This is a genomic window from Micromonospora sp. NPDC005710, from assembly GCF_040630995.1.
Lineage (GTDB): Bacteria > Actinomycetota > Actinomycetes > Mycobacteriales > Micromonosporaceae > Micromonospora.
Window position 1 is genome coordinate 57672 of sequence record NZ_JBEXYP010000020.1, and the last position, 55724, is coordinate 113395.

58 protein-coding genes and 1 riboswitch (1 of these 59 only partly in view) are annotated in these 55724 nt (G+C 72.5%); of the genes, 48 read left to right on the forward strand and 10 right to left on the reverse strand.

Annotated elements, in window-relative coordinates:
- The first annotated feature begins 322 nt into the window (after window positions 1–322).
- The 9 genes from ABZ406_RS24135 (at window position 323) to ABZ406_RS24175 (ending at window position 9605) form a co-directional block, all read left to right on the forward strand.
- Window positions 323–1597 (forward strand): adenosylmethionine--8-amino-7-oxononanoate transaminase, encoded by a 1275-nt coding sequence (locus ABZ406_RS24135; protein ID WP_357765731.1) that lies wholly within the window; start codon window positions 323–325, stop codon window positions 1595–1597.
- 73 nt (window positions 1598–1670) lie between these two features.
- Window positions 1671–2507 (forward strand): orotidine-5'-phosphate decarboxylase, encoded by an 837-nt coding sequence (pyrF, locus tag ABZ406_RS24140; RefSeq protein ID WP_357765734.1) that lies wholly within the window; start codon window positions 1671–1673, stop codon window positions 2505–2507.
- Between the two features lie 178 nt (window positions 2508–2685).
- Window positions 2686–3003: an integration host factor, actinobacterial type gene (gene mihF / locus ABZ406_RS24145; RefSeq protein WP_030335662.1), complete on the forward strand. Its 318-nt coding sequence runs from the start codon at window positions 2686–2688 to the stop codon at window positions 3001–3003.
- Window positions 3004–3028: 25 nt separating this feature from the next.
- Window positions 3029–3562 carry a guanylate kinase gene (locus tag ABZ406_RS24150; protein WP_357765737.1) on the forward strand — a complete coding sequence of 178 codons (534 nt, stop codon included), beginning with the start codon at window positions 3029–3031 and terminating at the stop codon, window positions 3560–3562.
- Window positions 3563–3626: 64 nt separating this feature from the next.
- Window positions 3627–3890, forward strand: coding sequence for a DNA-directed RNA polymerase subunit omega (gene rpoZ / locus ABZ406_RS24155; protein ID WP_030335666.1), 264 nt, complete (start codon window positions 3627–3629; stop codon window positions 3888–3890).
- 14 nt (window positions 3891–3904) lie between these two features.
- Window positions 3905–5113: a bifunctional phosphopantothenoylcysteine decarboxylase/phosphopantothenate--cysteine ligase CoaBC gene (coaBC, locus tag ABZ406_RS24160; protein ID WP_357765740.1), complete on the forward strand. Its 1209-nt coding sequence runs from the start codon at window positions 3905–3907 to the stop codon at window positions 5111–5113.
- Between the two features lie 87 nt (window positions 5114–5200).
- Window positions 5201–6394, forward strand: coding sequence for a methionine adenosyltransferase (metK, locus tag ABZ406_RS24165; RefSeq protein WP_357765743.1), 1194 nt, complete (start codon window positions 5201–5203; stop codon window positions 6392–6394).
- Window positions 6391–8364 carry a primosomal protein N' gene (locus ABZ406_RS24170; RefSeq protein ID WP_357765876.1) on the forward strand — a complete coding sequence of 658 codons (1974 nt, stop codon included), beginning with the start codon at window positions 6391–6393 and terminating at the stop codon, window positions 8362–8364. The genes metK and ABZ406_RS24170 overlap by 4 nt, the downstream gene beginning before the upstream one ends.
- Before the next feature lie 257 nt (window positions 8365–8621).
- Window positions 8622–9605: an AAA family ATPase gene (locus ABZ406_RS24175; RefSeq protein ID WP_357765745.1), complete on the forward strand. Its 984-nt coding sequence runs from the start codon at window positions 8622–8624 to the stop codon at window positions 9603–9605.
- Between the two features lie 81 nt (window positions 9606–9686).
- Here ABZ406_RS24175 and ABZ406_RS24180 read toward each other — a convergent pair whose 3' ends face one another.
- Window positions 9687–10967, reverse strand: coding sequence for a hypothetical protein (locus tag ABZ406_RS24180; protein ID WP_357765748.1), 1281 nt, complete (start codon window positions 10965–10967; stop codon window positions 9687–9689).
- 304 nt (window positions 10968–11271) lie between these two features.
- On the opposite strand from ABZ406_RS24180, the gene ABZ406_RS24185 reads away from it, so the two are divergent.
- The 4 genes from ABZ406_RS24185 to ABZ406_RS24200 all read left to right on the forward strand — a co-directional run bounded on the left by ABZ406_RS24185 (window position 11272) and on the right by ABZ406_RS24200 (window position 16708).
- Complete coding sequence (locus ABZ406_RS24185) at window positions 11272–13674, forward strand: tetratricopeptide repeat protein (RefSeq protein WP_357765751.1); 2403 nt, start codon at window positions 11272–11274, stop codon at window positions 13672–13674.
- 111 nt (window positions 13675–13785) lie between these two features.
- Window positions 13786–14343 carry a peptide deformylase gene (gene def / locus ABZ406_RS24190; RefSeq protein ID WP_357765754.1) on the forward strand — a complete coding sequence of 186 codons (558 nt, stop codon included), beginning with the start codon at window positions 13786–13788 and terminating at the stop codon, window positions 14341–14343.
- A 5-nt stretch (window positions 14344–14348) separates the two neighbouring features.
- Complete coding sequence (fmt, locus tag ABZ406_RS24195) at window positions 14349–15275, forward strand: methionyl-tRNA formyltransferase (RefSeq protein WP_357765757.1); 927 nt, start codon at window positions 14349–14351, stop codon at window positions 15273–15275.
- Window positions 15230–16708: a transcription antitermination factor NusB gene (locus tag ABZ406_RS24200; protein WP_357765878.1), complete on the forward strand. Its 1479-nt coding sequence runs from the start codon at window positions 15230–15232 to the stop codon at window positions 16706–16708. Before fmt ends, ABZ406_RS24200 begins: the two co-directional genes overlap by 46 nt.
- A gap of 48 nt (window positions 16709–16756) precedes the next feature.
- On the opposite strand, the gene ABZ406_RS24205 is transcribed toward ABZ406_RS24200, so the two are convergent.
- Both ABZ406_RS24205 and ABZ406_RS24210 read right to left on the reverse strand, forming a co-directional pair.
- The gene (locus ABZ406_RS24205) at window positions 16757–17647 is read right to left on the reverse strand and encodes a septum formation family protein (protein WP_357765760.1); all 891 of its coding nucleotides are present in this window, start codon (window positions 17645–17647) and stop codon (window positions 16757–16759) included.
- An 82-nt stretch (window positions 17648–17729) separates the two neighbouring features.
- Window positions 17730–18620 (reverse strand): septum formation family protein, encoded by an 891-nt coding sequence (locus ABZ406_RS24210; RefSeq protein ID WP_357765762.1) that lies wholly within the window; start codon window positions 18618–18620, stop codon window positions 17730–17732.
- 254 nt (window positions 18621–18874) lie between these two features.
- Here ABZ406_RS24210 and rpe point away from each other — a divergent pair, with 254 nt between their 5' ends.
- From rpe to ribH, 7 genes are all read left to right on the forward strand, one after another.
- Window positions 18875–19555, forward strand: coding sequence for a ribulose-phosphate 3-epimerase (gene rpe, locus ABZ406_RS24215; protein ID WP_357765765.1), 681 nt, complete (start codon window positions 18875–18877; stop codon window positions 19553–19555).
- On the forward strand, window positions 19485–20513 hold the full coding sequence (locus ABZ406_RS24220; protein ID WP_357765768.1) for a response regulator: 1029 nt from the start codon (window positions 19485–19487) through the stop codon (window positions 20511–20513). The genes rpe and ABZ406_RS24220 overlap by 71 nt, the downstream gene beginning before the upstream one ends.
- 78 nt (window positions 20514–20591) lie before the next feature.
- A riboswitch (FMN riboswitch) is annotated at window positions 20592–20762 on the forward strand.
- 166 nt (window positions 20763–20928) lie between these two features.
- The gene (gene ribD, locus ABZ406_RS24225) at window positions 20929–21990 is read left to right on the forward strand and encodes a bifunctional diaminohydroxyphosphoribosylaminopyrimidine deaminase/5-amino-6-(5-phosphoribosylamino)uracil reductase RibD (protein ID WP_357765770.1); all 1062 of its coding nucleotides are present in this window, start codon (window positions 20929–20931) and stop codon (window positions 21988–21990) included.
- 1 nt (window position 21991) lies between these two features.
- A complete protein-coding gene (locus ABZ406_RS24230; protein WP_357765772.1) occupies window positions 21992–22636 on the forward strand; it encodes a riboflavin synthase in 645 nt (214 codons plus the stop codon).
- Window positions 22636–23322, forward strand: a complete 687-nt coding sequence (gene pnuC, locus ABZ406_RS24235) for a nicotinamide riboside transporter PnuC (RefSeq protein ID WP_357765775.1) — start codon at window positions 22636–22638, stop codon at window positions 23320–23322. Before ABZ406_RS24230 ends, pnuC begins: the two co-directional genes overlap by 1 nt.
- A gap of 11 nt (window positions 23323–23333) precedes the next feature.
- On the forward strand, window positions 23334–24599 hold the full coding sequence (locus ABZ406_RS24240) for a bifunctional 3,4-dihydroxy-2-butanone-4-phosphate synthase/GTP cyclohydrolase II (protein WP_357765880.1): 1266 nt from the start codon (window positions 23334–23336) through the stop codon (window positions 24597–24599).
- 2 nt (window positions 24600–24601) lie between these two features.
- Window positions 24602–25102 (forward strand): 6,7-dimethyl-8-ribityllumazine synthase, encoded by a 501-nt coding sequence (gene ribH / locus ABZ406_RS24245; protein WP_357765882.1) that lies wholly within the window; start codon window positions 24602–24604, stop codon window positions 25100–25102.
- Window positions 25103–25121: 19 nt separating this feature from the next.
- Here ribH and ABZ406_RS24250 read toward each other — a convergent pair whose 3' ends face one another.
- Genes ABZ406_RS24250 through ABZ406_RS24260 form a run of 3 tightly spaced genes read right to left on the reverse strand, consistent with a single transcriptional unit; the run spans window position 25122 to window position 27574 of the window.
- A complete protein-coding gene (locus ABZ406_RS24250; protein WP_357765777.1) occupies window positions 25122–25865 on the reverse strand; it encodes an amino acid ABC transporter ATP-binding protein in 744 nt (247 codons plus the stop codon).
- Window positions 25866–25868: 3 nt separating this feature from the next.
- A complete protein-coding gene (locus tag ABZ406_RS24255; RefSeq protein ID WP_357765780.1) occupies window positions 25869–26714 on the reverse strand; it encodes an amino acid ABC transporter permease in 846 nt (281 codons plus the stop codon).
- A complete protein-coding gene (locus ABZ406_RS24260; protein WP_357765783.1) occupies window positions 26711–27574 on the reverse strand; it encodes an ABC transporter substrate-binding protein in 864 nt (287 codons plus the stop codon). Before ABZ406_RS24260 ends, ABZ406_RS24255 begins: the two co-directional genes overlap by 4 nt.
- A 133-nt stretch (window positions 27575–27707) precedes the next feature.
- Between ABZ406_RS24260 and ABZ406_RS24265 the strand changes: the two genes are divergently transcribed.
- The 10 genes from ABZ406_RS24265 to ABZ406_RS24310 all read left to right on the forward strand — a co-directional run bounded on the left by ABZ406_RS24265 (window position 27708) and on the right by ABZ406_RS24310 (window position 36927).
- A complete protein-coding gene (locus tag ABZ406_RS24265) occupies window positions 27708–27971 on the forward strand; it encodes a phosphoribosyl-ATP diphosphatase (protein WP_030335709.1) in 264 nt (87 codons plus the stop codon).
- Window positions 27972–28020: 49 nt separating this feature from the next.
- Window positions 28021–28866 (forward strand): ATP phosphoribosyltransferase, encoded by an 846-nt coding sequence (gene hisG / locus ABZ406_RS24270; protein WP_357765786.1) that lies wholly within the window; start codon window positions 28021–28023, stop codon window positions 28864–28866.
- Window positions 28867–29346: 480 nt separating this feature from the next.
- Window positions 29347–29820 carry a PH domain-containing protein gene (locus ABZ406_RS24275; RefSeq protein ID WP_208741083.1) on the forward strand — a complete coding sequence of 158 codons (474 nt, stop codon included), beginning with the start codon at window positions 29347–29349 and terminating at the stop codon, window positions 29818–29820.
- Window positions 29821–30396: 576 nt separating this feature from the next.
- Complete coding sequence (gene infC, locus ABZ406_RS24280) at window positions 30397–31047, forward strand: translation initiation factor IF-3 (protein ID WP_124818759.1); 651 nt, start codon at window positions 30397–30399, stop codon at window positions 31045–31047.
- 19 nt (window positions 31048–31066) lie between these two features.
- Window positions 31067–31261 carry a 50S ribosomal protein L35 gene (rpmI, locus tag ABZ406_RS24285; protein WP_007458415.1) on the forward strand — a complete coding sequence of 65 codons (195 nt, stop codon included), beginning with the start codon at window positions 31067–31069 and terminating at the stop codon, window positions 31259–31261.
- A gap of 31 nt (window positions 31262–31292) precedes the next feature.
- Window positions 31293–31685: a 50S ribosomal protein L20 gene (rplT, locus tag ABZ406_RS24290; protein WP_357765790.1), complete on the forward strand. Its 393-nt coding sequence runs from the start codon at window positions 31293–31295 to the stop codon at window positions 31683–31685.
- 29 nt (window positions 31686–31714) lie between these two features.
- Complete coding sequence (locus ABZ406_RS24295) at window positions 31715–32566, forward strand: RNA methyltransferase (protein ID WP_357765793.1); 852 nt, start codon at window positions 31715–31717, stop codon at window positions 32564–32566.
- Between the two features lie 217 nt (window positions 32567–32783).
- Window positions 32784–33863 carry a phenylalanine--tRNA ligase subunit alpha gene (gene pheS, locus ABZ406_RS24300; RefSeq protein WP_238679559.1) on the forward strand — a complete coding sequence of 360 codons (1080 nt, stop codon included), beginning with the start codon at window positions 32784–32786 and terminating at the stop codon, window positions 33861–33863.
- 40 nt (window positions 33864–33903) lie between these two features.
- Window positions 33904–36450, forward strand: a complete 2547-nt coding sequence (gene pheT / locus ABZ406_RS24305; RefSeq protein WP_357765796.1) for a phenylalanine--tRNA ligase subunit beta — start codon at window positions 33904–33906, stop codon at window positions 36448–36450.
- Between the two features lie 27 nt (window positions 36451–36477).
- Window positions 36478–36927: a S26 family signal peptidase gene (locus ABZ406_RS24310; protein WP_357765799.1), complete on the forward strand. Its 450-nt coding sequence runs from the start codon at window positions 36478–36480 to the stop codon at window positions 36925–36927.
- A gap of 70 nt (window positions 36928–36997) precedes the next feature.
- On the opposite strand, the gene ABZ406_RS24315 is transcribed toward ABZ406_RS24310, so the two are convergent.
- A complete protein-coding gene (locus ABZ406_RS24315) occupies window positions 36998–37213 on the reverse strand; it encodes a hypothetical protein (protein ID WP_269679844.1) in 216 nt (71 codons plus the stop codon).
- A 155-nt stretch (window positions 37214–37368) separates the two neighbouring features.
- On the opposite strand from ABZ406_RS24315, the gene ABZ406_RS24320 reads away from it, so the two are divergent.
- Genes ABZ406_RS24320 through ABZ406_RS24330 form a run of 3 tightly spaced genes read left to right on the forward strand, consistent with a single transcriptional unit; the run spans window position 37369 to window position 40340 of the window.
- Window positions 37369–37923: a MauE/DoxX family redox-associated membrane protein gene (locus ABZ406_RS24320; protein ID WP_357765802.1), complete on the forward strand. Its 555-nt coding sequence runs from the start codon at window positions 37369–37371 to the stop codon at window positions 37921–37923.
- 36 nt (window positions 37924–37959) lie between these two features.
- Window positions 37960–38499 (forward strand): hypothetical protein, encoded by a 540-nt coding sequence (locus ABZ406_RS24325; protein WP_357765805.1) that lies wholly within the window; start codon window positions 37960–37962, stop codon window positions 38497–38499.
- Window positions 38496–40340 (forward strand): ABC transporter ATP-binding protein, encoded by a 1845-nt coding sequence (locus tag ABZ406_RS24330; RefSeq protein ID WP_357765807.1) that lies wholly within the window; start codon window positions 38496–38498, stop codon window positions 40338–40340. The genes ABZ406_RS24325 and ABZ406_RS24330 overlap by 4 nt, the downstream gene beginning before the upstream one ends.
- Here ABZ406_RS24330 and ABZ406_RS24335 read toward each other — a convergent pair.
- Window positions 40310–42142: a BTAD domain-containing putative transcriptional regulator gene (locus tag ABZ406_RS24335; RefSeq protein WP_357765810.1), complete on the reverse strand. Its 1833-nt coding sequence runs from the start codon at window positions 42140–42142 to the stop codon at window positions 40310–40312. The two genes, ABZ406_RS24330 and ABZ406_RS24335, sit on opposite strands and share 31 nt — an antisense overlap.
- A 201-nt stretch (window positions 42143–42343) precedes the next feature.
- Between ABZ406_RS24335 and argC the strand changes: the two genes are divergently transcribed.
- The 7 genes from argC to argH all read left to right on the forward strand — a co-directional run bounded on the left by argC (window position 42344) and on the right by argH (window position 49837).
- Window positions 42344–43345, forward strand: coding sequence for an N-acetyl-gamma-glutamyl-phosphate reductase (gene argC / locus ABZ406_RS24340; protein WP_357765813.1), 1002 nt, complete (start codon window positions 42344–42346; stop codon window positions 43343–43345).
- Window positions 43342–44514 (forward strand): bifunctional glutamate N-acetyltransferase/amino-acid acetyltransferase ArgJ, encoded by a 1173-nt coding sequence (gene argJ / locus ABZ406_RS24345; protein WP_357765816.1) that lies wholly within the window; start codon window positions 43342–43344, stop codon window positions 44512–44514. The genes argC and argJ overlap by 4 nt, the downstream gene beginning before the upstream one ends.
- 114 nt (window positions 44515–44628) lie before the next feature.
- Window positions 44629–45534, forward strand: a complete 906-nt coding sequence (argB, locus tag ABZ406_RS24350) for an acetylglutamate kinase (protein ID WP_357765819.1) — start codon at window positions 44629–44631, stop codon at window positions 45532–45534.
- A complete protein-coding gene (locus ABZ406_RS24355) occupies window positions 45531–46760 on the forward strand; it encodes an acetylornithine transaminase (protein WP_357765821.1) in 1230 nt (409 codons plus the stop codon). Before argB ends, ABZ406_RS24355 begins: the two co-directional genes overlap by 4 nt.
- Entirely contained in the window at window positions 46757–47740 is a 984-nt protein-coding gene (gene argF / locus ABZ406_RS24360) for an ornithine carbamoyltransferase (RefSeq protein ID WP_357765824.1), read from the forward strand. The genes ABZ406_RS24355 and argF overlap by 4 nt, the downstream gene beginning before the upstream one ends.
- Window positions 47737–48252: an arginine repressor gene (locus tag ABZ406_RS24365; RefSeq protein WP_357765826.1), complete on the forward strand. Its 516-nt coding sequence runs from the start codon at window positions 47737–47739 to the stop codon at window positions 48250–48252. The genes argF and ABZ406_RS24365 overlap by 4 nt, the downstream gene beginning before the upstream one ends.
- A 121-nt stretch (window positions 48253–48373) precedes the next feature.
- The gene (gene argH / locus ABZ406_RS24370) at window positions 48374–49837 is read left to right on the forward strand and encodes an argininosuccinate lyase (protein ID WP_357765829.1); all 1464 of its coding nucleotides are present in this window, start codon (window positions 48374–48376) and stop codon (window positions 49835–49837) included.
- A gap of 43 nt (window positions 49838–49880) precedes the next feature.
- Here the strand turns inward: argH and ABZ406_RS24375 are convergent, their stop codons facing one another.
- Both ABZ406_RS24375 and ABZ406_RS24380 read right to left on the reverse strand, forming a co-directional pair.
- On the reverse strand, window positions 49881–50234 hold the full coding sequence (locus ABZ406_RS24375) for an MmcQ/YjbR family DNA-binding protein (RefSeq protein ID WP_357765832.1): 354 nt from the start codon (window positions 50232–50234) through the stop codon (window positions 49881–49883).
- Between the two features lie 70 nt (window positions 50235–50304).
- The gene (locus ABZ406_RS24380; RefSeq protein ID WP_357765835.1) at window positions 50305–50730 is read right to left on the reverse strand and encodes a DNA-binding protein; all 426 of its coding nucleotides are present in this window, start codon (window positions 50728–50730) and stop codon (window positions 50305–50307) included.
- A 100-nt stretch (window positions 50731–50830) separates the two neighbouring features.
- Here ABZ406_RS24380 and ABZ406_RS24385 point away from each other — a divergent pair, with 100 nt between their 5' ends.
- From ABZ406_RS24385 to ABZ406_RS24420, 8 genes are all read left to right on the forward strand, one after another.
- On the forward strand, window positions 50831–51472 hold the full coding sequence (locus ABZ406_RS24385; protein ID WP_357765838.1) for a DNA-3-methyladenine glycosylase: 642 nt from the start codon (window positions 50831–50833) through the stop codon (window positions 51470–51472).
- 87 nt (window positions 51473–51559) lie between these two features.
- The gene (locus ABZ406_RS24390; RefSeq protein ID WP_357765841.1) at window positions 51560–52645 is read left to right on the forward strand and encodes an exo-alpha-sialidase; all 1086 of its coding nucleotides are present in this window, start codon (window positions 51560–51562) and stop codon (window positions 52643–52645) included.
- 2 nt (window positions 52646–52647) lie between these two features.
- Entirely contained in the window at window positions 52648–52923 is a 276-nt protein-coding gene (locus tag ABZ406_RS24395) for a ubiquitin-like small modifier protein 1 (RefSeq protein WP_196922357.1), read from the forward strand.
- A 163-nt stretch (window positions 52924–53086) separates the two neighbouring features.
- Window positions 53087–54229, forward strand: a complete 1143-nt coding sequence (locus ABZ406_RS24400) for an LLM class flavin-dependent oxidoreductase (protein ID WP_357765844.1) — start codon at window positions 53087–53089, stop codon at window positions 54227–54229.
- On the forward strand, window positions 54226–54861 hold the full coding sequence (locus tag ABZ406_RS24405; RefSeq protein WP_357765847.1) for an FMN reductase: 636 nt from the start codon (window positions 54226–54228) through the stop codon (window positions 54859–54861). Before ABZ406_RS24400 ends, ABZ406_RS24405 begins: the two co-directional genes overlap by 4 nt.
- A 4-nt stretch (window positions 54862–54865) precedes the next feature.
- Window positions 54866–55051, forward strand: a complete 186-nt coding sequence (locus ABZ406_RS24410) for a hypothetical protein (RefSeq protein ID WP_357765850.1) — start codon at window positions 54866–54868, stop codon at window positions 55049–55051.
- A gap of 45 nt (window positions 55052–55096) precedes the next feature.
- Window positions 55097–55597: a GNAT family N-acetyltransferase gene (locus ABZ406_RS24415; protein ID WP_357765853.1), complete on the forward strand. Its 501-nt coding sequence runs from the start codon at window positions 55097–55099 to the stop codon at window positions 55595–55597.
- A 9-nt stretch (window positions 55598–55606) separates the two neighbouring features.
- Window positions 55607–55724, forward strand: partial view of a hypothetical protein gene (locus ABZ406_RS24420; RefSeq protein WP_357765855.1) — the start only. It continues 524 nt past the right edge of the window; the window shows 118 of its 642 coding nt (coding positions 1–118); its start codon is at window positions 55607–55609; its stop codon lies off the right edge, out of view.

Below are 55724 nucleotides of genomic sequence, written 5' to 3' on the forward strand. Positions count from 1 at the left end.
ACGCCTGTTGTTGCCCCTTTGCTCTGCACCCGCGGATGCACCACCACCAGCGCGACGCCCGACCAACGGGTGTCGCATCCGCGGGTGCAGAGCAAAGGCCGGCGAGGTGCAAGTGAGGGCGGGCCGGACGCCGTGGCGGGCCTTGCAGCCGTGGCGGGCCTTGCAGCCGTGGCGGGCCGGAGGGCCGTTGCGGGCCGGACGCCGGAGGTGGGCCAGCAGACCGCGGTGAGCCAGACCGCGGCGAAGAAGCCAGCGGCGGGGCGGTTCGGCCCGAGCGCAGCACGTCGGCGGTCGGGACCGTTCAAGGCATGAAGGAGTACGTGTGACACCCGAGGAGATCCTGGCCGCTGACCGTGCCCACGTCTGGCATCCGTACGCCGCGCTGCCGCCGGCCAACCCGCCGTACGTCGTGCGCGGCGCCGAGGGCGTACGCCTCAGCCTGGCCGACGGCCGGGAGTTGGTGGACGGGATGTCGTCCTGGTGGGCGGCGATCCACGGGTACCGGCACCCGGTGCTGGACGCGGCCGTGACCGATCAGCTCGGTCGGATGAGCCACGTGATGTTCGGTGGGCTCACCCACGAGCCTGCCGTGCACCTCGCCCGAACACTTGTCGAGCTGACCCCGGACGGCCTGGAGCACGTGTTCCTGGCCGACTCCGGTTCGGTGAGCGTCGAGGTGGCGGTGAAGATGTGCCTGCAGTACCAGCGGGCCGTCGGGCGGCCCCGGCGGCACCGGCTGGCGACGTGGCGGGGCGGCTACCACGGCGACACGTTCCACCCGATGAGCGTCTGTGACCCGGAGGGCGGGATGCACCACCTCTGGGGCGACGTGCTGCCCCGGCAGGTGTTCGCACCGGTGCCGCCGGGTGGCTTCACCGACCCGCCCGACGACGCGTACGTGGCGGCGCTGGTGGAGACGGTCGAGCGGCACGCCGACGAACTGGCCGCCGTGATCGTCGAGCCCGTCGTCCAGGGCGCGGGCGGGATGCGTTTCCACCACCCGGGTTACCTGCGGGTGCTGCGCGAGGTGACCCGGGCGCACGGGATTCTGCTGATCTTCGACGAGATCGCGACCGGGTTCGGCCGTACCGGCGAGATGTTCGCCGCCGGGCACGCCGGGGTGACGCCGGACGTGCTGTGCGTGGGCAAGGCGCTGACCGGCGGGTACCTGACCCTCGCGGCGACACTGTGCACCCCGGAGGTCGCCCGGGGCATCTCGGCGAGCGGCGTGCTGGCACACGGGCCCACGTTCATGGGCAACCCGTTGGCGTGCGCCGTGGCGAACGCCTCGATCGGGTTGCTGCGGGCCGGGGACTGGGCCGGGCAGGTCGCCAGGGTCGGCGCCGGCCTGCGCGCCGGCCTGGAACCCCTGCGCGGCGCGCCCGGCGTGGCCGACGTGCGGGTGCTCGGGGCGATAGGCGTGGTCCAGCTCGATCACGATGTCGACCTCGGCGCGGCGACCGCGGCGGCCGTCGACCAGGGGGTGTGGCTGCGCCCGTTCCGCGACCTGATCTACACGATGCCGCCGTACGTCACCGACGACGTCGACCTGGCCCGTATCGCGACCGGGGTGGCGGCGGCGGTGGCGGCCGGCTGAGTCGGTCCGGTTGCCGGGTCGACTGGTTACCCGGGCGGGGCAGCCGCCCGGACGAGAAGAGGAGAACACTCCGATGGACAGCTTCGGTACCCGACTGCACCGGGCGATCACCGAGCGGGGCCCACTGTGTGTGGGCATCGACCCGCATCCCGGTCTGCTGGCCCGGTGGGGCCTCCCGGACGACGTTCAGGGGCTCGACCGGTTCAGCCGAACCGTCGTGGAAGCCCTCGGTGACCGGGTTGCGGTAGTCAAGCCTCAGTCGGCCTTTTTCGAGCGGTTCGGGTCCCGAGGTGTGGCGATTTTAGAGTCAACTATCCGACAGTTACGGGATGCCGGTTCGCTCGTTCTGCTCGACGTCAAGCGCGGCGACATCGGCTCGACGGTCAGCGCGTACGCCTCCGCGTACCTCGATCCATCCAGCCCCGTGTATGTCGACGCGGTCACCGCGAGCCCCTACCTCGGGGTCGGTTCGCTGGCGCCGATGTTCGAGCTGGCCGCCGAGCACGGCGGCGGAGTGTTCGTACTGGCCCTCACCTCCAACCCCGAGGGCGCGGCGGTGCAGCGGGCCGTCACCGCCGACGGCCGCAGCGTCGCGCAAACCGTGATCGACGAGATTTCCCAGCTCAACCGGGGTGCGAGCCCGCTGGGGAGCTTCGGTCTGGTGGTCGGCGCGACCATCGGTGACACCGGTCACGACCTCTCCGGGGTGGGGGGCCCACTGCTCGCCCCGGGCCTCGGCGCGCAGGGTGCCGGCGCTGCCGATCTGCGTACCGTCTTCGGTTCGAGCCTCGCCTCGGTGCTCCCGTCGTACTCCCGGGAAGTGCTCTCGGCGGGCCCGGACGTGGCCGCGCTGCGGGCCGCCGCGGATCGCGTCCTTGTCGACTGCCGGGCCGTCCTGCCTGCCCGGTGACTGACTGACGGGTCGGTCACTCTACGGTGATCATGCGGCCCCCACGTTGCCGAAAGCGTCGTTGGCCGCTAGTTTTCCCCGCGCTGGGAACCATGGACCCCTTGGTTCACAGCGACACCACGTTTCACAGATGCGGCGGTGCGCCCCGCCCGCCGCGATAGGGACCTGAGGAGAACTGGTGCCGCTCCCGTCACTGACCCCCGAACAACGCGCTGCCGCGCTCGAGAAGGCCGCGGAGATCCGCAAGGCCCGTGCTCAGCTGAAGGAGCAGCTCAAGCAGGGCAAGACCACCCTCGGTGCTGTCCTCGAGCGGGCCGAGAGCGACGACGTCGTCGGCAAGCTCAAGGTGTCGGCTGTCCTGCAGGCCATGCCGGGCATCGGCAAGATCCGGGCTACCCAGATCATGGAGAAGCTCAAGATCGCCGACAGCCGTCGCCTGCGTGGCCTCGGCGAGCAGCAGCGCAAGGCACTGCTTGGAGAGTTCGCCGCCAACTGAACCTGGCAGCGTGTAGAAACAAGCAGTGAGCACGGATGACGAGGCGCGCCCGGCGGCTCGGCTCACTGTCCTGGCTGGACCTTCGGGTTCCGGCAGGGAGAGTGTCGTCGAGCTAGTCCGGGCGCGTTCTCCGTCCGTGTGGATCCCGGTCGCGGCAACCACGAGGCCGCGCCGGGAGTCGGAGATCGACGGGGTGGACCGTGTCTTCCTCGCCCCCGCCGAGTTCGACCGTCGGATCGTCGACGGCGAGCTGCTGGAGTGGTCCCGGATCGGGCCGCACCGCTGGGGGACCCCGTACCCGCCGCTGCGCTCCCGGCTCGCCGCCGGGCAGGCGGTGCTGCTCCCGCTCGATCTACGCGGCGTCCCCCCGGTCCGCGCGCGTCTTCCCGATGCCCGGCTGGTGCTGCTGATCCCACCGGGGTACGCCCCCGACGCCGGGGTGGCCGCCACCGTCGAGCACACGCTGACGCACGACCACACCGACCGGGTGGTCGACGAGCTGGTAGGCTTACTCGGTTCTTCTTATCCGGATCCGACCTGGTCACGTGCGCGTGGCTGACGGTCGGCCGCCGTTGAGACTCAGCACCGCGTCCGCGCGGCTCGAAAGACGCAGAGGTTAATTCGTGGGATCCATCGCCAACCCCGAAGGCATCACCAACCCGCCGATCGACGAGCTCCTCGAGAAGACGACGTCGAAGTACGCGCTGGTCATCTTCGCCGCCAAGCGCGCGCGCCAGGTGAACGCCTACTACAGCCAGCTCGGTGAGGGTCTGCTCGAGTACGTCGGCCCGCTCGTCGAGACCACCCCGCAGGAGAAGCCCCTCTCGATCGCCATGCGCGAGATCAACTCGGGCCTGCTCACCGCCGAGCCGACCGACCAGCCGTAAGCCCTCGCTGGCCGATGTCCGCCTCGATCGTCCTCGGGGTCGGTGGCGGCATCGCCGCCTACAAGGCGTGCGAGCTGCTGCGACTCTTCACCGAATCCGGTCACCGGGTCCGGGTCGTGCCCACCGCGTCGGCGCTTCGCTTCGTTGGAGCGCCGACCTGGGCCGCGCTCTCCGGTCAACCGGTCGCCGACGACGTCTGGACCGACGTCCACGAGGTGCCGCACGTCCGGCTCGGTAAGCAGGCCGACCTGGTGGTGGTCGCACCGACCACCACCGACCTGCTCGCCAAGGCCGCGCACGGTCTCGCCGACGACCTGCTGACCAACACCCTGCTGACCGCTCGCTGCCCGGTCCTGCTGGCCCCGGCCATGCACACCGAGATGTGGGAGCACCCCGCCACCGTGGCCAACGTCGCCACGCTGCGTTCCCGGGGTGTCCGGGTCATCGAGCCGGCCGTCGGCCGGCTCACCGGCGCCGACACCGGCAAGGGTCGGCTGCCCGACCCGGCGGAGATCTTCGCCGTCGCGCGTCGGCTCCTGACCCGCGGTGGGTCCGCCCCCGCCGACCTGGCCGGCCGCCGGGTGGTCGTCACCGCCGGTGGCACCCGTGAACCTCTGGACCCGGTCCGATTCCTGGGCAACCGCTCGTCGGGCAAACAGGGGTACGCGTTCGCCCGCGCGGCGGTCGCCCGGGGCGCCCGGGTCACACTGATCGCGGCGAACGTCGGCCTCGCCGACCCGGCCGGCGTCGACCTGATCCGGGTGGGCACCACAGCCGAGCTGCGGGAGGCGACGGTCAAGGCCGCCGTCGAGGCCGACGCGGTGGTGATGGCGGCGGCTCCGGCCGATTTCCGGCCCGCGACGTACGCGCCTGGCAAAATCAAGAAATCGGACGACGGCGTCGCGCCCACCATCGAGCTGGTCACGAACCCGGACATCGCGGCAGAGCTCGGCCAGCGCAAACGATCAGAGCAGGTGCTTGTGGTGTTCGCCGCCGAAACCGGCGATGCCGAGGCCAACGGCCGGGCGAAACTCGCCCGGAAGCGGGCCGACCTGATCGTGGTCAACAAGGTCGGCCCGGACCTGGTCTTCGGCGCCGACACCAACACGGTGACGGTCATCGGCGCTGACGGTTCGGTCAGCCGATTGCCCGAACAGGCCAAGGAAGATGTGGCCGACGCCGTCTGGGATCTCGTCGTGGCGCGGCTCCCCGGCCGTTCCTGACGGGTGGAACAGTGCTTGACCGATCCCGACACCTGCCGCAGTGGTGATTAGACTGCCGCGGAACGACCTCACACGCTTAGGAGTGCCGTGACACGCCGTCTCTTCACGTCCGAATCGGTCACGGAAGGCCACCCGGACAAGATCGCCGACCAGATCAGCGATGGCATCCTCGATGCGCTGCTGACCGAGGACCCCCACAGCCGGGTGGCAGTGGAAACCTTGATCACCACCGGTCAGGTGCACATCGCCGGCGAGGTGACCACCAAGGCGTACGCCGACATCCCGACGATCGTCCGCCGGACCATCCTCGACATCGGCTACGACTCGTCGAAGAAGGGCTTCGACGGCGCCTCCTGCGGAGTCAGCGTCTCCATCGGCGCCCAGTCCGAGGACATCGCGCAGGGTGTGGACAACGCCTTCGAGCTGCGGACCGGCGCGTCGGAGAGCGCGCTCGACGCGCAGGGCGCCGGCGACCAGGGCATGATGTTCGGCTTCGCGTGCTCGGAGACGCCCGAGCTGATGCCGCTGCCGATCGCGCTCGCCCACCGGCTGGCCCGCCGCCTCTCGGCGGTCCGCAAGGACGGCACGATCCCGTACCTGCGGCCGGACGGCAAGACCCAGGTCACCATCGAGTACGAGGGGCTGCGCCCGGTCCGGCTGAACACGGTGGTCGTGTCCAGCCAGCACGCTGCCGACATCTCACTGGACTCGCTGCTCACCCCCGACGTGCGCGACCACGTGATCGCCCCGGAGCTGGAGAGCCTCGGCCTCGACACCGACGGCTACCGGCTGCTGGTCAACCCGACCGGTCGGTTCGAGATCGGCGGCCCGATGGGTGACGCCGGCCTGACCGGCCGCAAGATCATCGTCGACACCTACGGCGGGTACGCCCGTCACGGTGGCGGCGCGTTCTCCGGCAAGGACCCGTCCAAGGTGGACCGCTCGGCCGCGTACGCGATGCGTTGGGTGGCCAAGAACGTGGTCGCCGCCGGCCTGGCCGAGCGGTGCGAGGCGCAGGTCGCCTACGCCATCGGCAAGGCGCACCCGGTGAGCCTCTTCATCGAGACGTTCGGCACCGAGACCGTTCCCGTGTCCTCGATCGAGAAGGCCGTCTCCGAGGTGTTCGATCTGCGCCCGGCCGCGATCATCCGGGACCTCAACCTGCTCCGCCCGATCTACCAGCAGACCGCCGCGTACGGCCACTTCGGCCGGGAGCTGCCGGACCTGACCTGGGAGAGCACCGACCGGGCCGCCGACCTCAAGTCGGCCGCAGGAGCCTGACCGTCACCAAGCGTAGCGACCGGCGACCCGCGGACGGGTCGCCGGTCGCGCGCGTCTGTGTGGACGTCGGGTTGGCGCACCTGGACCGGCCGTTCGACTACCTGGTGCCGGCGGAGCTGGACGAGGTGGCGGTGCCCGGCACCCGGGTGAAGGTGCGCTTCGCCGGGCAACTCGTCGACGGGTGGCTGCTGTCGCGCGCCGACGACTCCGGGCACACCGGCCGCCTCGCGTACCTGGAGAAGGTGGTCTCGCCGGAGCCGGTGCTGGCCCCCGAGATCGTCCGGCTGGCCCGGGCGGTCGCCGACAGGTACGCCGGCAGCCTCGCCGACGTGCTCCGGCTCGCCGTGCCGCCCCGGCACGCGCGGATGGAGAAGGAACCCCGCGACGACCAGCCTGCCCCGGAGACCCCCACCGCAGCGGTCGACCCGCGCGGGTGGCACGACTATCCGACCGGCCCGGCCCTGTTGCGGGCGCTCGTCGACGGCCGGGCACCCCGCGCGGTCTGGTCGGCGCTGCCCGGTGAGGACTGGGCGGCCCGGTACGCCGACGCGGTGGCGGCCACCGTCGCCGGTGGGCGCGGCGCTGTGGTCGTGGTGCCCGACGCGCGTGACCTCGACCGCCTCGACGCCGCGCTCACCGCCGTGCTCGGCCCGGGTCGGCACGTCAGTCTCGCCGCCGCGCTCGGCCCGGCTCGGCGTTACCGGGCCTTCCTCGCCGCTCGGCGTGGGCTGGTGCCGGTGGTGATCGGCACCCGGGCGGCGATGTTCGCCCCGGTGGCCCGGCTCGGCCTCGTCGCCATCTGGGACGACGGTGACGACCTGCACTCCGAGCCCCGGGCCCCCTACCCGCACGCCCGCGACGTGCTGCTCACCCGCGCCCACCTCGCCGAGGCCGGCGCGCTGGTCGGCGGGTACGCCCGGACGGCCGAGGCGCAGCTGCTGGTGGAAACCGGCTGGGCCCCGGAGGTGGTCGCCGACCGGGGCACCGTCCGCGCGCGCATCCCGGCCATCGCGCCGACCGGGGACGATCCGCAACTGGCCCGGGACCCCGGGGCCGCCACCGCCCGGCTGCCCAGCCTGGCCTGGACGGCGGCCCGCGACGCGCTCCGGCAGGACCTGCCGGTGCTGGTGCAGGTGCCCCGGCGCGGCTACCTGCCGTCGATCTCCTGCGCCGAGTGCCGCACCCCGGCCCGGTGCGCGCACTGCGCGGGTCCCCTCGCGCTGCCCTCGGCCGGCGGCATACCGGCCTGCCGGTGGTGCGCGCGGGTGGCGGCCGCGTACGCCTGCCCGGAGTGTGGGGGGCGGCGGCTGCGGGCCGCGGTGACAGGTGCCCGGCGGACCGCCGAGGAGCTGGGCAGGGCGTTCCCCGGCGTCACGGTGCGGACCTCCGGGCGCGAGGAGGTGCTCACCGACGTGCCGGGCGGTGCCGCCCTGGTGGTGGCCACCCCGGGCGCCGAGCCGGTCGCCGAGGGCGGCTACGGCGCGGTGCTGCTGTTGGACTCGTGGGCCCTGTTGACCCGGGCCGACCTGCGCGCCGGCGAGGAGGCACTGCGCCGCTGGCTGGCGGCGGCGGCGTTGGCCCGGCCGGCGCCGGACGGTCGGGTGGTGGTGGTCGCCGACGGCGCGCTCGCCCCGGTGCAGGCGCTGCTGCGCTGGGACGCCGGGTGGTTCGCCGGTCGGGAGCTGGCCGAGCGCCGTGAGCTGGGTTTCCCACCGGCCGTGCGGATGGCGAGCGTCACCGGGGCGGCCGAGGCGGTGGCGGACCTGCTGGCGGCGGCCCGCCTGCCGGACGACGCCGAGGTGCTCGGGCCGGTGCCGGCCGAGGAGGGCCGGGAGCGGATGCTGGTCCGGGTGCCCCGGGCCCGGGCGGCAGCTCTCGCCGAGGCGTTGCACTCGGCCGCCGGCGCTCGGGCCGCCCGCAAGGCCGCCGATCCGGTTCGTCTCCAGGTCGATCCGCTGAGCCTGTTCTGAGTCGTTTCGGCCGGTGCCGAGCGTGGCGGACGTCGCCGGCCGGGGTGCCCCCTCGCACACCGCGTCCGGCGGAACGGTGGCGTCCGAGTGGTAGCATCGCCCGTCATGCTGTGGCGTACGACGGGCTCCAGGTCGCGACGGAGCGTCAGCCGCGCCGAGCTGGGGTCGCCGCGGGATGGCGCGACGATGGCGGGAGCGCGTTCGTCGGGCGCGAGGTCGATGAATTCAATGAGCCGGTGATCAGGGGTGGACCAGTCGTGACCGTTGGACAATCGATCGTCTTCAACGGCGACCTCGGCAGCGGCAAGAGCACCGTGTCGGTCGAGATCGCCAAGCGGCTCGCCATGCGCCGGGTGAGCGTGGGGGACCTCTACCGGGAGATGGCGCAGCAGCGGCAGATGACCGCGTTGCAGCTCAACCTGCACGCCGAGCTCGACCAGGCCGTCGACGGGTACGTCGACCAGCTTCAGCGCAACATCGCCGCCTCCGGTGAGCGCCTCATCATGGACTCCCGGTTGGCCTGGCACTTCTTCACCGACGCGCTCAAGGTGCACATGATCACCGAGCCGGGTGAGGCGGCCCGTCGCGTGCTCGCCCGCCCGTCCGGCCCGGCGGAGAGCTACGCCTCCCTGGAGGAGGCCAAGGCCAAGCTCCGGGAGCGCAGCGCGAGCGAGCGAAGCCGGTTCATCATCAGGTACGGGGTGGACAAGGCCCGCCTGCGCAACTACGACCTGATCTGCGACACCACCCGGGCGTCCGCCGCCGAGGTGATCGAGCACATCGTGGCCGCGTACGAGGGCACGCTCGGCGCCGAGGTGCTGCGCGACGCGCCGCCGCTGCTGCTCCTGGACCCGGCCCGGGTCTACCCGACCGAGGACATCGCCACCCTGCGGGGTCTGTGGGACACCGACTTCGTCGGTGACGTCGCCGAGGGCGGCGACGAGACCCTCGAACCGCTGAAGATCGGCTTCACCGGGGAGTACTTCTTCGTCGTCGACGGTCACCGCCGTCTCAGCGCCGCCCTGCAGAACGGGTTCTCCCTGGTTCCCGCCCAGTTGGTCGCCGAGGTCGACGAGCCGGTCGTGGGTGGGATGACCGCGATCGACTACTTCGCGGCCCAGGTGCGCCCCGGGCTGATCTACGACTGGGAGGCGGCACACAAGATCCACCTGCCGCTGCCCGAGCCGGCGCTGCTCCGTGGTGACGCGGTGCTCGCCGGGGACCCGGGCGCCAGCGTCTGAACCCGGCGTGAGGCCGGGCCGACGCGCGGGGTACGCGCACCGGCCCGGCCACCGAGTAGCTCGGTCGATCGCTGGTGCGGCTCAGCCGAGGACGACGCCCGAGGCGCCGACGCCTGCCATGCCGGAGAAGATGTCCTCGTAGTAGAACCGCCAGGCGCAGACCCGGCCGGTGGGCCGGTAACCGGTACAGTCCGTCGACGTGTTGGTGTCGTCGATTGCGGTGTTGGTGCCGGTCGCCCACACCTGGAGCGTGTTCGCCGCGTTCACGATCTCCACCGGGCCGCCGCTGTCACCCTGACCGACGGCGTTGGTGTGGGTGGTGTTCTCGGCCTGGACCTGCCCACAGACCTGGCCGAAGTCGCGCACGTTGATGCAGAGGTTGCGGGCCTTCACCTGGATCGAGCAGCGGGTGCCGGAGTACGCGCCGGAGGTGCACACCCAGTTGCCGACCTGGCTGGCCGACGCGCCGATCACCTGGTTGCTGAACTCACTGACCACGTTGCCGTTCGCGTCGGTGCTGTTGTTGAAGACGCGGCCTCCCGAGGCGCCGGACAGCAGCAGGGTGTCCGTGCCGGCGTTGCGGGTGCCGACGATGCCCATCGACTGCCCGGTCGGGTCGGTCGCGGCGTTGTTGATGTTGCCGCAGTGTGCGGCGGAGAGGATCCGGGCGGACCCGCCCTGGAAGACCCCGAACCCGGTCGAGCAGCCGCCGCCGGTGGTGGCGTTGCGCCAGGCTGCGCCGCCCCACCACGGCGCGGTGTCGTCCCACCGGGTCGCGGGCGCGGCGGCGACCCTGGTCTGCACTGTCACCGGCACGCCGGCCAGGGCCGTCGCGCCGAGCAGCCCGTCCTGCGTGCCGACGAGAAGGCCGGCGCCGTCGGCCCGCGGCCCGACCGTGGTGATCTCGTTGCCGGCCCTGGCCCGCAGCCGATCGGCCGCGGCAAGGAGTTCCCGCTGCGAGTACGCGGCCGGCAGCACCTGGGTGGCGACGATGGCCCGGGCGTTGGCCACCAGGTTGGCCGGCGGTTGGCCCTTCCAGTAGACCTGGAGGTGGTGGGTGGTGGGGTCGGCGACGATGCCGGCGAAGCCGGAGGCGGCGCTGCGCTGCGCCGCGTTGGTGATCTGGGCGGCGGCGGTGTTCATGCGCTGCTGCACCCGGAGCAGTTCCGACCAGGAGGCGAAGCCGCCGGGGACCGGTGTGCTGTCGACGAAGGATCCGGTGGTGGGAGCCTTGCCGCCCGGGGCGGCGGCGGCCGGGGCGGCGGTCACGCCGGCGGCGAGCAGCGTGAGACCGATGGCGGTGACGGCGACGCGACGCAGCATCGACACGGGGCGTCGGGTGGTCTGGTGTGGACGGATCATGGGTACCTCTTCCCCCAGGGAACGTGGAGCGGGCCGGGCCCGCACCAGGACGGTCGCAGGGGCGTCCGCCGGGTGCCGCGGATCCTGGACGGGGCTGGACACCGTTGGACGGCGTCGGACTGGTGACGGTCCGCAGTGGAACTGTCAAACATTGGCACCTGTCTATCGAGTCGCGAGGGGCCGGAATTACCCTGCCCGTGCGCATCCGGGGGGGCCGGATGGCCGGGGCGGGGGCCGCATGTCCGACCAGTGGGTACCTTCCGACACTCGTCAGACGTCACACGGGTCGCCCCACGCGTTCGAGGTGGCCGGCGCGGGTGCCGAGGCGCAGACACTTCCCGAGCTGGCCGGACTGCTGCGCCAGCTGCGCCGCCGCGAGGCCCGGCAGCAGGGCGAGACGCTGCTGACGTACCGGCAGCTGGCCGCGAAGACCGGCTGGTCGCGCGGGATCATCGGGGAGTACTTCGCCGGCAACATCCTGCCGCCGCCGGAGCGGTTCGACGCCCTCATCCGACTGCTCGGGGCGACCCCCGCGGAACAGGGGGTGCTGGCCACCGCGCGGGACCGGGTCGAGGAGCGCCGTCGACGCCCGAACCGGGACCACGCGACCGCCGGGCGGGCTGTCGCTCGGGCCAGGGCCGCCGGGCCGCGCTCCGGCCCGCCGTCCCCCCGGTTCCCGGTGCCTCGCCAACTACCCCCGGCGCTGCCCGGGTTCGTCGGACGTGCGGCCCACCTCGCGCAGCTCGATGCCGGATGCGCCGGCGCCGCGGCGTCCGGGGACGACGGCAGGGCGTCGGTCACCGTCATGACGTTGTCCGGCACGGCCGGGGTCGGCAAGACGACCCTCGCCGTCACCTGGGCGCACCGGGTCGCCGATCGCTTCCCGGACGGCCAGCTCTACGTCGACCTGCGCGGGTTCGACTCCACCGGAACGGTGGTGACGCCCGCCGAGGCGGTTCGCGGTTTCCTGGAGGCCCTTGAGGTGCCGCCCGAACGCATCCCCACCCACCTGCCCGCGCAGGTGGGCCTCTACCGCAGCCTGCTCGCCGATCGTCGGATGCTGGTGCTGCTGGACAATGCCCGCGACGCCGACCAGATCCGGCCCCTGCTGGTCGGCAGCCCGCACTGCCTGGTCCTGGTCACCAGCCGCAACCGGCTCGCCGGCCTCATCACCGCCGAGGGCGCCCGGCCGATCGGTGTCGACCTGCTCAGCACCGCCGAGGCCTGGCAACTCCTGGCCCGCCGGCTCGGCACGGACCGGTTGGCGGCCGAACCGCAGGCGGTGGACGAGATCATCGAGCGGTGCGCCCGGCTGCCGCTGGCGCTTGCCGTGCTCGCCGCGAGGGGCGCCGAGAAGCCGACCTTCCCGCTGGCCGCCCTCGCTGCCGAACTGCGGGCGTCGCCGCGACCACTGGACTCGTTCGACGGCGGGGACGCCGGCGCCGACGTGCAGGCCGTCTTCTCCTGGTCGTACCGGAGCCTGACGCCGGAGGCGGCACGCCTGTTCCGGCTCTTCGGCTGCCATCCCGGACCGGACATCGGGTTCGCGGCGGCGGCCAGCCTCGCCGGGCTGCCCCGGGCCCGGGTGCCCCGACTGTTGGCGGAGCTGGCCCACGCGCACCTCGTCACCGAGCACGCTCCCGGCCGGTTCGGCGCGCACGACCTGCTCCGGGCGTACGCGGCCCAGCAGGTCGAACGTCTCGAACCGGCGCAGGTTCGGCGGGACGCGATCCGGCGTGGGCTGGACCACTACCTGCACACCGCGCACGCGGCGGCGCTGCTTCTGCAACCGGGGCGGGACCCGGTCACCCTCGCCGCCGCCGCGGCCGGTGTGGTGCCCGAGGAGATCGCCGACCTCAGCGAGGCGCTCGCCTGGTTCGGCGTCGAGTACCCGGTGCTGCTGGCGGCGGTCACCCACGCGGGGCGGGCCGGGTTCGACGGCCACGCCTGGCAGTTGGCCTGGACGCTGGTCGACTTCCTGCAACGCCGGGGGCGTTGGCCGGACCTGGCCGTGGCGCAGCGGAACGCCCTGGCCGGGGCGCAGCGGGCCGGCGATCGACCCGGGCAGGCGAACGCCCACCGGGACCTCGCCCGGGTGCTGTCCCGACTGGGTCGGGTGAACGAGGCGGCGAGGAACTACCGGCAGGCCCTGATGATCTTCGCGGAGCTGGGTGACCACACCGGGCAGGCGCGCACCCACCGGGCGTTCGGCGCGATGCTCGACGGGCTCGGCCGGCACGCCGAGTCGCTGGAGCAGAGCGAGCGCGCCCTGACGCTCTACCGGGCTGCCGGGCACGTCGCCGGGGAAGCCAGCGCCCGCAACGCGGTCGGGTGGGCGCACGCCCAGCTCGGCCAGTACGAGCCGGCGCTCGCGCACTGTCGGGAGGCGCTGGCGCTGCTGCGGACGACAGGTGACCGGCACGGTGAGGCGAACACCTGGGACAGCCTCGGCTTCATCCACGCCCGGCTGGGCGACCACGGGGCGGCGATCCGCTGTTTCCAGCGGGCGATCGGGCTGTACCGGCGGGTCAGTGACCGCTACGACGAGGCGGACACCCTCTCCCGGCTCGGTGGGAGCCGGCAGGCGGTGGGCGACGCGGAGGGTGCCGCACGTACCTGGCGCCGTGCCCTGGGCATCTTCGATGATCTCGGTCACCCGGACGCCGAGCGGGTGCGTGACCTGTTGGTCCGGTGTGCCCGCCGGTGACGCCGGGCACACCGGCGGTGGTTGGTCGAGGTGCGCCGCCCGGCGGGTGACCGGGCACTCCGTAGACTGGTACGGCACCGCTCGTCCGTCCAGAAGAAGGAGCCGTCCCGCGTGACCGTCCAGCCCATCCGTCTGTTTGGGGATCCGGTGCTGCGCACGCCGGCCGATCCGGTGGTCAGCTTCGATGCCGAGCTCCGTCGTCTCGTCGCCGACCTCACCGACACGATGCGTGAGCAGAACGGCGCCGGCCTGGCCGCGCCGCAACTCGGTGTGAGCCTGCGGGTGTTCACCTTCGACGTCGACGACGTCCTCGGGCACCTGATCAACCCGGTGCTGGAGTTCCCCGACGAGGAGGAACAGGACGGCCCCGAGGGCTGCCTGTCGATCCCCGGGCTCTACTTCGACACCAAGCGTCGGCAGAACGTCGTCGCCAAGGGCTTCACCTCGTTCGGCGACCCCATGCAGATCGTCGGCACCGGCCTGATGGCGCGCTGCGTGCAGCACGAGACCGACCACCTCGACGGGGTGCTCTTCCTGGACCGACTGGACCAGGAGGGCCGCAAGGAAGCCATGAAGGCGATCCGCCAGGCCGAGTGGTACGACGGGGCGGCCCCGCCCACCGTCAAGCTCAGCCCGCACATCAGCGACCCCTTCGGTCTGGGGCGCTGACCCGGATGCGCGTGATCTTCGCCGGTACGCCGGCCGTCGCCGTTGCGGCCCTGGCCGCCGTCGCCGCCTCCCGACACGAGCTGGTGGCCGTGGTCACCCGGCCCGACGCCCCCGCCGGGCGCGGAAGGGGTCTGGCCCGCTCCCCGGTGGGCGCGTGGGCCGACGAGCACGGCGTCGAGGTGCTCACTCCGACCCGTCCCCGTGACCCGGAGTTCCTCGACCGGCTGCGCGAGCTGGCGCCGGCCTGCGTGCCAGTGGTCGCGTACGGCGCGCTGGTGCCGCCGGCGGCCCTGGAGATCCCCGAGCACGGGTGGATCAACCTGCACTTCTCGCTGCTGCCCGCCTGGCGGGGTGCCGCGCCCGTGCAGCACGCCGTGCTGCACGGCGACGAGCTGACCGGGGCCAGCGTCTTCCAGTTGGAGGAGGGCCTGGACACCGGCCCGGTCTACGGCACGCTCACCGACGAGATCCGCGCCACCGACACCTCGGGTGACCTGCTGGGGCGGCTCGCCGACTCCGGCGCCGGTCTGCTGGTGGCGGTGCTCGACGCGATCGACGACGGCACCGCCCGCGCCGAGCCGCAGCCGGCCGCCGGGGTCTCGCTGGCGCCGAAGCTGACAGTCGACGACGCGCGGGTGCGCTGGAACGACCCGGCCTTCGCCGTGGATCGGCGGATCCGGGCCTGCACCCCCGCGCCCGGCGGCTGGACCACCTTCCGCGACGAGCGGGTGAAGCTCGGCCCGGTCGTCCCGGTGCCGGACGGCCCCGAGCTGAAGCCGGGGGAGCTGCTCGTGGAGAAGGCCCGTGTCCTGGCCGGCACGGCGACAGTGCCGGTGCGTCTCGGCGAGGTCCGGGCCGCGGGCAAGCGGGCCATGAACGCCACCGACTGGGCGCGCGGCGTCCGGGTCGGCACTGGAGAGGACTTCGCGTGACAGCCCCCGAGGGAACACGCCCGACGCGCTCCGGCCCGTCGACCGGCCGTAGCGGGGACCGCCGCCCGGTCCGACCACCGATGGACCGACCGCGCCGCGCCGCGTACGAGGCGGTGGCGGCGGTGCACCGGGACGACGCGTTCGCCAACCTGGTGCTACCCCTCATCCTGCGCGAGGAGGGGCTGTTCGGGCGGGACGCGGCCTTCGCCACCGAGCTGACCTACGGCACCCTGCGCCACCTGGGCACGTTGGACGCGATCCTGACCGACGCGGCCGGCCGGGACGTGGCCCGGATCGACCCGCCGGTACGCGACGCGCTGCGGCTCGGGGCGTACCAACTCCTGCACACCCGCGTGCCGGCGCACGCCGCGGTGTCGTCGACCGTCGACCTGGTCCGGTCGGTCGCACCCGGCGCCACCGGCTTCGCCAACGCGGTGCTGCGCGAGGTGTCCAGCCGTGACGCGGACGCCTGGGTGGCGAAGCTGGCCCCACCGATGGAGACCGACCCGGTGGGTCACCTCGCATTGGCGTACAGCCATCCGCAGTGGATCGTGCGGGCCTTCTCCGAGGCGCTCGACGGCGATCTGGGTGAGACGGAACGCCTCCTGATCGAGGACAACGAGCGCCCGCCGGTGCACCTCTGCGCCCGGCCGGGGCTGATCGACCCGATCGAGTTGGCCGACCAGGTCGGCGGTGCGCCGGGGGCGTTCTCGCCGTACGCCGTCTATCTGCCCGGCGGCGCGCCGGGCGACATCCCGGCGGTGGTCGACGGCCGTGCCCACGTGCAGGACGAGGGCTCCCAGTTGGTGGCCGCCGCGCTTGCCGCCGCACCGCTGGACGGGCCGGACGGGCGTTGGCTGGACCTGTGCGCCGGCCCGGGTGGCAAGGCCGGGCTGCTCGGCGCGCTGGCCGCGCAGCGGGGTGCCCGGGTGACAGCGGTCGAGGTGGCCGAGCACCGGGCCCGGCTGGTGTCGCTGGCGACCCGGGACCTGCCGGTGGCCGTACTGACGATGGACGGCCGTGAGGTCGGCGGCGACCCGAAGCTGCCGGAGCAGCACTTCGACAGGGTGCTCGTGGACGCGCCGTGCACGGGGCTGGGCTCGCTGCGTCGTCGGCCGGAGTCGCGCTGGCGTCGCCAGCCGTCCGACCTGCCGCCGCTGACCCGGTTGCAACGGGAGTTGCTCGGCGCGGCCCTGCGGGCGGTCCGCCCGGGTGGCCTGGTCGCCTACGTCACCTGCTCACCGCACACGGTTGAGACGCACGTGACGGTCACCGAGGCGGCGCGCCGTAGCGGGGTTGCGGTGGACTTCGTGGACGCCCGCCCGTTGCTGCCGGCCGGCATGCCCGGTCTCGGTGACGGGCCGACAGTGCAGCTCTGGCCGCACCGGCACGGCACCGACGCGATGTTCCTCGCCGTCCTGCGCCGAGGCTGATCCGATCCGCGCGTCCGGCCGGTCACCCGACCGGCCGGACGCTGTGGATCAGGTGACCGGGAGGCCCTTGGTGCCGGCGTTCTTCATCGAGCGGGTCAGGTTCCGGTCGGAGATCCAGAGGAAGCACTGGACGCCCCGGTTGCCGTTGCGCCACTCCTCCTCGTACGGCTGGTAGTAGATCGTCCCGGCCCGGAAGTCGAGCTGGGAGTTGTTCGGGACCTTGGCGTACGTGGCGATCTTCGTCTGGCAGGCCCGGTGGGTCCGCTTCACGCCGCGGGTGAACTCCGCGTAGCTGACGTCCGGGGCCTGCCAGATGCCGACGAACTCGGCGTGGTGCTTGGCCGTGCAGGAGGCCGGCACCATCTCCTCGATGTCGTCCTTGACCAACTTCGGGTTGAAGCAGCGGTACGCCAGCGGGGCCGCGCCGGACAGCGTGCCCCGGAGGCTGCCGGTGCGCAGGTCGACAGCCGTGTCGTCGATGCTGGCGATCTCGGTGACGTCGCAGCGGTACCAGCGGGCCCCGCCGGACCAGGCCTGCGGCGACGGCAGCACCACTGTCACGCCGAGCCGCCCGGAACGCCAGTCGGCGCCGACCGCCTTGTTCACCGCCGTGTCGCACCCGGCCTGCGCGGCCCGCATGCCCGCCGAACCGGGCGCTGGGGGCGTGCCGCCCTCCGCGCCCCGGCCGGTGAGGGTGCCGACGTGCATGGTTTCCACCCGGTGCGCCTCGGTGCACGCCGTCGGGTTGTAGCCGGTCAGGAAGCCGACCTGCTGGGAGCTGTGGTGGCAGACGTCGGCGGCGGGGACGAACTGCTGCGCCGCGACCGGCGCCGGCCAGTCGTCGACGAGGTCACTGTCGACCCCGACGGGTGCGCCGCATCCGGCCAGAGCCAGGACCAGTGCCCCGCCTGCGGCGAACGCCGCCAACCACCGTCGCATCCCGACCTCCCGCCGCTGGTGGCCTCCGACCGGACCCCGCCGGTAGGTAGCGCCACGGCGCAGCAGCATACGGCACCGATGCTCAGATCGCGGGCAGTCCCTCGGGGCCGGCGCCGCGCATCGAGCGGGCGAGTTTACGGTCGTCGCTCCACAGGAAACAGCGCACGCCACGGTCGCCCTCCTCCCACTCCCGCTGCGACGGGGGGTAGTAGATGGACCCGGCCCGGTACGGCAGCTCGCTGTTGTTGGGCACCGCCGCGTACTCGGCGATCAGCGCCATGCACCGGCGGTGCGCCTGCTCGGCGGACTTGGCGAACTCCGCCCAGCTCATGTCCCGCTCCTCGTAGACGCCCACGAACTCGGCGCGGTGCGGTTCGGTGCAGAGCACCGGCGCCATGTAGTTGAGGTTGTCGCCGATCAGCTTGGGGTCGAAGCAGCGGTGCGTCAGTGGCGAGTCGCCGATCAACGCGCCGCGCAGGCTGCCGGTGCGGTTCACCGGGCGGGTGTTGTCGATGCTGCCGGTCTCGCTGAGGTCGCAGCGGAACCAGCGGGCGCCGCCGGCCCAGGCGGGCGCCGACGGCAGCGCGAGGGAGAGCGCGAGTCGGGCCGTGTGCCAGTCGCCGCCGAGCACCTGCCGGGCCCGCTGGTCGCACTCGGCGCGAGCCGTGCGCAGCGCCGCCGATCCGGGTGCCGGTCGGGCCTCGGTCAGCGCGTCGGGCCCGACGAAGGTGCCGACGTGGATGGTCTCGGCCAGGTGGTTGCGGGCGCAGTCCACCGTCTCGTACGTGCTGGCCTGGACGACTGTGGCGATGCGTGGCAGGCAGGTGTCGGTGGCGGGGGTGAACGACTTCGGCACCCGCAGCGTCGGCCAGTCGTCGGTGAGATCACCGTCCGCGCCGCGCGCCGGCGCGCAGCCGGCCAGCAGCATCATGGTGACGCCGGCCAGCACCAGCGCTGGAAGCCACCGTCGCATCGTCCGCCCTCCCGGGAGCTGGCGGCCGGTCACCGCGCCCCGCGGCGAGACCCCGGCGGGCGTGCAGCCTACGGCACCGTCCCGGTTGGAGTGTCGTCGCGTTTCCGTCGATCGGCCAGTCGCTGTCGTCTGTTCGTCCGGATTCGGGGGTCCGGAGCGTCCAATTCTGCACCACTGGTCACTGCTGGATCACACCGCGTTCCCAAAGGTGGCGCGATGCGGGTGGCGGGTCGCCACGTTCGTACACTGGCCCGGTGACCGTACCGCCGCCGATCGTCGCGCCGAGCATCCTGGCCGCCGATTTCGCCCGCCTCGCCGAAGAAGTCCGTGCCGTCGAGGACGCCGCGGACTGGTTGCACGTCGACGTGATGGACAACCATTTCGTGCCGAACCTGACTATCGGGCTGCCCGTGGTGCAGAGCCTGCGGGCTGTCACGGCGATGCCCTTCGACGTGCACCTGATGATCGAGGACCCGCGCCGGTGGGCCCCCGGGTACGCCGACGCCGGGGCGTACAACGTCACCTTCCACGCGGAGGCGTCCGACGACCCGGTGGCCCTGGCCAAGGACCTGCGCTCGGCCGGCGCGAAGGCGGGCCTGGCCATCGACCGGGACACCCCGATCGAGCCCTACCTGGACCTGCTGCCCAGCTTCGACACCCTGCTGATCATGACGATCAAGGCGGGCTTCGGTGGGCAGCGGTTCCTTCCGCAGCTGCTCGACAAGGTGCGGACGGCCCGGCGGCACGTGTCGGCCGGGCACCTGGAGTTGCGCATCGAGGTCGACGGGGGAATCGCCGCCGACACCATCGAGCAGGCCGCCGCCGCTGGCGCCGACGCGTTCGTGGCCGGCACCGCCGTCTACGGTGCCGCCGACCCGGCGGAGGCGGTACGGCACCTGCGGGCACTGGCGGAACGCGCGGCTCCCGGGGCCTGAGGTGGAGCCCGAGGCCGATCGCAAGGACATCATTCTCGTCGTGGACGACGACGAGGACATCGCTCGTTTCGTCGAGTTCAACCTGCGGCTGCACGGCTTCGACGTGATCCACGCCAGCGACGGCCAGGAGGCGTTGGAGGTCATCGAGCGCCAGCGACCGGATCTCGCGGTGGTCGACCTCATGATGCCCCGCATCGACGGGCTGGAGCTGACCCGGCGGCTGCGCGCCGACCCGATGACCTCGGCCCTTCCGGTGATCATGTTGACGGCCAAGGGGATGACTGTCGACAAGGTGCACGGGCTCAGCGCCGGCGCGGACGACTACCTGGTCAAGCCGTTCGACACCGCCGAACTGGTCGCCCGGGTCTCGTCCACGCTGCGCCGCAACAAGGAGTTCCGGGAGGTCTCCCCGCTGACCGGGCTGCCCGGCAACAGCCGGATTCGCCGGGAGATCAGCGACCGGGTCCGGCAGGGCGTGGACTACGCGGTCGGCTACGTCGACATCGACCGGTTCAAGAGCGTCAACGACAGGTACGGCTTCGTCCGTGGCGACGACTTCATCTCCGCGCTGGCCCGCAGCCTGCACCGGGCGGTGGTGGGCGTCGGGCTGCCACCGGCCTTCCTCGGCCACGTCGGCGGTGACGACTTCGTCATCGTCTGCGCCCCGGACCAGGTGCGCCCGCTGACCTCCCAGGCGGTGGTCGACTTCGAGAACGCCGCCGACACCCTCTACGACCCGACCGACCGGGAGCGCGGCTTCGTCGAGTTGAAGGACCGCCGTGGCAACATCCGGCGGGCGGCGCTGGTCACGCTCTCCATCGGGGTCTCCCTCTCCGACGCCGGCAAGCGGTTCTCCGACCCCCTGGAAGCGATCGCGATGGCGTCGGAGATGAAGACGGTGGCCAAGAGTCAGCCGGGTTCGTACGTGGCGGTGGACCGGCGTCGCGGTGTCACCTGAGCGTGATACGGCTGTGAAGTAGCTCGCCTAGATAGCGACGGAGCCGGATCGGCGTGTAAGACTTTCGGGGTACCCACCACGCGCTGGCGGGACTCGGTGAAATTCCGAACCGGCGGTGATCCACGGTCCAACCGTGGTCAGCCCGCGACCCGGACGGCTCTGTCGTCCGGTGGACCTGGTGAAAATCCGGGGCCGACGGTTGGGGGCGGTTCGTCCGCGCCCAGACAGTCCGGATGGGAGACAGCGCGCGGGACGGACGGGTCCGACCCGGCCGCTGGCGTCAGCGTGCCGTGCCGACCCCCCGGGGCGGCTCTGCCGTTCCCGGAATCCGCCACCGCCTGCCCGTGGCCCCATGGCCACCGCCTCCCTGACCGCCCGCGCGCGGACCGGCGAGTGAGAAGGCAGGGGCAGGGCGATGGCCAGCGTCTCCGTTGACGAGGCGATGCGGCGTGCGATCGAGCTGGCGGCGCGCGGCCTCGGCACCACCAGCCCCAATCCGGTGGTCGGGTGCGTGCTGCTCGACGAGGACGGCGAGGTCGTCGGCGAGGGCTTCCACGCGTACGCCGGCGGGCCGCACGCCGAGATCGTCGCCCTGGCGCAGGCCGGGCGGCGGGCCAAGGGCGGCACCGCTGTCGTCACTCTCGAACCGTGCGATCACACCGGCCGCACCGGCCCCTGTAGTTCCGCGCTCGTCCAGGCGGGGGTGGGCCGCGTGGTCATCGCCGTGCCCGACCCCAACCCGGTCGCCTCCGGGGGCGCCGCCACCCTGCGCGCCGCCGGGGTGCGGGTCGATCTGGGGGTACGCGGCGAGGAGGCCGAGGCCGGCAACGTCGCCTGGTTGACCTCGATGCGCCGGGGCTGGCCGTACGTGATCTGGAAGTACGCCGCCACGCTCGACGGGCGTTCCGCGGCGGCGGACGGCAGCAGCATGTGGATCACCTCGGAGGCGGCGCGGATGGACGTGCACGCCCTGCGCGGCACTGTCGACGCGGTGGTCGCCGGGGTGGGCACCGTCCTCGCCGACGACCCCCGGTTGACCGCCCGCAACCTGCGTGACGGCAGCCTGGCCATCCGGCAGCCGCTGCGGGTGGTGGTGGACAGTTCGGGGCGTACCCCGGCTGACGCCCTGGTCCGTGACGGCGCCGCGCGGACGTGGATCGCGACCGCCGACGAGGTCGGCGCGGACCCGGACGGCCGGGTCGACCTGCCGGCGCTGCTCGCGGCGCTGCACCAGCGCGGGATCCGCGCGGTGCTGCTGGAGGGCGGCCCGCGGCTGGCCGGCGCGTTCCTGCGGGCCGGTCTGGTCGACAAGATCGTCGGGTACGTCGCGCCGCGGTTGCTCGGCGCGGGGCCGACCGCTCTGGTCGACGCGGGAGTGACCACCATCGCTGAGGCCATCGATCTGGAGTTCGTCGACGTTACGCAGATCGGTCCAGATCTCCGGATCACCGCTTTGCCCCGTAAACGGGAGGGCTGACATGTTCACTGGCATTATCGAGGAATTGGGCGAGATCGTCCGAGTCACGCCGACGGCGGGTGATTCGGCGCTGCTCGGCGTACGTGGCCCGCTTGTCACGTCCGACGCCCGGCACGGCGACTCGATCGCCGTCAACGGTGTCTGCCTGACCGTGGTCGAGGTGGCCGACGGGGTCTTCACCGCCGACGTGATGGGGGAGACGCTGCGCCGCTCCGCGCTTGGCGCGCTGCGCCCCGGCGACCCGGTCAACCTGGAACGGGCCGCCGCACTCGGCAGCAGGCTCGGCGGGCACCTGGTGCAGGGCCACGTCGACGGCGTCGGTGAACTGATCTCCCGGGAGCCGGCCGAGCACTGGGAGACCGTCCGGTTCCGACTGCCCGCCGCCCTGTCCCGCTACGTGGTGGAGAAGGGCTCGATCACCATCGACGGCGTCTCGTTGACAGTGGCCTCCGTCGGCGCGGACGAGTTCGCCGTCGGGCTGATCCCGACCACGCTCAAGCTGACCACGCTCGGCGCGAAGGGCGTCGGGGACCCGGTGAACCTGGAGGTCGACGTGCTGGCCAAGTATGTGGAGCGGCTGCTCGGCGACCGGCTCACCGACGCCGACACCCGCGGTGTCGCCGCGAACCCGGGCGGGGTGGCCTGATGGGCCCGCTCAGTTGGCTGCTGGACGCCCAGGTGCAGGTCGCCGGTTCGCCGGTGCTGGCCCGGGAGATCGTCGGCAACGCGTTCGGGCTGGTCTCGGCGCTGCTCGGGCTGCGCCGGCTGGTCTGGGCGTGGCCGGTCGGCATGATCGGTAACGCGCTGCTGCTCACCGTCTTCCTCGGCGGGGTGTTCGCCACCCCGCAGGAGCACGACCTGTACGGGCAGGCCGGCCGCCAGGTGTTCTTCTTCGCGGTGAGCGTCTACGGCTGGTGGCGCTGGCAGCGCAACAGTCGTGCCGACGGCGGGCAGGCAGCGGTCGTTCCGCGCTGGGCCACCGGACGGGAACGTCTGATGCTGCTGGTGGCCGCCGTGATCGGCACCGCCGCGGCGTACCCGCTGCTCAAGGCACTGGGCTCGTGGGGCCCGCTGCCCGACGCCTGGATCCTCACCGGCAGTCTGCTGGCCACCTACGGCATGGCCCGCGGCTGGGTGGAGTTCTGGCTGCTCTGGATCGCTGTCGACGCGGTCGGCGTGCCGCTGCTGCTGCGCGGTGGTTTCTACCCGTCGGCAGTCATGTACCTGATCTACGGCGCCCTCTGCGTCTGGGGCTTCGCCGCCTGGTGGCGCACCTCCCGCGCCACCCGACCGGTGCCCGTCCGTCCCACCTACACGGAGGCCGTCGCATGAGCGAGCACAGCGTGACCAGCTTTGGGGACATCGAGCAGGCGATCGCGGACATCGCGGCCGGCCGCCCGGTCGTGGTCGTCGACGACGCGGACCGGGAGAACGAGGGCGACCTGATCTTCGCGGCCGAGTTGGCCACGCCGGAGCTGATGGCCTTCATGGTGCGCTACACCTCCGGCTACGTCTGCGTGGCGCTCACCGAGAGCGAGGCCGACCGGCTCGACCTGCCGCCGATGCACCACACCAACCAGGACCGGCGTGGCACCGCGTACACGGTGACGGTGGACGCCCGCGAGGGGGTCGGCACCGGCATCTCGGCGGCCGACCGCGCGCACACCAGCCGACTGCTGGCCGGCGCGGCGACCGACGCGACCGATCTGGCCCGCCCCGGGCACGTGGTGCCGCTGCGCGCCCGTGAGGGCGGGGTCCTGCGCCGGCCGGGGCACACCGAGGCGGGGATCGACCTGACCCGGCTGGCCGGGCTGCGTCCGGCCGGCGTGCTCTGCGAGCTGGTCAACGACGACGGCACCATGATGCGCCTGCCGGACCTGGAGAAGTTCTCCGCCGAACACGGCCTCATGCTTGTCACGATCGCCGACCTGATCGCCTACCGGCGGCGTACCGAGAAGCAGGTCGAGCTGGTCGCCGACGCCCGGATGCCGACGAAGCACGGGGTGTTCCGGGCGCTCGGCTACCGGGCCGAGCACGACCCGGCCGAACACGTCGCGATGGTGCTCGGTGACCTCGGTGACGGCCAGGACGTGCTGGTCCGGGTGCACTCCGAGTGCCTGACCGGAGACGTGTTCGGCTCGCTGCGCTGCGACTGCGGGCCGCAGCTCGACGCCGCCCTCGCCCGGGTCGGCCAGGAGGGCCGGGGCGTGGTGCTCTACGTCCGTGGGCACGAGGGGCGGGGCATCGGCCTGCTGCACAAGCTCCAGGCGTACCAGTTGCAGGACCTCGGCCGCGACACCGTCGACGCCAACCTCGACCTGGGCCTGCCGGCCGACGCCCGCGACTACGGCACCGGCGCGCAGATCCTCTACGACCTGGGCGTGCGTTCGATGCGGCTGCTGACGAACAACCCGGCCAAGCGGGCCGGGCTGGAGGGCTACGGGTTGACGATCACCGGCCGCGAGGGGCTGCCGGCCGGCGCACACCCGGAGAACATGCGCTACCTGCGCACCAAGCGGGACCGCATGGGTCACCTGCTGGACGAGTTGGACGAGGTGTCCGAGGCGCCGCTGGGGCGTCCGGTCGCCAACGACGAGATCGGAGCATGACGATGGCGGGTTTCGGTGAGCCGGGAGTCGAGGCGGTCGACGCTGCGGGGCTGACCGTCGGGGTCGTTGCCGCCCGCTGGCACGGCGAGCTGACCGACCACATGCTGGAGCGTGCGGTGGCCGCCGCCGAGGCGTGCGGCGCGCGTGCCGTGGTCGCCCGGGTCGCCGGGTCCGTCGAGCTGCCGGTGGTCGCGCAGGCCCTCGCCCGCCGCTGCGACGTGGTTGTCGCTCTCGGCGTGGTGGTCCGTGGGTCCACCGCCCACTTCGACTACGTCTGCCGCTCGGTCACCGACGGGCTGACCCGGGTGGCACTGGACGAGGGCAAGCCGGTGGCGCACGGGGTGTTGACGGTGGAGACCATCGAGCAGGCCCGCGACCGGGCCGGTCTGCCCGGCTCGGCGGAGGACAAGGGCTGGTCGGCCACCGTCGCGGCGCTCGACGCCGCGCTGGCCGTACGAACCGTGGCGGCGGGCAACGCCCAGCGGGTCGGCTTCAGCGGCTGACGCCTGCGCCGACGCGTGCTCAGAGCCGACCGGCCTCGATGATCCGATGCAGGAACTGCCGGGTACGAGGCTGCGTCGGCTCGCCGAGCACCTGCTCGGGCGGGCCGCTCTCGACGACCCGCCCGGCGTCGAGGAAGCACACCTCGTCGGCGACCTCCCGGGCGAAGCCCATCTCGTGGGTGGCCAGCACCATCGTCATCCCGTCGGTCTTCAGGTCGCGGATCATCGTCAGCACCTCGCCGACCAGCTCCGGGTCCAGCGCGGAGGTGACCTCGTCCAGAAGCATCAGTCGGGGTGAGTTCGCCAGCGCCCGGACGATCGCCACCCGCTGCTGCTGCCCGCCGGAGAGCCGGTCCGGGTAGGCGTCCGCCTTGGCCCCCAACCCCACCCGGTCGAGCAGCTCCCGGGCCTGGGCCTCCGCCTCCGCCCGACCCCGCCGGTGTACGCGGCGCGGCGCGAGGGTGATGTTGTCCAGCACGCTCAGGTGCGGAAAGAGGTTGTACGCCTGGAACACCATGCCGATCCGCCGCCGGACCCGGTCCGGGTCCACCCGGGGATCGGAGATGTCCTCCCCGTCCAACTCGATGGTGCCGTCGTCGATGTCGTCCAGCAGGTTGACGCAGCGCAGCAGTGTCGACTTGCCCGACCCGGACGCGCCGATCAGGGCCACCACCTGGTGCTCGGCGACGGTCAGGTCGAGCTGGTCGAGCACCACGTGCCCGCCGAACTCCTTGCGCAACCCCCGACACCGCAACAACGCCATGGCTCAACCTCCGGACTGTCGGCGGGCCGCACGCAGCGTCACCCAGTCGGTGACCGCGATGAGGGGGATCGCGAGCAGCACGAACAGCACCCCCGCCACGACGTACGGCGTGTAGTTGAAGGTCTGGGCGGTGGCGATCTGGGCGGCGCGAACCGCGTCGATCGGCCCGGCCAGCGAGACCAGCCCGACGTCCTTCTGCAACGCCACCACGTCGTTGAGCAGGGGAGGCGCCACCCGTCGGACGGCCTGCGGCAGCACCACGTGCCGCATCGTCTGCCGGTAGGTCAGGCCCAACGAGCGGGCCGCGGCGAGCTGGCTGGAGTGCACCGACTCGATGCCGGCCCGGAACACCTCGGCCAGGTAGCCGCCGTAGGTGAGGACCAGCGCGACACCACCCAGCACCAGCACCGGCGGCATGCCCTGCAACCGCAGCCCCGGCACGCCGAGGGTGAGCAGGTACAGCACGATGATCAGCGGGAGGCCCCGGAAGGTGTAGGTGTAGCCGGCGGCCAGCGCGCGGACCGGGAAGAAGACCGGCCCGCGCAGCGTCCGCAGCACGGCGATCACCAGCCCGAGCAGCAGCGCGCCGACCGCACAGCAGACCAGCAGCCGTACGTTGAGCCAGAGCCCGCTCAGCACCGCCGGCAGCGCGTCGCGGGCGATCCCCGGATCCAGGAACGACAGTCGGACCCGGTCCCAGCCCGGCGCCCCGGTCACCGCGATCACCAGCAGCGTGCCGAGCGCCGCCGTCGAGCACGCCGCGACCAGCACGCTGTAGACGGTCTGCCGACGCCGGTACGCCGAGCGCCGCAACTGCGCCTCCGACGGCACATGATCCAGAAGCGTCACCGCAGCTCGGCCGCCCCCGCCACCTGCGCGAGCCACTTCTGCTCCAACTCCTTGAGCGTGCCGGCCGTGGCGAGTTGACCGACCGCCCCGCTCACGCAGGCGGTCAGTGGGGAGTTCTTGTCCAGCAGCAGACCGAACGCCTCGGGCGTACCGACCTGCGGCACCTGCCCGACGATCACCGCGTCGGTGATCTCCGCGCCGGTGATGTAGAAGGCCGTCGGAAGATCCACCAGGAGGCCGTCCAACTGCCCGTTCTGCAGGGCCTTCTTGGCGTCGTCGTTGCTGTTGTAGACCTGCGGCTTGGCGGACGGCTTGATCACATCGGTGATCGCCTGGTAGCTGGTGGTGCCGACCTGCGCACCGAGCCGGGCGTCCCGCAGTTCGGCCAACGACTTCCGGCCGGCGATCTTCGACGACTTCAACGCGATGACCGTCTGCCGCACCAGGTAGTACGGCGCGGAGAAGTCGACAGCCTGCTTGCGCTCCTCGGTGATGGAGAACTGGTTGATGTCGAAGTCGAAGGCCTTCGGCCCCGGCGCGATGGCGGTGTCGAACTTGACCCGCGTCCAGGTGACGTCGGCGCGCGCGTAACCGAGCTTCTCCGCCACCGCGTACGCGACGGCGGACTCGAAGCCCTCACCGCTGTCCGGCTTGTCCTTGGCGAACCACGGCTCGTACGCGGGCTGGTCGGTGGCGACTGTCAACGTGCCCGGCGTACGCGTGGGCAGGCTGTCCTTGGCGCAGGACGTCGCCGCCGTGACGGTGGGAGTGGGTTTCTCGTCCTGTGGCGCGCATCCGGCGGTCGCTACGACGACGGCGCCGGCGAAGGTGAGCGCGAGGAGACGTGAGCTGCTGGCCATGGCGGACAGCGTAGAGCTCCATGGGCATCGATCGACAATTGTCCCACCATGTTGATAGGGAATTGTCCGCTTACTGGATTTCGGCGGACCCGGACGCGGGGCGCCGCCGAGGAGGCTGGAAGAATCGTTCCCCGTGAAGACGTTCGAGGAGTTGTTCGCCGAGCTGCAGGCCAAGGCCGCCGCCGGCACCCCGGGCTCGGGCACCGTCGCCGCGCTGGACAAGGGCGTGCACTTCATCGGCAAGAAGGTTGTCGAAGAGGCGGCCGAGTCGTGGATGGCCGCCGAGCACGAGGGGCCGGAGCGCACCGCCGAGGAGATCTCCCAGCTGCTCTACCAGGTCCAGGTGCTGATGCTCGCCAGTGGTCTCGAGCTCAAGGACGTCTACCGACATCTGTGAGTGCCCCCCACCCCGTTGATCGCCATCCGGATCGAAGGAGCACTCCGTCATGCTGCGTGTCGCCATCCCCAACAAGGGCACCCTGGCCGAACCGGCCGCCCAGATGCTGCGCGAGGCGGGCTACCGCCAGCGCACCGACCCCAAGGACCTCGTCTGCCGGGACGAGCCCAACGACGTCGAATTCTTCTACCTGCGCCCGAAGGACATCGCCACCTACGTCGGCTCCGGTGACCTCGACCTCGGCATCACCGGCCGGGACCTGCTCATCGACTCGGCCGCGCCGGCCGAGGAGGTCGTCGACCTCGCCTTCGGCCGGGCCACCTTCCGCTTCGCCGCCCGCCCCGACGACATCGACTCCGTCCAGGAGTTGGGCGGCCACCGGATCGCCACCGCGTACCCGGGACTGGTCGAGCGGCACCTCGGTGAGGTGGGGGTCAAGGCCGACGTGATCCGCCTCGACGGTGCCGTTGAGAACGCCGTACGCCTCGGGGTCGCCGACGTGATCGCGGACGTGGTCGAGACCGGCGCCACCCTGCGCCAGGCGGGCCTGGTGGTATTCGGTGAGCCGCTGCTGCGCTCCTCGGCGGTGCTGGTCCGGCGCGCCGGCGCGCCCGCGCAGCCGCAGGCCGAGCAGTTGCTGCGCCGCCTGCACGGTGTGCTGGTGGCCCGCCGCTACGTGATGCTCGCCTACGACGTGCCGGCCGGTCTGCTGGACCGGGCCAGTGGTCTCACTCCGGGCATCGAGTCGCCGACCGTGTCGCCGCTGCACCGCGAGGGCTGGGTGGCGGTGCAGGCCATGGTGCTCCGCGACGACGTGCACCGCATCATGGACGAGCTGTACGAGCTGGGAGCCCGCGCCATCCTCGTCACCAACATCCACGCCTGCCGCCTCTGACCGTCAACGGCCCAGCCCAACGGACACCCCCGTTGGGCTGGAGCCGTCGCCGAAAAAGTGCGCCCGACAGAACCGTGGCGTCAGGTGCAATGCCGCCCGTCAACCGGCGCCGCCCTCGCCGATCATGGAGTTGTGGTGGGCAACAAAGCGCCCACAAGACCCCAAACCAGGCACCACAACTCCATGATCGCCCAGCCCCAGCCCCAGCCCCAGCCCACCCCAGCCTCACCCTGCCCCGCCTCACCCAGCCCCGCTGACCCAGCCTCGTCGATCTTGCACTTTCGGTGCCGGCACAAGGGGCGCATCACCCCATATCGGCAACCGAAACTGCAAGATCGGCGCAAGGCTCTCGCTCGACAGCGGCCCGGGGGCGGGCCGGGGCCGGGGCCGGGGGCGGGGGGTGCGGCGGGGCGGGGGTGGGGCGGTGCGGCTCGGCGGGTGGTGCGCTTGGTGGGCGGGTGCGAGTGGCAGACTGGTGGGGTGAGTGAAACCGAGCTGGTCCGCCTGAAGCCCCGCCGCATCCGCGTGGTCTGCTGGTCGGCGGCGGTTGCCCTGGTGGTGGTGTTCGGTCTGGTCGCCACGTCGCTGAGCGGCCCGACCGGCGATGGTTACGGCAGCTTCCAGCGCGGCGACCAGATCGCCATGATCGGCCTGGGCATCTTCGGGGCGCTGGGCTTCCTACTGTTCACCCGCCCCCGGGTGGAGGCGGACGCGCGGAGCATCCGGGTGCGGAACGTCATCAGCTCCTACGAGCTGCCCTGGGAGGTTGTCCGGGGTGTCCGTTTCGACCGGGGCGCGCCGTGGGCCAGCCTGGAGCTGCACGACGACGACCTGCTGCCGATGGTCGCGTTGCAGGCCGCCGACAAGGAGTTGGCCGTCGACGGGGTCCGCGCGCTGCGCCGGCTCCACGAGGCCCACCAGGCCCGCCTCGCCGAACGCGCCGTCGGCCGCTGACCCGGCCGAACCGCCCCACCGCTGACCCGGCCGAACCGCCTGACCGCTGACCCGGCCGTGCTCCCCTCGCCCAGATCTGGACAACTTCCCTGTAACTGCTGCCTCCCGGCATGCTGAGGCAGCAGTTGCAGGGAAAGTGCGCGGATCTTGCCGCCCGCCGCCCGCCGCCCGCCGCCCGCCGCGCCGCCGCCCGCCGCCCGCCGCTTGGGGCGTGGCGGCCCGGGCGGTCACACCGGCGCCACGCCGCCACGCAGGTCGTGCCCGGTTTGGGGGTGGCCGGGGTGCCGGTGTACTGTTGTCGAGTCGACCAGGCTGTCTCCGCGTGCGAGCAGGCAGCCTTGAAAGCGGAGCGCCTGCTCCCACCCGAGTCGCCGCTACGGTGGCCGGGTCCGGTCACCGGTTCCGGGCATGTCCCGGCGCCGGATGCGCGATCCTTGTGATCGTGCTGACCGGTCGAGCGGGCCCTGGCATGCGCCGGGGCCTTCTGCTTTTCGGGTCGGTTCCCTCCTGGGAGCCGCAGGGGTCGGCGACAGAGCAGAAACGACTCGAGGAGGCCCCATCAGCGTCGAACCACGCGTGAACGAGCAGATCCGGGCACGTGAGGTCCGACTGGTCGGCCCAGAGGGTGAGCAGGTGGGCATCGTCCCGCTGGAGCGCGCTCTTCAGCTGGCTGCGGACGTCGATCTGGACCTGGTCGAGGTTGCGCCGATGGCGCGCCCGCCGGTGTGCAAGCTCATGGACTTCGGCAAGTTCAAGTATGAGAGCGCACTCAAGGCGCGCGAAGCGCGGCGTAATCAGCAGCAGACCGTCATCAAGGAAATGAAGCTTCGGCCGAAGATCGACCCGCACGACTACGAGACCAAGAAGGGTCACGTGGTGCGGTTCCTCAAGGCGGGCGACAAGGTCAAGGTGACGATCATGTTCCGCGGTCGCGAGCAGAGCCGCCCGGAGCTGGGTTACCGGCTCCTGCGCCGGCTCGAGTCCGAGATCACGGAACTGGGATACGTCGAGGCCGCTCCGAAGCAGGATGGCCGAAACATGATCATGGTTCTCGCCCCGCATCGGGCCGTCAAGGCCTCCGCGGTCGCCGCCACGGCGTCTCGCGGCGGACCTCGGGACCGGGCCGGGGACGAGTCCGCCGCTCCGGAAGCCGATGAGACCGCGGCGGTCAGCGAGACCGCAGCAGCCGGTGACACCGGCCTCGCCGCCGACACCAGCGGCGAGTAACAGGGGAGAGACGTTCCACATGCCGAAGATGAAGAGCCACACGGGTATGGGTAAGCGGGTCAAGGTGACCGGCAAGGGCAAGATCGTTGCCCAGCAGGCCGGCCTCCGCCACAACCTGGAGAAGAAGCCCTCCACCCAGACCCGCCGGCTGACCGGCACGGTCGTGCTGGCCAAGGCCGACGTCAAGCGCATCAAGAAGCTGCTCGGCCGCTGACGCGCGCCACCTTCACTAATTAGGAGTTGAGATGGCACGCGTCAAGCGGGCTGTAAACGCCCAGAAGAAGCGTCGTACCCTGCTGGAGTCCGCGAGTGGTTACCGCGGTCAGCGCTCCCGCCTGTACCGCAAGGCCAAGGAGCAGGTGCTGCACTCGATGCAGTACGCCTACCGGGACCGTCGCGACCGCAAGGGCGACTTCCGGCAGCTGTGGATTCAGCGGATCAACGCGGGCGCCCGGGCCAACGGGATGACCTACAACCGCATGATCCAGGGCCTGCGTCTGGCCGGCATCGAGGTCGACCGCAAGATCCTGGCCGACATGGCTGTCAACGACGCCGCCTCGTTCGCGGCGATCGTGGAGCTGGCCCGGGCCGCGGTCACGGCTGAGGGCACCGGTGGCGCGGCGGCTCAGGCCGCCTGATCCCCACGCACCAGAGCGAGGCGTCTCCCGTGTCGGCACCGCCGTCCGGGGGGCGCCTCGATCGTGTCGGAGGAATGCACACCATGGCCTTCACCCCCCGTACCCCAAGGGTTGTCGCCGCCCGCCGCCTGCAACGCCGCCGGGACCGCGACGCCACCGGTCGTTTCCTGGCGGAGGGCCCGCAGGCGGTCCGCGAGGCCCTCGCGCGACCGGGGGTGGTCACCGAGCTTTTCGGTACGACCACAGCGCTCGACAGGTATCCGGAGTTGGCCGCCGCGGCGGCCCGCGCCGACGTGCCGGTTTCCGAGGTGACCGACGACGCCGTCGCGGCGCTTGCCGAGACCGTCGCCCCGCAGGGGCTGGTGGCTGTCTGCCGGCACCTGGACGTGTCGTTGGAGCAGGCCCTCGCGGGTGCGCCCCGGCTGGTGGCGGTGCTCGCCGAGATCCGTGACCCGGGCAACGCCGGCACCGTGCTGCGTACCGCCGACGCGGCCGGCGCGGGTGCTGTGGTGTTCGCCGGGGACGCCGTCGACCCGTACAACGGCAAGTGTGTGCGGGCCTCGGCCGGCAGCCTCTTCCACGTCGACGTGGTGCGCGCCCCCGACCCGGTCGCTGTGGTCGAGGCGCTGCGGGCCGCCGGGCTTTCGATCTTCGCCACGACGGGGTACGGCGACGACGACCTGGACGACCTGACCGACTACGGGCGGCTCGTCGGGCCCACCGCCTGGTTGTTCGGCTCGGAGGCGCACGGGCTGCCCGAGGAGTTGACCGCAGCCGCCGACGCCACGGTGCGGGTGCCGTTGTACGGGCGCGCGGAGAGCCTGAACCTGGCTGCCGCCGCGGCGGTCTGCCTGTACGCTTCAGCGAGAGCACAGCGCTGAGGGTGACGCCCGCGGCGCGCTGACAGCAGGGGAGAGCGTCCGTCCATGAACGCGACACGGCGTTCGTTTAGCCAGCCCGCCGGTGTCGGCGGGCGGCGGGCCTGACCTGCTCCCTGCACAACTCCTACCGGCGGGCTGCGGCAGCGCCGCGCTTCCGTAGACTCGCCTAGCCGCCCCGGTGAGGGCTGGCGCCGCCGTGAGGGAGTGCCCGTACGCCATGAGCTACCGCAACGATCCGTACGACCCGAAGCAGGTCGCCCTGCTCGATCCCGCCGCCCTGGCCGAGGCCGTCGCGGACGCCACGAAGGCGTTCGAGGCCGCCGCCGACCCGGACGCGCTCACCGCGCTGCGCTCGGTGCACCTGGGTGACCGGTCACCGGTCTCCCTCGCGCGCCGGGAGATCGGCGCGCTGCCGCCGGCCGCGAAGTCCGACGCGGGCAAGCGGGTGAACGAGGCCCGCCGGGCGATCGAGTCCGCGTACGCCGAGCGCGCCGAGGTGGTGGAGCGCGAGCAGGCCGAGCGGGTGCTCGTCGAGGAGCGGGTGGACGTCACACTGCCCTACGACAGGCGTCCGCGGGGCGCCCGGCACCCGTTGAGCACGCTGATGGAGTCGATCAGCGACCTCTTCGTCGGGATGGGCTACGAGGTGGCCGAGGGGCCCGAGGTCGACCTGGAGTGGGTCAACTTCGACGCGTTGAACATCCCCGCCGACCACCCGGCGCGCGGGTTGATGGACACGTTCCACATCGCATCTGCCGATGGCTCCGCGGGCTCGGGCCTTGTCCTACGAACGCACACGTCGACGGTGCAGACCCGCACGATGCTCAGCCGCAAGCCGCCGATCTACGTGATCGTGCCGGGCCGCGTCTACCGCACCGACGAGATCGACGCCACCCACAGCCCGGTGTTCCACCAGGCCGAGGGTCTGGTGGTCGACAAGGGCATCACGATGGCGCACCTGCGGGGCACACTGGACCACTTCGCCCGGGCGATGTTCGGCCCGGAGGCGAAGACCCGCTGGCGGCCGCACTACTTCCCGTTCACCGAGCCGTCGGCGGAGTTCGACGTGTGGTTCCCGGAGCACCGGGACGGCCCACAGTGGGTCGAGTGGGGTGGCTGCGGCATGGTCAACCCTCGGGTGCTGCGCGCGTGCGGGGTCGACCCGGAGGTCTACTCCGGATTCGCCTTCGGCATGGGCATCGACCGGACCCTGATGATCCGGCACGGGGTCAGCGACATCCGCCATCTCTTCGAGGGCGACGTGCGGTTCAGCCGCGCGCTCGGGACCGGGGCGTAGGCGATGCGGGTACGAGACACGGGAACGGTGGTCTGAAGTCATGCGAGTTTCTGTCAGTTGGCTGCGGGAGTACGTCGACCTTCCCGCCGACCTTCCCACCGGCGACCTGGAGCAGGCCCTCGTCGACCTCGGCATCGAGGTCGACTCCGTGGTGGACCTCGCCGAGACCGTCACCGGCCAGCTCGTCGTCGGTGAGGTCCGTGAGATCGAGGAGCTCACCGGCTTCAAGAAGCCGATCCGGTTCTGCCGGGTCGACGTGGGTGCCGCCAACGGCACCGGGGAGCCGCAGGAGATCGTCTGCGGGGCCCGCAACTTCGCCCCTGGTGACCGGGTGGTGGTGATCCTGCCCGGCGGCGTGCTGCCCGGCGGCTTCGCCATCGGCGCCCGCAAGACGTACGGGCACAACTCGGCGGGCATGATCTGCTCGGCGAAGGAGCTGGGCCTGGGCGACGACCACTCCGGCATCATCGTGCTGGGTCCGGACGTGACGGCGAAGCCCGGCGACGACGCGCGTCCGGTGGTCGGCCTCGACGACGTCGTCTTCGATCTGGAGATCACCCCGGACCGGGGGTACGCGCTGAGTCTGCGCGGCCTGGCCCGGGAGTTGTCGCACGCGTTCGACCTGCCGCTGCGTGACCCGGCCGCGGCGCCCGCTCCGGGCGGTACCGAGACACCCGCGTACCCGGTGGAGGTCCGTGACACTGTCGGCTGCGACCGGTTCACGGCCCGCCTGGTCCGTGGGGTCGACCCGAGCGCGCCCACGCCGTCGTGGATGGCCCAGCGGCTCGTCACCGCGGGCATCCGCAGCATCTCGCTGCCCGTCGACATCACGAACTACGTGATGCTGGAGCTGGGCCAGCCGATGCACGCGTTCGACGCCGACCGGATCGCCGGGCCGCTCGTGGTCCGCCGCGCCGAGGCGGGGGAGAAGCTGACCACCCTCGACGGCGTCAAGCGGGTGCTCACCGCCGACGACATGGTCATCTGCGACGACAGCGGTCCGATCTCCCTCGCCGCGGTGATGGGCGGCGAGACCAGCGAGGTCGTTGCCGGCACCACGAACGTGCTCTTCGAGGCGGCGCACTGGGATCCGGCGATGGTCGGGCGCACCGCCCGCCGGCACAAGTTGTTCAGCGAGGCCGCGAAGCGCTGGGAGCGGGGCGTCGACCCGGCCGTGGCGCTCGTCGCTCTGGAGCGTGCCGTGCGGCTGCTCACCGAGCACGGCGGGGGCACGCCGAGCGCGGAGATCCTGGACATCGACCACGTCCGGCCGCGTACCCCGATCAGTCTCCCGGCGGACCTGCCGACCCGGCGGATCGGCGTCGAGTACCCGCCGGCACGGGTGGTCGCCCTGCTGGAGCGGGTCGGCTGCACTGTGGCACAGGGCGCGGACCGGTTGTCCGAGGACCCGGGCGCCGTCGGCGTGGCCAGCGGCGTCGGGGCGGTGCTCAGCGTCACCCCGCCGACCTGGCGGCCCGACCTGACCGACCCGGCCGACCTGGTCGAGGAGGTGGTTCGCCTCGACGGGTACGACCGGGTGCCGTCGGTGCTGCCGACAGCGCCCCCGGGGCGCGGCCTGACCCTGCGTCAGCGTCGCCGCCGGGCCGTCGCCGACTCGCTCGCGGAGCGGGGGTACGTGGCGGTGCTCGCGCACCCGTTCGTGTCGCCGGAGTTGGCCGACCAGCTCGCCCTGCCGGCCGACGACAGTCGGCGGCCCGCGGTGCGGCTGGCCAACCCTCTGTCCGAGGAGGAGCCGTTGCTGCGGACCACGCTGCTCGGCCCGCTGCTCGGCGTCCTCAAGCGCAACCTCGGCCGGGGTCACCGCGACCTCGCCCTCTACGAGATCGGTGCGGTCTTCCACCCGCGCGTCGGCGCCGGTAGCCCGCCGGCGATGGGCGTGGACCGGCGCCCCACCGACGCCGAGTTCGCGGCCGCCGACGCGGTGGTGCCGGAGCAGCCGGTGCACGTCGCGGTGGTGCTCTCCGGCGACCTGGACCCGGCCGGTTGGTGGGGTGCGGGCCGACCTGCCGGCTGGGCGGACGCGATCGAGGCGGCCCGTGACGTGCTGGCCGCCGCCGGGATCCCCGACGAGCGGGTCGAGGTGCGCGCCACCGAGTACGCCCCGTGGCACCCGGGCCGCTGCGCCGAGCTGCGGGTCGACGGGGCTGTCGTCGGACATGCCGGCGAGCTGCACCCGGTGGTGGTCGCGACGCTGGAGCTGCCCCGCCGCACCAGCGCCATGGAGCTGAACCTCGACGCTCTGCCGCCGACCCCGGTGACGCCCGCGCCGACCGTCTCCGGCTTCCCGCCGGCGCTCATCGACGTGGCGCTGGTGGTGGACGACTCGGTGCCGGCCGAGCAGGTCCGCCGGGCACTGGAGGCAGGCGCCGGTGAGCTGCTGGAGGACGTGCGGTTGTTCGACGTGTACTCCGGCGCGCAGCTCGGCGAGGGCCGGCGGTCGCTGGCGTACAAGCTGACGTTCCGGGCACCGGACCGGACGCTCACCGTCGAGGAGGCGGTCGCGGCACGGGACGCGGCGGTCGCGGTCGCCGCGGAGCGCCTCGGCGCCACCCTGCGCGGCGCCTGAGCGATGCCGGTGCTGGGATGGTTCGCGGTGGCCGCCGTAGTCGCGGTGGCCACCGCCGGCCTGCTCTGGGCCCGTCGGCACCTGTTGTTGGTAGCGGTGGTGGGGCGCAGCATGGAGCCGACGCTGCGCTCCGGTGACCGGGTGCTGGCCCGGCGGGTGCCACTGGCCCGGGTGCGCCCCGGCGACGTGGTCGTGGTGGTGGCCCCGGCCAGGATGACCGCCGGGCGCCCCACCCGCCCCGACGTGGCGGGCGACCCCGGTCTGCTGATCAAGCGCGCCTACGCGGTGCCGGGCGACCCGGTGCCGGTGGACCGGGTGCCGCTGCTGCGCCAGGGCGGCGAGCGAAACGTGCCGGCCGGCCGGCTGGTGGTGCTCGGCGACAACCCGTCCCAGAGCTACGACTCCCGCGAGTGCGGCTACATCCCGGAGCCGGATCTGCTCGGGGTGGTCGTACGACCGCGACTGCGCGCGAACTGACCGTCGGCCCGGTGGCGCACAGGACGGCGTGCCGTCCGACCCGGGGGCCGGACGACACACCGTCACCGCCTCAGCAGAGAGCGGACATCGTGCTCGCACCCGCGCTGCAGTAGTAACCGCAGCTCCCGCAGGTCGTCTTGCAGGCGCCGTTCGTGCTGCACCGCTTGAAGTAGCACGTCCCACACAGCGCGCAGTACGGGTCCGGCGGACAGCCGGCAGCGGCCGTCACCTTCGGTACGAACACGCCGAGCATCCGCTCGCCCAGGTTCTCCAGTCGACGGAACATTCGTTCACCTCCTCCTGATGCTGATCGTTGCCGGGACGCTACGGCGGCTCGATACACCGCCGGTACAGCCGAGGTCGACGCCGATCGCTGTCGATGTATCAGCGATGTATCCGCCGCTCCTAGCGTGGGACTCCCAGCGACGGAGGTGGGTACGGATGCGAGCCCTGGAACTGACCGCACGGCTACTGCTGGCCCTGGTGTTCCTCGCCGCGGTCATCGGCAAGCTGCGCACCCGGGCGGGTTGGGCCGCGTTCGTGGCGTCGGTCGGGCAGTTCGGTGTGCCAACCCGCTGGACCGGGCCGGCCGCCCGCGTCGCCGTGGCCGCCGAGGCGGCAGTGGTGGTGCTGCTCGCCGTCTCCCGGACGGTGCCCGCCGGGCTGGTCCTCGCCGTCGGGCTGCTCGGTGTGCTCACCGCCGCGATGGTCGGGGCGCTGCGCCGAGGTGCCCGGCCGGCCTGCCGCTGCTTCGGCGCCGCCGACGCGCCCATCGGGGCCCGGCACGTCGGTCGCAACCTCGCGCTCCTGACGGTGGCGCTGCTCGGCCTGCTCGGCTGGGCCACCGCCGCCGGGCCGCCGCCGTCCGCCTCCGCCGTTCTGGTCGCCGTCGGCGTCGCGGTCCCCCTCGCCGCCGTGGTGATCCGCCTCGACGACCTGGTCGCCCTCTTCGCCCCCACCTCGTCCCGGCCGACCCGCCCGGTCGGCCGGCACTGACCCCGGATCGAATCCCCGCACCCGAAGGAGCCCTCCATGGCGCTGTTGACCGTCGCCGTCGTCCTCGTCGCCGCTCTCGGCCTGCTCAACCTGGTCCTGCTGCTCGGTGTGATCCGTCGGCTGCGCGAGCACTCCGACCTGCTCGGCGACCACCAGAGCCAACCGCCGGCGGTGATGTTGGAGGTCGGCTCGATCCCCGGCGACTTCATGTCGACCACAGTGGAGGGACGGGTGTTCTCGCGGGCCGATCTGCCGCCGATGACGCTCGTCGCGTTCCTCTCGCCGACGTGTGAGCACTGCGAGGAGCAGCTTCCGGTGCTCGTCGACCGGGCACGCACCATGCCGGGCGGTGCCGAGCACGTGTGGATCGTGGTGGTCGGCAAGGGCCCGGAGACCTCCGCGTACGCCGAGCAGTTCCTCGGCCTGGCGACCGTGTTCGTCGAGCCCGGCACCGGCGCTCTTCCGCTCGCGTTCGGGGTCAAGGGTTTCCCGGCGTTCGGCCTGCTCGACCAGCGCGGGATCGTGGCGTCGACGGCGTTCGGTATCGCCCGGTTGGACCTGCCGGTGGCGCGGTGAGCGGGCCCCGGCTGGCACCGCGACGGGCTGCCCGGCACGCCCGGGCGGCGCTCGGCCTGACCTGGCGGGCCGCCCCGGCGGGCACCGCGGCGGACCTGCTGCTCGCGGTGCTGGCCGGGTTGACCCCGGTGCTCGTGGCCGCGCTGACCAAGCTCGTGCTGGACCGGCTCACCGGTGGCGGCTCGCCCGCCGTGCCGCTCACCTCGCTCGCCGCGGGCCTGGCCGTCGCCGCCGCGCTCGGCACGGTCCTGCCCCACCTGCGCACCTACGTGGCGGCGGAACGGTCGCGAGCGGTGTCCCGGCTGGTGCGCCGCCGCCTGTACGACGCGGTGCACCGTCTCGTCGGGTTGGTGCGGTTGGAGGACCCGGAGTTCCAGGACCGGTTGCAGGCGGCCCAGCAGACCGGTCACCTCGGCCCCACCCAACTGACCGGCAACACGTTCGGCGCGGTGCAGAGCGCGCTGGCGATGGCGGGGTTCCTCGGTGTCCTGCTGATGCTCAACCCGTTGATCGGGGCGCTGGTGCTCCTCGCCGCCCTGCCCACCCTCTGGATGCAGTTGCGGCTCAACCGGGCCCGGGCGGCGATGGTGCTGCGGATGGAGCATTTCCAGCGGCGGGACCTGTTCTTCGCCCAGTTGCTGGTGGGGGTGCAGGCCGCCAAGGAGGTCCGGCTGTTCGGGCTGGGCCGCTTCTTCGGCGACCGGATGCTCGACGAGTTGCACTCCATGCACCGGGTGGAGCAGCGGCTGGACCGCCGGGAGGTACGCGCCCAGGCGGTGCTCGGGTTGCTCGGCGCCGCGGTGGCCGGCGTCGGGGTGGTCTACACCGTCTCGGTCGCCCGTAGGGGCGGGCTCACCCCCGGCGACGTGGTGATCTTCCTGGCCGCGATTCCGGGGGTGCAGGGGGCGCTGGGCAGCCTTGTCGTCCAACTCGGCGCGATCCACCAGGCGTTGCTGCTGTTCGAGCACTACGACCAGGTGGCGCACGTCGAGACGGATCTGCCGGTGCCGGCCACCCCTCGTCCGGTGCCGCCGCTCACCGAGGGCATCGAGCTCCGCGACGTGTGGTTCCGCTACTCGCCGGACCATCAGTGGGTGCTGCGGGGCGTGGACCTGCACCTGCGGGCCGGCTCCACCACAGCGCTCGTGGGGCTCAACGGCGCCGGCAAGAGCACCCTGGTCAAGCTCCTCTGCCGGTTCTACGACCCGGAGCGCGGCAGCATCCGGTGGGACGGGGTGGACCTGCGCGAGTTCGATCCGGCCGAGCTGCGCGAGCGGTTGGGCGCGGTGTTCCAGGACTTCATGCCGTACGACCTCAGCGCGGCGGAGAACATCGCCCTGGGTGACCTGACGGCGCGTGACGACCCGGAGCGGCTGCGGGCCGCCGCCCGGTACGCGGGCATCGACGACGCGTTGACCGCGCTGCCCCGCGGCTACGACACCCTGTTGACCCGGATCTTCTTCGACGGCCCGGATCGCGACGACCCCCAGGTCGGCGTGGTGCTGTCGGGCGGTCAGTGGCAGCGGGTGGCGCTCGCCCGGGGGTTCCTCCGGGCTGAACGGGACCTGCTGATCCTCGACGAGCCCAGCTCCGGCCTGGACGCGGAGGCCGAGCACGACCTGCACCGCCGGTTGGGCGAACTACGCCGGGGTCGGACCAGTCTGCTCATCTCGCACCGGCTGAACGCCGTTCGCGACGCCGACACCATCGTGGTGCTCGCCGACGGTCGGGTCGTCGAACGGGGTGACCACAGTGAACTGCTCGCCGCCGCCGGCCGGTACGCCCGGCTGTTCGGCCTGCAGGCGCGCGGCTACCGGGAGGACGCGCCGGCGCCGGTGTGACCGGCCAGGTCGCCGCCGAACTCGGTGGCGGCGAGTTCGGCGGCGTACAGCCGGACGAGATCGCCGATGTGGAACCGGCCGGGCCCGGCCGGCTCGGCGAGCTGCGCGGCGACCAAGCGGTCCAGTGCCCGCGCCGCGTCCTCACGTGGAGCCCCGCTCAGCATGGCGGCCAGTTCGGCGGTGACGGGGCCCGGATGGGCTCGGCCGAGCCGGAGGAAGACCGGTGCGGCCGAGCCGAGTTGTCGGTAGCTGGCGCTGAGCCGCGGCCCGAGACCGGTCTCGGCGAGCCGGTACCGCTCGTCGCGCAGCAGCCGGGCCAACCGGCTGAGCGACCAGTGCGACCCCTCGGTCAGCCGGGAGGCCGCGGTGCGCAACGCCAGGGGGAGCCGCTCGCAGAGGTTGACCACGGCCGAGGCCGCCTCCGGCTCGGCGTCCACCGGACGGTCTCCGGCGGTGGCCCGCAGCAGTGCCAGCGCGTCGGTGGCGGGCAGCGGATCGAGTCGCAGCTTCGGGGCGTCGCCGGTGGTGACCGGGTTGCGACTGGTGACCAGGAGCGCGCATCCGCCGCGTACCGGCAGCAGGTCGTCGACCTGGGCGGCCTCGGCGGCGTTGTCGAGCACCAGCAGGACCCGCCTGTCGAACAGCAGGGAGCGGACACGGGCGCGGGCCTCGGCGACAGTGGTCGGTTCCGGTTCGTCGGTGCCCGGGTGGAGGGCCCGGAGCACCCGGTTGGCGATCTGCAACGGCAGGGGTGCGGGGTCGGCGACCGACCCGCCGAGGTCGAGGTGGAGCTGGCCGTCGGGGAAGGCGTCCAGCGCCGCCGCCGCGACGCGCAGCGCCAACGCCGACTTGCCGGTGCCGGCCATGCCGTAGATGGCCACGGTGACGGGTTGTCGGCGGGCGTCGACGAGCGCCTGGCGCAGCCGGGTCAGTTCCGCCCGGCGGCCGACGAACGGCGCGGTGGGGCAGGGCAACTCGTGCGGCACCCTCGGCGTGACCGGTTGGTGCCGGGTCGGTGTGGCGCCGCGCCGTCGGGGCGGGATCGCCGCGCGGCGCTCGTGGTGGCGTACCGAGCGGTAGAGCTCGGTCAGCTCGGGCCCGGGAGCGACGCCCAGTTCGCCGTCGAGCGCCCGGCAGGCCGCCTGGTACGTCTGCACCGCGCCGGCCTGGTCACCGGCACGGTGCAGGGCGGTCATCAGCATCGCCCACGCCGGCTCACGCAGCGGATGATCGGCGAGGTGCTGACGCAGCAGGTTCAGCAACGTCGGCGTGCCCTGGTCGCCGAGGTCCAGGCGGCAGGCCGCGTACGTCTCCCGGGCGCCGGCCCGCCGCTCGCGCAGCCGGTCGAAGGCGGCGGCGGTCACCGGCCCGTACGCGGGCGGCGGGTCGGTGGGTGACCAGAGCGCCAGCGCGCGACTGAGCAGGGTGGCGGCGAGTTCGGGTTCCCCGCCGATGCGGGCGGCGTGACCGTCGGTGGTGAGTCGTTCGAATTCGGCGGCGTCCAGCTCGCCCGGTTCGACCCGGAGCAGGTACCCGCCGTGCTCGGCGGGCAGTCGGGGCGGGCGGTCGGGGGAGTCGAGCAGGTGGCGGAGTTGACTGGCGTGGCTGCGCAGGTTGGCCACTGCCGATGTCGGTGGGCGCCGGCCCCACAGTTCCTCGCGCAGCCGGTCGACGGGGACGGCCAGGCCGGCCTGCGCCAGGAGGGTGACCAGCAGGGCGGTGGGTCGGCCGGCCGGCAACCGCAGGGCCTCCCCGTCGCGACGCACCTGGACCGGACCGAGGATCTCGAACGACAGCCCCACAGCGTCCTCCGTCAGGTGCCCCCACGCGGACCGGACAGGCCGGACCACCACCGTCGGAGAATTATGCTAGTCGATTTAACGTTGCCTCAGTCGATCCTTTCTCGGGCCACGTCAGACACATTTCCATGCAGGGCACTGTATTAACTTGCACTACTGTGTCGTCCTTGTTAATCTTCGCTGCATAGTCATGCGGAGGTGGGTATGGGGATCCGAGTCGCGGTCGCCGGAGCGAGCGGGTACGCCGGAGGTGAGCTGCTGCGCCTGATCGCCGGGCACCCAGAGTTCGACCTGGTAGCCGCCACCGCGCACAGTCAGGCCGGGCACCGCGTCGACGTGGTGCACCCACAGCTCACCGGTCTCGACCTGGTGCTGGGCGAGACCGATCCGACCACCCTGGCCGACGCGGACCTGGTCTTCCTGGCCCTGCCGCACGGCCAGTCGGCGGCCCTCGCCGCCCAACTCCCGTCCGAGGTGCGCATCGTCGACCTGGGCGCTGACCACCGGCTGGCCGACCCGTACGCCTGGGCGCAGTACTACGGCGGCACGCACGCCGGGCAGTGGACCTACGGCCTGCCCGAGCTGCCCGGCCAGCGGGACCTCATCGCCGGCTCCACGCGGGTGGCGAACACCGGCTGTTACGCCGCCGCGATCACCCTGGCGCTCGCGCCGCTGATCGCCGACGGCGCGGCGGACCCCGCCGACGTGGTGGTGGTCGCCGCCTCCGGCACCTCCGGCGCCGGCCGGGCGGCCAAGCCGCACCTGCTGGCCAGCGAGGTGATGGGCGACCTGTCGCCGTACCGGGTGGGAACCCACCAGCACGTCCCGGAGATCAAGCAGGCCACCGGCGCGACCGGCCTGTCGTTCACCCCGGTCCTGGCGCCGATGCCGCGGGGCATCCTGGCCACTGTCACGGCGGTGTCGGCGCGCGGCGCCGACCCGCAGGAGGTGCTGGCGCGGGCGTACGCGGACGCGCCGTTCGTGCACGTGCTGCCCGAGGGTCGCTGGCCGCACACGGCCGCCACAGCGGGTTCCAACTCGTGTCACCTGCAGGCCACCGTCGACGTCGACTCGGGTCGTCTGATCGTGCTCAGCGCGTTGGACAACCTGGGCAAGGGTGCGGCCGGTCAGGCCGTACAGAACGCCAACCTGATGCTCGGCCTGCCGGAGACGACGGGCCTGTCGATCTGGGGGACCGCACCATGAGCGTCACCACCCCTCGCGGGTTCCGGGCGGCCGGTGTGGCAGCCGGTCTGAAGTCCAGCGGCGGCCCGGACGTCGCCCTCGTGGTCAACGACGGCCCGGACGCGGGAGTGGCAGGTGTCTTCACCACCAACCGGGTCAAGGCCGCGCCGGTGCTCTGGACCCAGCAGGTCGTGCAGGGCGGTGTGGTCCGTCTCGTGGTGTTGAACTCCGGTGGGGCCAACGCCTGCACCGGCCCGGCCGGCTTCCAGGACACGCATGCCACCGCCGAGCACGCCGCCGCCGCGTTGACAGCGGTCAGCCCACGGTTGATCCTCGGTGCCGGTGACGTGGCGGTCTGCTCGACGGGTCTGATCGGTGAGCGGCTGCCGATGCCGAAGCTGCTGCCGGGCGTCCGTTCCGCGATCCGTGGGCTGTCCCACGACGGTGGCCCGGCCGCCGCCGAGGCGATCATGACCACGGACACCCGGCCGAAGACGACAGTGGCCCGGGGAAGTGGCTGGACGGTCGGCGGCATGGCCAAGGGCGCCGGGATGCTCGCGCCGGGGATGGCCACCATGCTGTGCGTGTTGACCACCGACGCGGTGGCCGGGCCGGCGACGCTCGACGAGGCGTTGCGGGCGGCCACCCGGGTCACCTTCGACCGGGTCGATTCCGACGGCTGCATGTCCACCAACGACACCGTGCTGCTGTTGGCAAGCGGCGCGAGCGGCATCGAGCCGACGCCCGCCGAGCTGGCCGCCGCCGTCACCGCGGCCTGCCACGACCTGGCCCAGCAGTTGGTGGCCGACGCCGAGGGCGCCACCAAGCAGGTCGCCATCGACGTGGTCGGGGCGGCGAGTGAGGACGAGGCGGTCGAGGTGGGCCGTACGGTGGCCCGCAACAACCTGGTCAAGACGGCGTTGTTCGGCAACGACCCCAACTGGGGTCGGATCCTCGCCGCCGTCGGCACCACCGCCGCCGCGTTCGATCCGGACGAGGTGGACGTGGCGGTCAACGGGGTGTGGGTGTGCCGGGGCGGTGCCGCCGCCGAGGACCGCTCGAAGGTCGACCTGACCGGGCGGGACGTGACCATCCGGATCGACCTGCACGCGGGCACGTCGGCCGCGACGATCTGGACCAACGACCTGTCGCATGCGTACGTCCACGAGAACTCGGCGTACTCGACGTGAGCGCGAGGAACGCAGCGCAGCGGAGTCCCGCAGTCGCGAACGAAAGGGCGGCGTGGTGAGCGCGAGGAACGCAGCGCAGCGGAGTCCCGCAGTCGCGAACGAAGGGCAAGCCCGGTGAGTCTCAGCAGCGATCTGGCTCGCGCGCAGGTCAAGGCGGAGACGTTGATCGAGGCGTTGCCCTGGTTGGCGCGTTTCTCCGGTTCGACGGTGGTGGTGAAGTACGGCGGCAACGCGATGACCGATCCGCAGTTGCAGCGGGCGTTCGCCGCCGACATGGTCTTTCTGCGCTTTGCCGGTCTGAAGCCGGTGGTGGTGCACGGGGGTGGTCCGCAGATTTCCGCGATGTTGGGTCGCCTCGGCATCGACAGTGAGTTCCGGGGTGGTCTGCGGGTGACCACCGCCGAGGCGATGGACGTGGTCCGGATGGTGCTGGTCGGGCAGGTCGGCCGGGAGTTGGTGGGTTTGATCAACTCGCACGGTCCGTACGCTGTCGGTCTGTCCGGGGAGGATGCCCGGTTGTTCACGGCGGTGCGCCGTCCGGCGTACGTGGACGGGGTGCCTGTCGACGTGGGCCAGGTCGGGGACGTCGAGTCGGTCGACGTGTCGGCGGTGACCGACCTGATCGACGCCGGCCGGATTCCGGTGATCTCCACTGTGGCGCCGGACGCGGACGGGGTGCTGCACAACCTCAACGCGGACACGGCGGCGGCGGCGTTGGCCATCGCGTTGCGGGCTCGCAAGTTGGTGGTGCTCACCGACGTGGCGGGCCTGTACGCCGACTGGCCGGACACCACGAGCCTGGTCTCCGAGATCGTCGCGGACGACCTGGCCAAGCTGCTGCCCAGCCTCGAGTCGGGGATGGTGCCGAAGATGGAGGCCTGCCTGCGAGCGGTGCGTGGGGGAGTGCCCGCCGCGCACGTCGTCGACGGCCGGGTGGCGCACTCGACGTTGCTCGAGGTGTTCACCTCGGAAGGGTTCGGAACGATGGTGGTGCCGGGAGACAGGACGGATGCGACATGAGCACGTTGGCGCAGCGGTGGAAGCAGTCCATGATGGACAACTACGGCACACCGCCGTTGGCACTGGTGTCGGGTGCCGGTGCGGTGGTGGTCGACGACGCCGGTCGCGAGTACCTCGACCTGGTGGGTGGCATCGCCGTCAACGCGCTCGGTCACGCCCACCCGGCGGTGGTGGCGGCGGTGTCGAAGCAGGTAGCGACCCTCGGGCACGTTTCCAACCTCTACGTGGCCGAGCCGCCAGTGGCCCTCGCCGAGCTGCTGTTGGCGCTCGCCGGTCGACCGGGCCGGGTGTTCTTCGCCAACTCGGGCGCGGAGGCCAACGAGGCGGCGTTCAAGCTGTCCCGGCGCACCGGCCGTACCCACGTGGTGGCCACCACCGGCGGCTTCCACGGTCGCACCATGGGTGCCCTCGCGTTGACCGGCCAACCGGCCAAGGCCGACCCGTTCCGGCCGCTGCCGGGCGAGGTGACCCACGTCGACTACGGCGACGTCGCGGCTCTCGACGCGGCCGTCTCCGACGCCACCGCCATGGTGATCCTGGAACCCGTCCAGGGTGAGAACGGCGTCCTCGTCCCGCCGGCCGGCTATCTCGCCGCGGCCCGGCAGATCACCGCACGGCACGGCGCGCTGCTGGTTCTCGACGAGGTACAGACCGGCGTCGGGCGTACCGGGCACTGGTTCGCGCACCAGGCCGAGGGCGTGGAGCCGGACGTGGTGACCCTGGCCAAGGGGCTCGGTGGTGGGCTGCCGATCGGCGCCACACTGGCCTTCGGTCGGGCCGCGGACCTGCTCACCCCCGGCTCGCACGGCACCACGTTCGGCGGCAACCCGATCAGCTGCGCGGCGGCGCTCGCCGTGGTGGCGACCATCGCCAACGAGGGCCTGCTCGACAACGTCAAGCGGGTCGGTGAGCGGCTGCGACGCGGCATCGAGGCGCTGGGCCACCCACTGGTCGCCGGCGTGCGGGGTGCCGGTCTGCTGCTCGGTGTGGCGCTCACCGCGCCGGTGGCGTCGGTGCTGGCCGAGGCCCTGCGGGAGGCCGGCTTCCTGGTCAACCCGGTGCAGCCGGGTGTGATCCGGTTGGCGCCGCCGCTGATCCTCACCGCCGCCCAGGCGGACGCCTTCCTCGCGGCGCTGCCCGCCGCACTCGACGCCACCGCGCCGGCCGCGGCCGGCGCGCAGAGCGCACCATCCACACTGACCACCACGACGGGGACGACTCGATGACCCGGCACTTCCTTCGCGACGACGACCTCTCGCCCGCCGAGCAGTCCACGGTCCTCGACCTGGCCGCCCGGATGAAGGAGGACCGCTTCGGCCACCGGCCGCTGGCCGGCCCCCGCTCGGTGGCGGTGCTCTTCGACAAGCAGAGCCTGCGGACGAGGATCTCGTTCGACGCCGGGATCGCCGAACTGGGCGGGCACCCCCTCGTGGTGGACACGCAGGTCACCCACTTCGGCCGCGGTGAGTCGCTCGTCGACGCGGGCCGGGTGCTGTCCCGTTACGTCGCGGCGATCGTGCTGCGGACCCACGGCGACGAGCGGATCGCCGAGGTGGCGGCGGGCGCCACAGTGCCGGTGGTCAACGCACTCACCGACGGGTTCCACCCGTGCCAACTGCTGGCCGACCTGCTCACCATCCGCGAGTGGTGCGGCGGCACGGCCGGCCGCACCCTGGCGTACGTGGGGGACGGCGCGAACAACATGGCGCAGTCGTACCTGCTGGCCGGGGCGACGGCCGGAATGCACGTGCGGATCGCCGGCCCGGCGGGGTTCGCCCCGGACACCGCAGTGGTGGAACGGGCGGCCCAAATCGCCAAGGAGACCGGCGGTTCGGTGCGGGTGCTCACCGACCCGACCCAGGCGGTACGCGACGCCGACGTGCTGGCCACCGACACCTGGACGTCGATGGGCCAGGAGGCCGACGGGTTGGACCGGATCAGCCCGTTCCTGCCGTACCAGGTCAACAAGGAGCTGCTCGGTCACGCCGCACCGGACGCCATCGTGTTGCACTGCCTGCCCGCGCACCGCGGCGAGGAGATCACCGACGAGGTGCTCGACGGCCCGCAGAGCGCGGTCTTCGATCAGGCGGAGAACCGACTGCACGCGCAGAAGGCGTTGCTGACGTTCCTGCTGGACGCCGCACCGGGGGAGGGCGCAACCCGCGAGGCCGCAACCGGCGACGCCGTCACCCGGAGCCGACGATGACCGCGCCGCTGACCCGCGCGGCCCGGCACGCACGGATCGTGGAGCTGATCCGCGACCGGGCGATCCGGTCGCAGACCGAGCTGGCCGACCTGCTCGCCGCCGACGGCGTCGGAGTCACCCAGGCCACCCTCTCGCGGGACCTGGAGGAGTTGGGCGCGGTGAAGGTCCGCGGCGGCGACGGCCCGGCCGTCTACCTGATCCCCGAGGACGGGCAGCGACCGTTGCGCGACGCCGAGGCCGCGCCGGCCCGGCTGGTACGGCTGCTGCGTGAACTGCTCAACGGGGTCGACTCCAGCGGCAACATCGCCGTGCTGCGGACACCGCCGGGCGCAGCCCAGTACCTGGCCAGCGCGTTGGACCGGGCGGGCCTGCCCGAGATCGTGGGCACCATCGCCGGTGACGACACCATCTTCGTCGTGGCCCGGGAGCCCGTCGGCGGGGCCGCACTCGGGGACAAGCTCGCCGGTTGGGCCCGCCGGGACGACACAGCCGAAGGGAACACCACGTCATGACCGAGCGGGTCGTGCTCGCGTACTCCGGGGGTTGGTGGACAGTGACGCGTGTGAGCGCGAAGACCGAGCGAGCGCGGCGAGTGGGCCCCGCAGTCGCGAGCAAAAGGCAAGCAGGGCAATGATGGGCGACGTGGACGACAAGAGCCTGACCGAGAACAGCGCCGCCACCAACCGGACGAGCCTCTGGGGTGGCCGGTTCGCCGGCGGCCCCGCCGAGGCGCTCGCCCGACTGTCGGTGAGCGTGCAGTTCGACTGGCGCCTGGCCCCGTACGACATAGCGGGTTCCCGGGCGCACGCCCGGGTCCTCGCCGGCGCCGGCCTGCTCGACCCGGAGGAGCTGGGCCGGATGCTGGCCGCGCTGGACGACCTGGAGGCCGCCTGCGCCTCCGGTGCGTTCCGCCCCACCATCGACGACGAGGACGTGCACACCGCGCTGGAGCGCGGTCTGCTGGAGCGTCTCGGCAGCCTCGGTGGCAAGCTGCGCGCCGGCCGGTCCCGCAACGACCAGGTCGCCACCGACCTGCGGCTCTACCTGCGCGATCACGCCCGGGGCGTGGCCAGCCGCCTGGTGGAGCTGGCGGAGGCGCTCGTCGAGCAGGCCGAGCGGCACATCGACACCGCCGCGCCCGGCATGACCCACCTCCAGCATGCCCAGCCGGTCACCTTCGGGCACTGGCTGCTGGCGCACGTGCAGCCGCTGCTGCGCGACCTGGAGCGGCTGCGTGACTGGGACCACCGGGCGGCGATCAGCCCGCTCGGCGCGGGCGCCCTGGCCGGTTCCGGGCTCCCGCTGGACCCGGTGGCGGTGGCCAAGGAGCTGGGCTTCCGTACGTCGTTCGCCAACTCGATGGACGCCGTCGCCGACCGGGACTTCGTGGCCGAGTTCCTCTTCACCACCGCCCTGATCGGGGTGCACCTGTCCCGGCTCGGCGAGGAGGTGGTGCTCTGGACGTCGCACGAGTTCGGCTGGGTGGAGCTGGACGACTCGTTCGCCACCGGCTCGTCGATCATGCCGCAGAAGAAGAACGCCGACATCGCCGAGCTGGCCCGGGGTAAGTCGGGGCGTCTCATCGGCGGCCTGGTGACCGTGCTGACCATGCTCAAGGGCCTGCCGATGACCTACGACCGGGACATGCAGGAGGACAAGGAGCCCGCCTTCGACGCTGTCGACACCCTGGAGCTGCTGCTTCCGGCTCTGGCGGGAATGATCTCCACGATGACGGTCCGGGTGGACCGTCTCGTCGCCGCCGCCCCGGTCGGCTTCTCGCTCGCCACCGAGGTCGCCGACTGGTTGGTCCGACGCAACGTGCCGTTCCGCGACGCGCACGAGATCACCGGCCAGTTGGTGGCGCTCTGCGCCGCCCGGGAGTGCGAGCTGAACGACGTCTCCGACGAGGACCTGGCCACGATCAGCGGGCACCTCGACCCGTCGGTGCGCGACGTGCTGTCGGTCCGTTCGGCTCTCGCCGCCCGGATCACCCCCGGCTCCACCGGCCCCGGCCCGGTCGCCGACCAGCTCGCCGCCGCGGCGGACCGGCTGGCCAGCTGGCGGGAGTGGGCCCTCGAGCGGGTCGTCCCGCGCTGAGCGGCGCCGTGGCGTCGGCGCTGGCCGCCGGCGCCGCGGCGGTTCAGGCCGTCGGGCGCTCCCGCTTGGGGAGCTTGGCCACCACCATGTCGTACGACGAGTCGACCGCCTCGGTCAGCTCCTCGTCGTCGATCCCGCCGTCCAGGCGCAGTGTGTTCCAGCCGGACCGGCCGATGTAGGCCATCACGCTGGCGTCGTCGGGGTGCCGGTGCAGCCACTCGTCGGCCACCTCCCGGGTCGGCCCGCACTTGATGCCGACCGTCGGCGTGCCGTTGTTGCCGCCGAGGAACGCGAAGATCCGGCCGCCCACCTTCACCACCTCGTCGCCCTCCCACGGTCGGTCCAGCCACGCTCCCGGCTTGGCCAGGCAGTACGCCAACATCTCCGCGCGCTCCATGGGTGCCTCCTCGTCGTGCGCACAGTGTGCCCCTCAGATCGCCCGGTGCCCGTGCTGGTCGGCGCGCGTGTCAGGCGGTCTGCTCGGCGGAGCGGGCGGCGACCCGCTCGTAGCGCTGCCGGGCCGCCTGTGCGCTGCCCAGCCCCAGCCCGTACGCGATCGCCTGCCAGGTGAGCCCTCGGTCGCGGGCCAGCGTCAACAGGCCGGCCTCCAGGGCGTCCAGCTCGGCGCGGACGTGCGGCAGCAGGGTCAGCGCCGCGGTGAGGTCGGCCGAGTCGACGGGCTCCTCAGCGGGTTCGCGCTCGGCCCCGCCGGCGGCCAGCGCGGTGACCAGGGCGACCGCCTCCCACGGGTCGAGCACGTACGGGTGGGCCCAGCGGCCTCGACGGGTGTCGGTGCCGGCGTGCCGGTCACTGATGCGCTGTAGCGCCTCGTGGGTGCGGTGGGCGCGGGCCCGGCCCGGGTCCGGCGCGGTGAAGATGTTCTCGGTCGTCATACTCCGAGCACACCGTACCAACGACGCGTTGTCAACAGAATGTTCAACTCTCGTCGAGGTGGACGGATGACGAGACGGCGGGATGGGTACCGTCGGGGACATGGCTCTGTCGTCCGGTCACCCCACCACCGACGCCGACCTGGCGGCGCTGGCGGACCTGCTCACCGGTCCACTGCTGCCGGCGGCGCGTGGGCTGCTGGGCTGCCGGTTGCAGGCCGGCGGGGTCACCGCCCGGATCACCGAGGTCGAGGCGTACGCGGGGAGTGGCGGTGATCCCGCCTCGCACGCCCACCGGGGCCCCACCCCGCGCAACGCCGTGATGTTCGGCCCCGCCGGGTACGCCTACGTCTACTTCACCTACGGGATGCACTGGTGCGTCAACGTGGTCACCGGGGTCGAGGGGGAGGCCTCCGCGGTGCTGCTGCGCGCCGCCGAGGTGGTCGACGGGCTCGCCACGGCACGGGAGCGTCGGCCGGCCGTCCGGCGGGACGTGGACCTGGCCCGCGGGCCCGCGCGGCTCTGCTCCGCGCTCGGCATCGACCGCGAGGCGTACGGGGCGTACCTGCTCGGTGGCGGCCCGGTCCGCCTGCGTCCCCCGGCCCGCCCGGTGCCGCCGGAGACGGTGGTGGCGGGTCCCCGGGTCGGGGTGACCGGCGGGCACGACCTGCCCTGGCGGTTCTGGCTGGACGGCGATCCCACTGTCAGCGCGTACCGCAGGCACGTGCCCCGCGTCCGACCCTGAGCGCGGTCACGGCGTGTGAGCGGCGGAGCCTGTCGGAGGGTGTGGCCATAATCACCGGACCTGCTCACCGACGGTTCGGAGGACGTCATGGCAACACTGCTCGCGATCGGCACCGCCAAGGGTTTGTTTCTCGCCACCAGCACCGACGACAGGCGCAGTTGGGAGATCACCGGCCCGCACTTCTCGATGACCGGGGTCTACGCGGTCGCGATCGACACCCGCCGTCCCACCCCGCGGCTGCTCGCCGGCATGACCAGCTCACACTTCGGCCCCAGCGTCGCCACGAGCGACGACCTCGGCGCTTCCTGGGACGAGCCTGACCTGGCGCCTGTCGCGTTCCCCGCCGACACCGGCGTCTCCCTCGGGCGGGTCTGGCAGTTGATGCCCGCCGGCCCCGACGAGCCGGACGTGGTCTGGGCCGGCACCGAGCCCTCGGCGCTGTTCAAGTCCACCGACGGTGGCCGCAGCTTCGAGCTGGTCCGGTCCCTCTGGGACCACCCGCACCGCCCTCGGTGGGAGGCCGGCTTCGGAGGTCAGGCAGTGCACACGGTGCTGCCCCACCCGCGTGACCCGGCTCGGCTGCTGGTCGCCATGTCCACCGGCGGGGTCTACCGCTCGGAGGACGCCGGGGCGAGTTGGGCACCGGGCAACACCGGCATCCGCGCCTACTTCATGCCGGACGAGTGGCCCGAGTTCGGCCAGTGCGTGCACAAGGTCGCCCGGGACGCCGGCAACCCCGAGCGCCTGTACGCGCAGAACCACCACGGCGTCTACCGCTCCGATGACGACGGCCGCACCTGGACGTCGATCGCCGACGGGCTGCCCAGCGACTTCGGGTTCCCGATGGTGACCCATCCGGGGCGCGGCGACATGGTATGGACCTTCCCGTTGGTCGCCGACGGTGAGCGGTTCCCGACCGACCACCGCTGCCGGGTGTTCCGATCCGCCGACGCCGGCGGCAAGTGGGAGCCGCTGTCGGTCGGGCTGCCCGAAGGACCGTTCTATCCGGCGGTGCTGCGCGATGCGATGTGCGCCGACGACGCCACCCCCGGCGGGGTCTACTTCGGCACCCGTTCCGGCTCGGTCTTCGCCAGCCGCGACGAGGGTGACTCCTGGTCGACTGTCGCGGCGCACCTGCCCGACGTGCTCTGCGTTCGCGCCGCGGCGGTCTGAGCGTGGTCACCGTGCTGCTGCCCGGCCCGCTGCGCGGCGAGGCCGGGGGCGCGAGTCGGCTGAACGTCACCGCCGCCGGGACGCTGCGGGCGGTCCTCGACGAGATGGCCGTCGCGCATCCCCGGCTGGCCCGGCGCATCCGCGACGAGCGCGGCGAGCTGCGCCGCTACGTCAACGTCTTCGTCGACGGGGAGGACTGCCGGCACTCCGGCGGTCTTGCCACCCCGGTCGAGGACGGCGCGGAGGTGCAGGTGTTGCCCTCGGTGGCGGGCGGCTGAACGGGCTGGCGACGAGGGAGGTTCGGGGACCCGATGTCCGGTTGCGGGAGTGACCGGTGCCACTGCGGGGCGTCCCGCCGCCGGAATAGTTGCGTCGTCAAATAAGTTGAGAGCTGCGTCCGGGTACCACGACGGCACCCGGTTGACACGCGAGGAGCTGGTCATGCAGTTCGGAATCTTCACCGTCGGTGACGTCACTGTCGATCCGACCACCGGTCGGGAGCCGACCGAGCATGAGCGGATCAAGGCGATGGTCGCTATCGCGTTGAAGGCCGAAGAGGTCGGCCTGGACGTCTTCGCCACCGGCGAGCACCACAACCCGCCGTTCGTGCCGTCCTCGCCGACCACCATGCTCGGCTACATCGCGGCGCGTACCGAGCGGCTGTTGCTGTCCACCGCCACCACGCTGATCACCACGAACGACCCGGTGAAGATCGCCGAGGACTACGCGATGCTCCAGCACCTGTCCGGCGGGCGGGTGGACCTCATGATGGGCCGCGGCAACACCGGCCCGGTCTACCCGTGGTTCGGCAAGGACATCCGCGCCGGCATCCCCCTCGCGATCGAGAACTACGACCTGCTGCACCGGCTGTGGCGCGAGGACGTGGTCGACTGGAAGGGCAAGTACCGCACCCCGTTGCAGTCGTTCACCTCGACGCCACGCCCGCTCGACGGTGTTCCCCCGTTCGTCTGGCACGGCTCGATCCGCAGCCCGGAGATCGCCGAGCAGGCCGCGTACTACGGCGACGGCTTCTTCGCCAACCACATCTTCTGGCCCAAGGAGCACACCCAGCGGATGATCGGGCTCTACCGCCAGCGGTACGCGCACTACGGGCACGGCTCCGCCGACCAGGCGATCGTCGGCCTCGGTGGGCAGGTGTTCATGCGCCGCAACTCGCAGGACGCGGTGCGGGAGTTCCGGCCGTACTTCGACAACGCCCCGGTCTACGGGCACGGGCCGTCGCTCGAGGACTTCACCCGGGAGACCCCGCTGACGGTGGGCAGCCCGCAGCAGGTCATCGACCGCACGCTCGGCTTCCGGGAGTACGTCGGTGACTACCAGCGGCAGCTGTTCCTGATGGACCACGCCGGGTTGCCGCTGAAGACCGTCCTGGAGCAGCTCGACCTGCTCGGTGAGGAGGTCGTACCGGTGCTGCGCAAGGAGTTCGACGCCCTGCGTCCGGCGCACGTGCCGGCGGCGCCGACGCACGCCTCGCTCGTCGCCGCGGCCGGCGGCGCGAAGGACAGCACAGTGCACGCCGTGGACGACGTGACGGGCAAGGCGCCGGAGGGGGCGACCCGATGACCCGCCGCACCCTGGCCGTCGTCTCGGCGGGGCTGAGCCAGCCCTCGTCGACCCGGCTGCTCGCCGACCAGCTCGCCGCGGCCACCCGCGACGAGTTGGTCCGGCGCGGCTCCGAGGTCGAGCTGCACGTCGTCGACCTGCGGGAGCACGCCCACGACGTGGTGAACAACCTGCTCACCGGGTTCGCGCCGGCGGCGCTGCGCGAGGTCGTCGACAGAGTGACCGGGGCGGACGGGATCATCGCCGTCACCCCGATCTTCAGCGCGTCGTACAACGGGCTGTTCAAGTCCTTCTTCGACGTGCTGGATTCCGGGTCGCTCGTCGACCGGCCGGTGCTGATCGGCGCGACCGGTGGCACCGCCCGGCACTCCCTCGCGCTGGAGCACGCCGTCCGTCCGATGTTCGCCTACCTCCGTGCGGTGGTGGTGCCGACCGCCGTCTTCGCCGCTCCGGAGGACTGGTCCGACGGCAGCGCCGACGGTGCGTTGCGCGGTCGGATCCGGCGTGCCGCCGGGGAGTTGGCCGACCAGGTGGAGCGCCGGCCACCGGCCACCGGGCCGGCCGACCCGTTCGCCCTCACCACCGACTTCCTGCAGATGCTCGGTCGAGGTGACGGCGCGCCGGTCAGCTGACCGGGTGGGCGACAAGCACCGGGCAGTGCGCGTGCTGGATCGCCGCCTGACGGCGGCCGGGGTGGCTCAGGCGGCGACCCGGTGGCGTGCCCTGCCGGTCCTCGACGCGCGGGTGCCGTGGCGTCGGCTGCTGTCGGTGGCGAGTTCCCTGGTGGCCGCCGTGCTGGCGATCGTGGCCGTCGCCGGCTGAGTCCGGTGCCGCCGCTTCGTCACACCTGTTGCGTACCCTCGGCCGATGACCTCCGAAGTGCTGCTACGCCCGGTCCGTGAGGACGACCTCGTCGAGTTCTTCCTGCACCAGCAGGACCCGGAGGCCAACCGGATGGCAGCGTTCGGCCCCAAGGACCCGTCCGACCGTCGGGAGTTCGCCGCACACTGGGCCCGGGTGCTCACCAACCCGGCGAACCTGGTCCGCACCGTCGAGGCCGACGGCGAGGTGGTCGGCTACGTCACCGCCTTCCCGGCCGAGGGGCAGACCGAGGTCAGCTACTGGATCGACCCGGCCCGCTGGGGCCGGGGCCACGCCACGGCGGCACTGGCCGCCCTGCTGCGCGAGCTGCCCCGGCCGGTGCACGCCCGCGCGGCCAAGGACAACGCCGCCTCCCTCGCGGTGCTCCGCAAGTGCGGGTTCGTCGTGACCGGTGCCGACTCGGGGTACGCGAACGGCCGCGGCGAGGACGTCGAGGAGTGGCTGCTGGAGCTGCCCGCCGACGGCCCTGACCTGGGAGGGCACTAGTCTCGCGGCGTGAACTGGTTGGATCTCGTCGGCTGGGCCGGCTCCGCGGTGCTGGTCTGGTCGCTGCTGCAGTCGCGCATCCTGCGGTTGCGGGCGCTCAACCTCGTCGGCTGTTTCGTGCTGATCG

Coding starts and splice junctions, on each gene's coding strand:
- ABZ406_RS24325 (WP_357765805.1), top strand. CDS start 37,960: ATGGCGCTGTTGACCGTCGCCGTCGTCCTCGTCGCCGCTCTCGGCCTG.
- pyrF (WP_357765734.1), top strand. CDS start 1,671: ATGGACAGCTTCGGTACCCGACTGCACCGGGCGATCACCGAGCGGGGC.
- ABZ406_RS24180 (WP_357765748.1), bottom strand. CDS start 10,967: ATGATCCGTCCACACCAGACCACCCGACGCCCCGTGTCGATGCTGCGT.
- ribD (WP_357765770.1), top strand. CDS start 20,929: ATGGCCAGCGTCTCCGTTGACGAGGCGATGCGGCGTGCGATCGAGCTG.
- rplT (WP_357765790.1), top strand. CDS start 31,293: ATGGCACGCGTCAAGCGGGCTGTAAACGCCCAGAAGAAGCGTCGTACC.
- argC (WP_357765813.1), top strand. CDS start 42,344: ATGGGGATCCGAGTCGCGGTCGCCGGAGCGAGCGGGTACGCCGGAGGT.
- ABZ406_RS24315 (WP_269679844.1), bottom strand. CDS start 37,213: ATGTTCCGTCGACTGGAGAACCTGGGCGAGCGGATGCTCGGCGTGTTC.
- ABZ406_RS24230 (WP_357765772.1), top strand. CDS start 21,992: ATGTTCACTGGCATTATCGAGGAATTGGGCGAGATCGTCCGAGTCACG.
- coaBC (WP_357765740.1), top strand. CDS start 3,905: ATGTCCGCCTCGATCGTCCTCGGGGTCGGTGGCGGCATCGCCGCCTAC.
- argF (WP_357765824.1), top strand. CDS start 46,757: ATGACCCGGCACTTCCTTCGCGACGACGACCTCTCGCCCGCCGAGCAG.
- ABZ406_RS24365 (WP_357765826.1), top strand. CDS start 47,737: ATGACCGCGCCGCTGACCCGCGCGGCCCGGCACGCACGGATCGTGGAG.
- ribH (WP_357765882.1), top strand. CDS start 24,602: ATGGCGGGTTTCGGTGAGCCGGGAGTCGAGGCGGTCGACGCTGCGGGG.
- ABZ406_RS24385 (WP_357765838.1), top strand. CDS start 50,831: ATGGCTCTGTCGTCCGGTCACCCCACCACCGACGCCGACCTGGCGGCG.
- fmt (WP_357765757.1), top strand. CDS start 14,349: ATGCGCGTGATCTTCGCCGGTACGCCGGCCGTCGCCGTTGCGGCCCTG.
- ABZ406_RS24380 (WP_357765835.1), bottom strand. CDS start 50,730: ATGACGACCGAGAACATCTTCACCGCGCCGGACCCGGGCCGGGCCCGC.
- ABZ406_RS24250 (WP_357765777.1), bottom strand. CDS start 25,865: ATGGCGTTGTTGCGGTGTCGGGGGTTGCGCAAGGAGTTCGGCGGGCAC.
- rpmI (WP_007458415.1), top strand. CDS start 31,067: ATGCCGAAGATGAAGAGCCACACGGGTATGGGTAAGCGGGTCAAGGTG.
- ABZ406_RS24260 (WP_357765783.1), bottom strand. CDS start 27,574: ATGGCCAGCAGCTCACGTCTCCTCGCGCTCACCTTCGCCGGCGCCGTC.
- pheS (WP_238679559.1), top strand. CDS start 32,784: ATGAGCTACCGCAACGATCCGTACGACCCGAAGCAGGTCGCCCTGCTC.
- argJ (WP_357765816.1), top strand. CDS start 43,342: ATGAGCGTCACCACCCCTCGCGGGTTCCGGGCGGCCGGTGTGGCAGCC.
- argH (WP_357765829.1), top strand. CDS start 48,374: ATGGGCGACGTGGACGACAAGAGCCTGACCGAGAACAGCGCCGCCACC.
- ABZ406_RS24355 (WP_357765821.1), top strand. CDS start 45,531: ATGAGCACGTTGGCGCAGCGGTGGAAGCAGTCCATGATGGACAACTAC.
- pnuC (WP_357765775.1), top strand. CDS start 22,636: ATGGGCCCGCTCAGTTGGCTGCTGGACGCCCAGGTGCAGGTCGCCGGT.
- ABZ406_RS24415 (WP_357765853.1), top strand. CDS start 55,097: ATGACCTCCGAAGTGCTGCTACGCCCGGTCCGTGAGGACGACCTCGTC.
- ABZ406_RS24390 (WP_357765841.1), top strand. CDS start 51,560: ATGGCAACACTGCTCGCGATCGGCACCGCCAAGGGTTTGTTTCTCGCC.
- ABZ406_RS24400 (WP_357765844.1), top strand. CDS start 53,087: ATGCAGTTCGGAATCTTCACCGTCGGTGACGTCACTGTCGATCCGACC.
- ABZ406_RS24320 (WP_357765802.1), top strand. CDS start 37,369: ATGCGAGCCCTGGAACTGACCGCACGGCTACTGCTGGCCCTGGTGTTC.
- ABZ406_RS24375 (WP_357765832.1), bottom strand. CDS start 50,234: ATGGAGCGCGCGGAGATGTTGGCGTACTGCCTGGCCAAGCCGGGAGCG.
- hisG (WP_357765786.1), top strand. CDS start 28,021: ATGCTGCGTGTCGCCATCCCCAACAAGGGCACCCTGGCCGAACCGGCC.
- ABZ406_RS24405 (WP_357765847.1), top strand. CDS start 54,226: ATGACCCGCCGCACCCTGGCCGTCGTCTCGGCGGGGCTGAGCCAGCCC.
- ABZ406_RS24205 (WP_357765760.1), bottom strand. CDS start 17,647: ATGCGACGGTGGTTGGCGGCGTTCGCCGCAGGCGGGGCACTGGTCCTG.
- pheT (WP_357765796.1), top strand. CDS start 33,904: ATGCGAGTTTCTGTCAGTTGGCTGCGGGAGTACGTCGACCTTCCCGCC.
- ABZ406_RS24210 (WP_357765762.1), bottom strand. CDS start 18,620: ATGCGACGGTGGCTTCCAGCGCTGGTGCTGGCCGGCGTCACCATGATG.